General features: G+C 33.6%; 49 protein-coding genes (2 of these 49 cut by a window edge). 33 read left to right on the plus strand and 16 right to left on the minus strand.

Translation table 11 applies throughout. The annotated features are described in order from the left end of the window. The 7 genes from rplQ to JJQ60_RS16675 all read left to right on the plus strand — a co-directional run. A protein-coding gene (gene rplQ / locus JJQ60_RS16645) for a 50S ribosomal protein L17 (protein ID WP_201922907.1) crosses the window boundary here: on the plus strand, window positions 1-442 show its 3' portion. It extends 32 nt beyond the left edge of the window; 442 of the gene's 474 nt are visible here — the last part of the coding sequence; the start codon falls outside the window, past its left edge; the stop codon is at window positions 440-442. Between the two features lie 133 nt (window positions 443-575). Continuing rightward, entirely contained in the window at window positions 576-1,691 is a 1,116-nt protein-coding gene (gene carA, locus JJQ60_RS16650; protein ID WP_201922920.1) for a glutamine-hydrolyzing carbamoyl-phosphate synthase small subunit, read from the plus strand. 185 nt (window positions 1,692-1,876) lie between these two features. Then, window positions 1,877-3,166: a phosphopyruvate hydratase gene (gene eno, locus JJQ60_RS16655; RefSeq protein WP_201922923.1), complete on the plus strand. Its 1,290-nt coding sequence runs from the start codon at window positions 1,877-1,879 to the stop codon at window positions 3,164-3,166. A gap of 175 nt (window positions 3,167-3,341) precedes the next feature. Continuing rightward, window positions 3,342-4,628 (plus strand): citrate synthase, encoded by a 1,287-nt coding sequence (locus JJQ60_RS16660; RefSeq protein WP_201922934.1) that lies wholly within the window; start codon window positions 3,342-3,344, stop codon window positions 4,626-4,628. 213 nt (window positions 4,629-4,841) lie between these two features. Further along, a complete protein-coding gene (locus JJQ60_RS16665) occupies window positions 4,842-5,756 on the plus strand; it encodes a dimethylarginine dimethylaminohydrolase family protein (RefSeq protein ID WP_201922937.1) in 915 nt (304 codons plus the stop codon). A gap of 93 nt (window positions 5,757-5,849) precedes the next feature. Continuing rightward, window positions 5,850-6,776, plus strand: coding sequence for a citrulline utilization hydrolase CtlX (gene ctlX, locus JJQ60_RS16670; RefSeq protein ID WP_201922940.1), 927 nt, complete (start codon window positions 5,850-5,852; stop codon window positions 6,774-6,776). A 3-nt stretch (window positions 6,777-6,779) separates the two neighbouring features. Then, a complete protein-coding gene (locus JJQ60_RS16675) occupies window positions 6,780-7,190 on the plus strand; it encodes an RrF2 family transcriptional regulator (RefSeq protein ID WP_201922943.1) in 411 nt (136 codons plus the stop codon). 4 nt (window positions 7,191-7,194) lie between these two features. On the opposite strand, the gene JJQ60_RS16680 is transcribed toward JJQ60_RS16675, so the two are convergent. The 4 genes from JJQ60_RS16680 to JJQ60_RS16695 form a co-directional block, all read right to left on the minus strand. Further along, on the minus strand, window positions 7,195-7,818 hold the full coding sequence (locus JJQ60_RS16680; protein WP_201922945.1) for a chromophore lyase CpcT/CpeT: 624 nt from the start codon (window positions 7,816-7,818) through the stop codon (window positions 7,195-7,197). 80 nt (window positions 7,819-7,898) lie between these two features. Continuing rightward, entirely contained in the window at window positions 7,899-9,326 is a 1,428-nt protein-coding gene (locus tag JJQ60_RS16685; protein WP_201922948.1) for an SDR family oxidoreductase, read from the minus strand. A 25-nt stretch (window positions 9,327-9,351) separates the two neighbouring features. Further along, window positions 9,352-10,485 (minus strand): glycoside hydrolase family 53 protein, encoded by a 1,134-nt coding sequence (locus JJQ60_RS16690; protein ID WP_201922950.1) that lies wholly within the window; start codon window positions 10,483-10,485, stop codon window positions 9,352-9,354. Then, complete coding sequence (locus JJQ60_RS16695; protein WP_201922953.1) at window positions 10,482-10,913, minus strand: hypothetical protein; 432 nt, start codon at window positions 10,911-10,913, stop codon at window positions 10,482-10,484. Before JJQ60_RS16695 ends, JJQ60_RS16690 begins: the two co-directional genes overlap by 4 nt. 140 nt (window positions 10,914-11,053) lie before the next feature. On the opposite strand from JJQ60_RS16695, the gene argS reads away from it, so the two are divergent. Next, entirely contained in the window at window positions 11,054-12,832 is a 1,779-nt protein-coding gene (argS, locus tag JJQ60_RS16700; protein ID WP_201922956.1) for an arginine--tRNA ligase, read from the plus strand. 143 nt (window positions 12,833-12,975) lie between these two features. Then, window positions 12,976-13,443 carry a GNAT family N-acetyltransferase gene (locus tag JJQ60_RS16705; protein WP_201922958.1) on the plus strand — a complete coding sequence of 156 codons (468 nt, stop codon included), beginning with the start codon at window positions 12,976-12,978 and terminating at the stop codon, window positions 13,441-13,443. Here the strand turns inward: JJQ60_RS16705 and JJQ60_RS16710 are convergent. The 3 genes from JJQ60_RS16710 to JJQ60_RS16720 all read right to left on the minus strand — a co-directional run bounded on the left by JJQ60_RS16710 (window position 13,440) and on the right by JJQ60_RS16720 (window position 17,451). Continuing rightward, a complete protein-coding gene (locus tag JJQ60_RS16710) occupies window positions 13,440-15,956 on the minus strand; it encodes a TonB-dependent receptor plug domain-containing protein (RefSeq protein ID WP_201922961.1) in 2,517 nt (838 codons plus the stop codon). The genes JJQ60_RS16705 and JJQ60_RS16710 overlap by 4 nt on opposite strands. Beyond that, the gene (locus JJQ60_RS16715; protein WP_201922964.1) at window positions 15,953-16,864 is read right to left on the minus strand and encodes a FecR family protein; all 912 of its coding nucleotides are present in this window, start codon (window positions 16,862-16,864) and stop codon (window positions 15,953-15,955) included. Before JJQ60_RS16715 ends, JJQ60_RS16710 begins: the two co-directional genes overlap by 4 nt. A 71-nt stretch (window positions 16,865-16,935) precedes the next feature. Then, the gene (locus JJQ60_RS16720) at window positions 16,936-17,451 is read right to left on the minus strand and encodes an RNA polymerase sigma factor (protein ID WP_201922967.1); all 516 of its coding nucleotides are present in this window, start codon (window positions 17,449-17,451) and stop codon (window positions 16,936-16,938) included. Between the two features lie 107 nt (window positions 17,452-17,558). Here JJQ60_RS16720 and JJQ60_RS16725 point away from each other — a divergent pair, with 107 nt between their 5' ends. From JJQ60_RS16725 to JJQ60_RS16745, 5 genes are all read left to right on the plus strand, one after another. Further along, window positions 17,559-18,221: a hypothetical protein gene (locus tag JJQ60_RS16725; RefSeq protein WP_201922970.1), complete on the plus strand. Its 663-nt coding sequence runs from the start codon at window positions 17,559-17,561 to the stop codon at window positions 18,219-18,221. Window positions 18,222-18,386: 165 nt separating this feature from the next. After that, a complete protein-coding gene (locus tag JJQ60_RS16730) occupies window positions 18,387-19,733 on the plus strand; it encodes a fasciclin domain-containing protein (protein WP_201922974.1) in 1,347 nt (448 codons plus the stop codon). A gap of 91 nt (window positions 19,734-19,824) precedes the next feature. Then, window positions 19,825-21,615: a fasciclin domain-containing protein gene (locus JJQ60_RS16735; RefSeq protein ID WP_201922977.1), complete on the plus strand. Its 1,791-nt coding sequence runs from the start codon at window positions 19,825-19,827 to the stop codon at window positions 21,613-21,615. A 201-nt stretch (window positions 21,616-21,816) separates the two neighbouring features. Continuing rightward, complete coding sequence (ffh, locus tag JJQ60_RS16740) at window positions 21,817-23,145, plus strand: signal recognition particle protein (RefSeq protein ID WP_201922979.1); 1,329 nt, start codon at window positions 21,817-21,819, stop codon at window positions 23,143-23,145. Between the two features lie 44 nt (window positions 23,146-23,189). Continuing rightward, window positions 23,190-24,077 (plus strand): bifunctional 5,10-methylenetetrahydrofolate dehydrogenase/5,10-methenyltetrahydrofolate cyclohydrolase, encoded by an 888-nt coding sequence (locus tag JJQ60_RS16745; protein ID WP_201922982.1) that lies wholly within the window; start codon window positions 23,190-23,192, stop codon window positions 24,075-24,077. 215 nt (window positions 24,078-24,292) lie between these two features. On the opposite strand, the gene JJQ60_RS16750 is transcribed toward JJQ60_RS16745, so the two are convergent. The 3 genes from JJQ60_RS16750 to rho form a co-directional block, all read right to left on the minus strand. Further along, window positions 24,293-25,450 (minus strand): SH3 domain-containing protein, encoded by a 1,158-nt coding sequence (locus JJQ60_RS16750; protein WP_201922984.1) that lies wholly within the window; start codon window positions 25,448-25,450, stop codon window positions 24,293-24,295. A 554-nt stretch (window positions 25,451-26,004) separates the two neighbouring features. After that, window positions 26,005-26,664, minus strand: coding sequence for a peptide-methionine (S)-S-oxide reductase MsrA (gene msrA, locus JJQ60_RS16755; RefSeq protein WP_201922987.1), 660 nt, complete (start codon window positions 26,662-26,664; stop codon window positions 26,005-26,007). 160 nt (window positions 26,665-26,824) lie between these two features. Beyond that, the gene (rho, locus tag JJQ60_RS16760) at window positions 26,825-28,468 is read right to left on the minus strand and encodes a transcription termination factor Rho (RefSeq protein WP_201922989.1); all 1,644 of its coding nucleotides are present in this window, start codon (window positions 28,466-28,468) and stop codon (window positions 26,825-26,827) included. Between the two features lie 200 nt (window positions 28,469-28,668). On the opposite strand from rho, the gene JJQ60_RS16765 reads away from it, so the two are divergent. Continuing rightward, window positions 28,669-29,079, plus strand: coding sequence for a DUF4293 domain-containing protein (locus JJQ60_RS16765; RefSeq protein ID WP_201922993.1), 411 nt, complete (start codon window positions 28,669-28,671; stop codon window positions 29,077-29,079). Between the two features lie 57 nt (window positions 29,080-29,136). On the opposite strand, the gene JJQ60_RS16770 is transcribed toward JJQ60_RS16765, so the two are convergent. Further along, window positions 29,137-29,631 carry a metallophosphoesterase family protein gene (locus JJQ60_RS16770; RefSeq protein WP_201922996.1) on the minus strand — a complete coding sequence of 165 codons (495 nt, stop codon included), beginning with the start codon at window positions 29,629-29,631 and terminating at the stop codon, window positions 29,137-29,139. A 116-nt stretch (window positions 29,632-29,747) separates the two neighbouring features. Here JJQ60_RS16770 and truA point away from each other — a divergent pair, with 116 nt between their 5' ends. Then, entirely contained in the window at window positions 29,748-30,494 is a 747-nt protein-coding gene (gene truA / locus JJQ60_RS16775; RefSeq protein ID WP_201922999.1) for a tRNA pseudouridine(38-40) synthase TruA, read from the plus strand. Next, entirely contained in the window at window positions 30,495-32,261 is a 1,767-nt protein-coding gene (locus JJQ60_RS16780) for an ABC transporter ATP-binding protein (RefSeq protein ID WP_201923001.1), read from the plus strand. A gap of 5 nt (window positions 32,262-32,266) precedes the next feature. On the opposite strand, the gene cdaA is transcribed toward JJQ60_RS16780, so the two are convergent. Together cdaA and folP are read right to left on the minus strand one after the other, a co-directional pair. Further along, complete coding sequence (cdaA, locus tag JJQ60_RS16785; protein WP_201923138.1) at window positions 32,267-33,043, minus strand: diadenylate cyclase CdaA; 777 nt, start codon at window positions 33,041-33,043, stop codon at window positions 32,267-32,269. 215 nt (window positions 33,044-33,258) lie between these two features. Continuing rightward, a complete protein-coding gene (gene folP / locus JJQ60_RS16790; RefSeq protein ID WP_201923004.1) occupies window positions 33,259-34,080 on the minus strand; it encodes a dihydropteroate synthase in 822 nt (273 codons plus the stop codon). A gap of 82 nt (window positions 34,081-34,162) precedes the next feature. On the opposite strand from folP, the gene JJQ60_RS16795 reads away from it, so the two are divergent. The 7 genes from JJQ60_RS16795 (at window position 34,163) to JJQ60_RS16825 (ending at window position 41,021) form a co-directional block, all read left to right on the plus strand. Beyond that, window positions 34,163-34,708 (plus strand): DUF1599 domain-containing protein, encoded by a 546-nt coding sequence (locus tag JJQ60_RS16795; protein ID WP_201923006.1) that lies wholly within the window; start codon window positions 34,163-34,165, stop codon window positions 34,706-34,708. A gap of 88 nt (window positions 34,709-34,796) precedes the next feature. After that, window positions 34,797-36,464 carry a BT_3928 family protein gene (locus JJQ60_RS16800; protein ID WP_201923008.1) on the plus strand — a complete coding sequence of 556 codons (1,668 nt, stop codon included), beginning with the start codon at window positions 34,797-34,799 and terminating at the stop codon, window positions 36,462-36,464. Next, entirely contained in the window at window positions 36,464-37,537 is a 1,074-nt protein-coding gene (locus tag JJQ60_RS16805) for an ABC transporter permease (RefSeq protein WP_201923010.1), read from the plus strand. The genes JJQ60_RS16800 and JJQ60_RS16805 overlap by 1 nt, the downstream gene beginning before the upstream one ends. A gap of 56 nt (window positions 37,538-37,593) precedes the next feature. Beyond that, entirely contained in the window at window positions 37,594-38,346 is a 753-nt protein-coding gene (tpiA, locus tag JJQ60_RS16810; protein ID WP_201923014.1) for a triose-phosphate isomerase, read from the plus strand. 99 nt (window positions 38,347-38,445) lie between these two features. Continuing rightward, window positions 38,446-39,285, plus strand: a complete 840-nt coding sequence (gene prmA, locus JJQ60_RS16815) for a 50S ribosomal protein L11 methyltransferase (protein ID WP_201923017.1) — start codon at window positions 38,446-38,448, stop codon at window positions 39,283-39,285. A gap of 58 nt (window positions 39,286-39,343) precedes the next feature. Further along, window positions 39,344-39,619 (plus strand): ATP-dependent Clp protease adaptor ClpS, encoded by a 276-nt coding sequence (locus JJQ60_RS16820; RefSeq protein ID WP_201923020.1) that lies wholly within the window; start codon window positions 39,344-39,346, stop codon window positions 39,617-39,619. Window positions 39,620-40,157: 538 nt separating this feature from the next. Next, entirely contained in the window at window positions 40,158-41,021 is an 864-nt protein-coding gene (locus tag JJQ60_RS16825; RefSeq protein ID WP_201923023.1) for a M57 family metalloprotease, read from the plus strand. Between the two features lie 74 nt (window positions 41,022-41,095). Here JJQ60_RS16825 and JJQ60_RS16830 read toward each other — a convergent pair whose 3' ends face one another. Continuing rightward, window positions 41,096-41,446: a hypothetical protein gene (locus tag JJQ60_RS16830; RefSeq protein ID WP_201923026.1), complete on the minus strand. Its 351-nt coding sequence runs from the start codon at window positions 41,444-41,446 to the stop codon at window positions 41,096-41,098. 182 nt (window positions 41,447-41,628) lie between these two features. On the opposite strand from JJQ60_RS16830, the gene JJQ60_RS16835 reads away from it, so the two are divergent. From JJQ60_RS16835 to JJQ60_RS16850, 4 genes are read left to right on the plus strand one after another with little or no spacing between them, the layout of a single operon-like run. Beyond that, window positions 41,629-42,315 carry a TetR/AcrR family transcriptional regulator gene (locus JJQ60_RS16835; RefSeq protein ID WP_201923029.1) on the plus strand — a complete coding sequence of 229 codons (687 nt, stop codon included), beginning with the start codon at window positions 41,629-41,631 and terminating at the stop codon, window positions 42,313-42,315. Further along, window positions 42,308-43,975 carry a peptidase domain-containing ABC transporter gene (locus JJQ60_RS16840; protein WP_201923032.1) on the plus strand — a complete coding sequence of 556 codons (1,668 nt, stop codon included), beginning with the start codon at window positions 42,308-42,310 and terminating at the stop codon, window positions 43,973-43,975. Before JJQ60_RS16835 ends, JJQ60_RS16840 begins: the two co-directional genes overlap by 8 nt. Window positions 43,976-43,982: 7 nt before the next feature. Next, a complete protein-coding gene (locus JJQ60_RS16845) occupies window positions 43,983-45,335 on the plus strand; it encodes an HlyD family secretion protein (RefSeq protein ID WP_201923035.1) in 1,353 nt (450 codons plus the stop codon). Window position 45,336: 1 nt separating this feature from the next. Then, a complete protein-coding gene (locus JJQ60_RS16850; RefSeq protein ID WP_201923038.1) occupies window positions 45,337-46,740 on the plus strand; it encodes a TolC family protein in 1,404 nt (467 codons plus the stop codon). Window positions 46,741-46,880: 140 nt separating this feature from the next. On the opposite strand, the gene JJQ60_RS16855 is transcribed toward JJQ60_RS16850, so the two are convergent. Both JJQ60_RS16855 and JJQ60_RS16860 read right to left on the minus strand, forming a co-directional pair. Further along, window positions 46,881-47,741, minus strand: a complete 861-nt coding sequence (locus tag JJQ60_RS16855; RefSeq protein WP_201923041.1) for a phosphatidylserine decarboxylase — start codon at window positions 47,739-47,741, stop codon at window positions 46,881-46,883. Window positions 47,742-48,053: 312 nt separating this feature from the next. Continuing rightward, window positions 48,054-48,938: a DUF6503 family protein gene (locus tag JJQ60_RS16860; protein WP_201923043.1), complete on the minus strand. Its 885-nt coding sequence runs from the start codon at window positions 48,936-48,938 to the stop codon at window positions 48,054-48,056. Window positions 48,939-49,311: 373 nt separating this feature from the next. Here JJQ60_RS16860 and JJQ60_RS16865 point away from each other — a divergent pair, with 373 nt between their 5' ends. The 5 genes from JJQ60_RS16865 to JJQ60_RS16885 all read left to right on the plus strand — a co-directional run. Further along, window positions 49,312-52,371 (plus strand): SusC/RagA family TonB-linked outer membrane protein, encoded by a 3,060-nt coding sequence (locus JJQ60_RS16865; RefSeq protein WP_201923046.1) that lies wholly within the window; start codon window positions 49,312-49,314, stop codon window positions 52,369-52,371. A 5-nt stretch (window positions 52,372-52,376) separates the two neighbouring features. Continuing rightward, window positions 52,377-53,951 carry a RagB/SusD family nutrient uptake outer membrane protein gene (locus JJQ60_RS16870; RefSeq protein WP_201923048.1) on the plus strand — a complete coding sequence of 525 codons (1,575 nt, stop codon included), beginning with the start codon at window positions 52,377-52,379 and terminating at the stop codon, window positions 53,949-53,951. Window positions 53,952-53,969: 18 nt separating this feature from the next. Next, window positions 53,970-55,403 carry a hypothetical protein gene (locus JJQ60_RS16875; protein ID WP_201923051.1) on the plus strand — a complete coding sequence of 478 codons (1,434 nt, stop codon included), beginning with the start codon at window positions 53,970-53,972 and terminating at the stop codon, window positions 55,401-55,403. Between the two features lie 57 nt (window positions 55,404-55,460). After that, the gene (locus JJQ60_RS16880) at window positions 55,461-56,435 is read left to right on the plus strand and encodes a glycoside hydrolase family 16 protein (protein ID WP_201923054.1); all 975 of its coding nucleotides are present in this window, start codon (window positions 55,461-55,463) and stop codon (window positions 56,433-56,435) included. A gap of 235 nt (window positions 56,436-56,670) precedes the next feature. Next, window positions 56,671-57,671, plus strand: partial view of a xylulokinase gene (locus JJQ60_RS16885; protein ID WP_201923057.1) — the 5' portion only. It continues 487 nt past the right edge of the window; the window shows 1,001 of its 1,488 coding nt (coding positions 1-1,001); the start codon lies at window positions 56,671-56,673; its stop codon lies beyond the right edge, outside the window.

Here is a 57,671-nt window from a genome sequence, read left to right on the forward strand (position 1 = left end):
TAGAAAGACAGCACACCGTAAAGCAATGCTTGCGAATATGGCTTGTTCTTTAATTGAGCATAAAAGAATCAATACTACAGTAGCAAAGGCAAAAGCGCTTAAGCAATTTGTAGAACCATTAGTAACTAAGTCTAAAGAAGATACTACACACAATCGTCGTATCGTATTTAGTAAATTGCGTAACAAATATGCAGTTACAGAATTATTTAGAGAAGTTGCTACTAAGGTTGGTGATAGACCAGGAGGATATACAAGAATTATTAAACTTGGAAATCGTCTGGGAGATAACGCCGATATGGCAATGATAGAATTAGTAGATTATAACGAGCTTTATAATGCTGGTAAACCTGCTAAGAAGAAATCAACTCGAAGAGGTAGAAGTAAGAAAGCTAGTGCACCAGCGGCTCCAGCTCCAGAAACTGCTAATTCTGAAGAAGAATAGATGAAAAGTGTGAATAACACATAATATAAAAAGGATAAACGTTTGGCGTTTATCCTTTTTTTTTGAATAATTTTGAAAGGGCATTTTTCCACCTTAAACGGAAATGATAGTGTAAAATATATTTAGAAAAAAGATGAAATATCAATCTCGAAAAAAAGCGATTCTTTTATTAGCAGACGGCACAATTTTTCACGGTAAAGCCGTTGGAAAAGAAGGTAGTGCTTTTGGTGAAGTATGTTTTAATACCGGTATGACAGGGTATCAGGAAATTTTTACGGATCCTTCGTATTATGGGCAACTTATGGTGGCTACTAATGCTCATATTGGTAACTACGGTACTAATGAGGAAGAAGTAGAATCAGATTCAATTAAAATTGCTGGTTTAATTGTAAAGAATTTTAGTTACGAATATTCAAGAGTAATGGCAGATAGTTCTTTGCAAGAATTTTTAGAAAAGCATAATCTTTTGGCTATATCTGATGTAGATACTCGAGCTTTAGTGAGTTATATAAGAGATAACGGAGCTATGAATGCCGTAATATCTACAGAGGTTGATGATATAGATAAGTTGAAAAAGAGATTAGCAGAAGTGCCAGATATGAAAGGGCTTGAATTGGCTTCTAAAGTATCCACTAAAGAACCATATTTTTATGGTGACCCTAATGCTACTCATAAGATTTCGGCTTTAGATATAGGGATAAAGAAAAATATATTGCGCAATCTAGCTAGTAGAGATGCTTATATTAAAGTATTTCCTTATGATGCGACATTCGCTGAAATGAGTGAATGGGGACCAGATGGATATTTTTTATCCAATGGACCTGGAGATCCAGAACCTCTTACTCAAGCTATCGATACTGCAAAGGAAATTATTAAGAGAGATTTACCTTTATTTGGTATATGTCTTGGACATCAGGTCATAGCATTAGCTAATGGTATTAGTACCTATAAAATGCATCACGGACATAGAGGAATAAACCATCCTGTGAAAAATATGGTAAGTGGTAAAGGGGAGATTACTTCTCAAAATCATGGTTTTGCTATTAATAGAGAAGAAACAGAAAAACACGCAGATGTAGAAATCACACATGTTCATCTTAATGATCATACTGTAGCTGGGATCAAAATGAAAAATAAGAACTGCTTCTCTGTACAATATCATCCTGAAGCGAGTCCGGGACCAAATGATTCAACGTATCTGTTTGATCAATTTATCGAGAATATCAAAAACGCAAAAATTACAGCATAAAACTTTGATTCTTTGTATATAATTCTTGTTGTTTGATAACATCTTAATCTATAACGTTATAGTTAATAACTTGTAAGTAGTATTGCGGTTTTCGTAGTAAATTAAGGGATTTACAAAGGGCTTAGAATATGTTGGTTTCGTATATTGCAAAGAATTAAAATTATCCAACAAAAATTAAAATAAACATGAGTATAATTATTAATATTCACGCAAGACAGATTTTAGATTCACGTGGTAACCCAACTGTAGAAGTAGACGTGATTACTGAAAATGGAGTTTTAGGAAGAGCAGCTGTTCCTTCTGGAGCTTCTACAGGAGAGCATGAGGCGGTAGAATTGAGAGATGGAGGAAAAAGTTACATGGGTAAAGGAGTTCTTAAAGCTGTTGAAAATGTAAATTCTATAATAGCTGAAGAATTAATTGGGTATTCTGTATTCGATCAAAATTTGTTAGATAAAACCATGATCGATCTTGATGGTACACCAAATAAATCAAAATTAGGTGCAAATGCAATATTAGGTGTTTCTTTGGCCGCTGCTAAAGCTGCAGCTAATGAGCTTAATATGCCTTTGTATAGATATGTAGGAGGAGTAAGTGCTAACACACTGCCGGTTCCAATGATGAATATCATTAATGGAGGTTCTCATAGTGATGCTCCAATAGCTTTTCAAGAGTTTATGGTAATGCCAGTAAAGGCTGAGAACTTTACACAGGCTATGCAAATGGGAACTGAGATTTTTCATAACCTGAAAAAAGTATTACATGATCGTGGATTAAGTACCGCTGTAGGAGATGAGGGTGGTTTTGCGCCAACATTAGATGGTACCGAAGATGCTCTAGATTCAATTGCACTAGCAGTAGAAAAAGCTGGATATAAATTTGGAGACGAAGTGATGGTAGCTTTAGATTGTGCAGCTGCAGAGTTTTACGTAGACGGGAAATATGATTACACAAAATTTGAAGGTGATACAGGTAAAGTGCGTACAAGCGAAGAACAAGCAGATTATCTTGCAGAATTGGCTTCAAAATATCCGATCATTTCTATCGAAGATGGTATGGACGAAAATGATTGGGATGGATGGAAATATCTTACAGATAAGATTGGAGATAAAGTACAGTTAGTAGGAGATGATTTATACGTTACTAACGTGGAAAGACTATCAAGAGGAATCGAAAACGGAATAGCAAATTCTATTTTAATCAAGGTAAATCAAATAGGAACACTTACTGAAACTATTGCAGCTGTTAATATGGCTCATAATGCAGGGTATACTTCTGTAATGTCTCACCGTTCTGGAGAAACTGAAGATAATACAATTGCAGATCTTGCTGTAGCCTTAAATACAGGTCAAATCAAAACAGGATCAGCCTCTCGTAGTGATAGAATGGCAAAATACAATCAATTATTACGTATTGAAGAAGAGTTAGGTTCAGTAGCGTATTATCCAAAAGAAAAGGCTTTTAAAGTTAAGTGATAATATAATTGAATTGATAAAAAAATAGGCTATCTGATCAGATAGCCTATTTTTTTTGCGAATAATTTTGAAAATACTTTGTAAGGCTAAAAATCATGTAACGATTAATAATATATTAACACTATATTTCGTATTTTAGCGACCCTTATAACAAGCAAAATTCTAAAATAATCAAATGTCAAAAATAGCTACGTTAGAAATCGACGGTAAGAAACATGAGTTTCCAATAATTAAAGGAACAGAGAACGAATTAGGAATTGATATTAAAGCGCTTAGAGGAGCAACTGGTGGGATTACTACAATTGATCCTGGATACAAAAATACTGGAAGTTGTGAGAGTGCTATCACTTTTCTTGATGGAGAAAAAGGAATCTTAAGATATCGTGGATATTCTATCGAAGAACTAGCTGAAAAAGCAGACTTTCTTGAAGTATGTTTTTTATTAATTTTTGGAGAGTTACCAACTGAAGAACAATTATCAAAATTTGATAAAGACATCAAAGAGGAATCTCAGGTAGATGAAGATATGAAGAAAATCCTTGATGGGTTTCCAAAAAGCGCTCATCCAATGGGTGTGCTGTCTTCATTAACAAGTGCTTTAATTGCTTTTAATCCTGGATCTGTAGATGTAGATTCAGAAGAAGAAATGTATGGAGCAATTGTTAAAATTTTAGCAAAATTCCCTGTACTTGCAGCTTGGACAATGAGAAAAAGAAAGAGCCTTCCACTTGATTATGGTGATAATTCTCTGGGATATGTAGAGAATTTACATAAAATGATGTTTGCCAAACCAAACGAAACTTATGTAGCCAATAAAATAGTGAATGAAGCATTAGATAAATTATTAATTCTTCATGCAGATCATGAGCAAAATTGTTCAACATCTACAGTTAGGATAGTAGGATCTTCCCATGCAGGATTATTTGCATCCTTATCAGCAGGGATATCTGCGCTTTGGGGTCCACTTCATGGAGGTGCAAACCAAGCAGTGATAGAAATGCTTGAAGCAATAAAAGAAGATGGTGGAGATACTGCAAAATATATAGCAAAAGCAAAAGACAAGAATGATCCTTTCCGATTAATGGGGTTTGGGCATAGGGTATATAAAAATTTCGACCCAAGAGCAAAGATTATCAAAAAAGCTGCAGACGAAGTGTTAGGAGATCTTGGTATAGAAGATCCAGTTCTTGATATTGCAAAAGGATTAGCAGAAGTGGCGCTTAAGGATGAATACTTTGTGCAAAGAAAATTATATCCAAACGTAGATTTCTATTCAGGAATTATCTATAGAGCATTAGGAATCCCTACTGAAATGTTTACCGTAATGTTTGCTTTAGGTAGACTACCAGGATGGATAGCACAATGGAGAGAAATGCGTCTTCGTAAAGAACCTATAGGTAGACCTAGACAAATTTATATCGGTGAAAACCTTAGAGCTTTTAAAGAAATTTCTGAACGATAAACCGGATACTAATATAACATATAGGCGTTGAAGAAATTCAACGCTTTTTTTATTGAATTTTTAAAAAACGAATTAAGATTCATTGTTTTTTTTAATTTTTGATAATATTATAGTGACTTTTTTAAAGAAAGTTAGTGCAGTACAAGTGTCTATTTATATATTTGTGGGACTACTCAGGTTAAGAATATTAGTTACACTTAAAAACTTGATTTTTTGAACTTAAACATACAAAACGAAACCTCTAGACTTAGAGCTGTGGTATTAGGAACTGCGGTAAGCAACGGTCCTGTACCTAAACTGGAAGAAGCCTATGATCCTAAATCTATAGAGCATATAAAAGCAGGAACATATCCTAAGGAATCTGATATGGTTCTTGAAATGGAAGCAGTAGCCAAAGTTTTACATAAATATGATGTGAAAGTATATAGGCCAGAAATCATTCAGGATTATAATCAAATATTTTCAAGAGATATAGCTTTGGTGATCGAAGATAAATTTATAAAATCAAATATTCTTCCAGATCGAGAAAAAGAAATCAAAGCAATTCAACATGTAATCGATGAGATCGATCCGGATAAAGTCTATAAAGCACCATCAGAAGATATTCATTTTGAAGGAGGGGATATTATGATTCATAATGATCATATTTTTATTGGAACCTATAAAGGAGATGATTATCCTGATTGTATTGTTGCACGTACTAACATGAAAGGAGTCGCTTACATCGAATCACTTTTTCCGAATAAAACGGTAAAAGAGTTTGATCTCAACAAATCAATGAAAGATCCTAAAGATAACGCCTTGCATTTAGATTGCTGTTTTCAACCTGTGGGTACGAATAAAGCGATAATTCATAAAGAAGGATTTAGAAACCCAAGGGATTATGAATATTTAGTAGATTTTTTTGGCATGGATAATTTATTTCATATCGATAAAAATGAAATGTATCATATGAATTCTAATATCTTTTCAATTGCTGAAGATGTGGTGATTTCTGAAAAAAACTTTATACGATTAAATACCTGGCTAAGAAGCCTTAATATTACTGTTGAAGAAGTACCTTATTCAGAAATAGCAAAACAAGAAGGTTTATTGCGGTGTACCACAATGCCATTAATAAGAGATTAATTTTATATAGTAATAGTTTTATAAACTAGCAAAGATTTGTAGAACCAGTTAAAACACACTGTCTGCCTACAAAAAAAGAGTTAATATAAACAGATGAGACAAGTTACAGATACTATAGTAATGATTCGTCCTGTGAAATTTAGGATGAATGAAGAAACAGCAGTTAATAATTACTATCAAGAAGATGCAGGTATAGCAGATGCAAATACAAAAGCGCAACAAGAGTTTGATGCATTTGTGACGGAATTAAAAGACGTAGGGGTTAATGTAATTGTAATTGATGATGACCCAAAAAACGATACCCCGGATTCTATATTTCCAAATAATTGGATTTCTTTTCACGAAAATGGCGATATAGGCTTGTATCCCATGTTTGCCGTAAATCGTCGTAGGGAACGAAGACCAGAAGTTTTAAATCATATAGAGTCATCTGGTTTTGAAATTAAGAATGTTATTGACTATACCGAAGCCGAAGACGAAGAAGTGTTTTTAGAAGGTACTGGAAGTCTTGTTTTAGACCGCGTACATAGAAAAGCATATTGCGCTTTATCTCCTAGAGCAGATGAAGAGCTGTTAATTGAGTTTTGTGAAGATTTTGAATATACCCCGGTTATCTTTACCGCTTATCAAACTGTTGCAGATAAAAGATTACCGATATATCATACCAATGTTATGATGGGAGTAGGAGAAACATTTGCAGTGGTTTGCCTGGATTGTGTTGATGATAAAAAAGAACGTAAAAATTTAGTTCACCATTTGCAAAGTAGTGGTAAAGAAATTATTAAAATTACCGAAGATCAAGTAAACAGCTTTGCGGGTAATATGCTACAAGTTGCAGGTTCAGAAGATAAACGCTATCTTGTTATGTCATCGGCAGCTTTTAATAGCTTAACCAATGATCAAATAACTAAGATAGAAAAACATTGCGCTATCTTGCATAGCGATCTCAATACAATTGAAACATTAGGAGGCGGTAGTGCGAGATGTATGATGGCAGAAGTTTTTCTTCCTAAGGTATAGTATATGCTTTCAAAGAAAACAAAATATGGGATTAAGGCAATGACATATATTGCCAGAAAAAAGTGTGAGCATCCTGTGCAGATATCAGAGATCGCTCAAAGCGAAAATATTTCTCAAAAGTTTTTAGAAAGTATATTGTTAACCTTGAGAAAGAATGGTTTTTTAGGGTCAAAAAAAGGAAAAGGCGGGGGGTATTATCTTATAAAAGAACCCAAAAATATTGTTATGGCTTCAATAATTAGAGTTTTAGAGGGGCCTATAGCAATGTTGCCTTGTGTAAGTCTCAATTTTTACGAGAAATGTGATGATTGCCCTGATGAAGAACGCTGCGCTGTACATGGCTTAATGATAGAGGTAAGAGATAGCACTTTAAAAGTATTAGAAAATAAAACCTTGGCCGATTTTACGAATTAGCGCATTACTTTTTTGCTACTCTTTTATACATATAGGGACCAGTGATTTTTCCCCAAATTTGTTTTCCTTTTTTGTCATAACCTTTATTCCAGATTGATATTTTGTCACTACTAATTACAAAATTACTAGAAATATATTCAATATAGTTTATAGAGCTGGAGCAAGATTTCTTCTTTGTTTTTCCTGTATATATTGTTGATGTATTCTTTTCAAAATATACTTGACAACCTTTACGTATTTCTAAGCTATCAAGAGTTAGTTGATTGAAAAGGTGTTTGTTGTTTAATATATTTTTATAGTCCTTAGCATTCCGTATGATATAGCTTGTATTTATAAAAGTGAAAGAATCTAACCTCTCATAACTCAATATTCTCTGACTATAGATATAGTCGTTTTCTTTTGCATCCGATACTTCAGAATATATCCAGTATCCAGGTCTATCTTTCCAAATTCTTATGTTAGTTAGATTGAGATGGGCAAAACCAGAATCATTTTTGGCTTGCTCTATATTAGAAAATTCACCGACTAAAGACGATACCAGGTTATGCAATTCAAGATCCTTAACAACCTCCGAATTACAACTAATTAGAAGAGGGAATAAAAAAACAATACGTAATAATTGTTTCATTTAGCGGTTTTGTTAAAGATATGAAAAAAAGCAAAAAGAAGCAATTTATCGATAAAACTAAACGTTTTGTCCTAGTAAAATCAATTTTTCAACGCAATTTTGCGTATCATCCCTCCAAAAATAAAAAAATGGAAAGGGATCATTAAGTACCAATATGCTCTTCCCCAAATACCCTTGGGTCTAAATGTAGCTGTTTGATGTAAAACGTTTTTTTCATCGATATCAAATTCTAACCAAGCTTCACCCGGAACTTTCATTTCTGCAAAAAGTAATAATCGTTTATTGGTTTTATCAGCAACTAATACCCTCCAAAAATCCAGGGCATCTCCAGAAAAAATTTTATCAGGGTGAGTTCTTCCTCTTCTAAGACCAACTCCCCCAAAAAATTTATCTAGCTGCCCTCTTATTTTCCACATCCAATCTCCATAATACCATCCAGTTTTGCCTCCAATAGCCCAGATACGATCAATCACTTTTTCTGGGTTAGCAACTTTAATTTTTTTCTTATCTGTAAGACAACCACGTTTAGGCACAGTAATGTAGCGTTGAATGTTCTTTTCAAATCGTCCACTAATCATTGAATCTTTCCAACTTGATACAACTTGGTTTTGCTCAATCTTAATAAATGCTAATTCCAATGCTTTGGTATATGACATTGGAGAAAACCCTAATAATTCTTGTAAACGATTATCATTTGCGATCACGGGTATTGTCATACTATCAACTAAGTTTAATGCTAATTTGTATGATGTTGAAGTAACAAAATATAACCAATACGAAGATAGTTTTGGAGTCATTATAGGCACAGTAATAATATAGGTCTTGATTCCTCTAACCTTTGCGTATAATTTCAGCATTTGTTTATAGGTTAAAATATCTGGACCACTAATATCAAAAGATTCATTGTAGCATTTTTTGTTACCCAATACTCCGGTCATAAAGCTAAGAACATCTCTGATGGCTATAGGCTGGGTTTTGGTGTTTACCCATTTTGGCGTGATCATAATCGGTAATTTTTCACATAAATCACGAATAATTTCAAAAGAAGAACTCCCAGAACCAACAATGATTCCGGAGCGCAATACGGTTAGATTGTAACTGCCTTTATATAAGGTTTCTTCTACATTTTTTCTGGACCATAAATGTTTAGAAAGATTTTTTTCATTTACAATTCCGCTTAAATAAACAACTTGTTTGATATTTGTATTCTCTACATAAGCATTGAAATTCTGAGCTGATATTTCTTCTTTTTGATCAAAATCATGAGTAGAAGAGCTCATAGAGTGAATTAAGTAATACGCAAAATCAATGTTTTTTGGAAGTTTGTTTGGGTTTGGGTTTTCAAGAAAGTCAATCTCTATGATCTCAATCTCATTCCTCATTTCTAAATCAATAGAAAGCCTATTTTTATCTCGAACACAGCAAATCACTTCGTGGCCAGCTTCTAATAATAAAGGTAACAACCTCAATCCTATATATCCATTGGCTCCAGTAAGAAGAATACGCATTTTTTTAGTATAAGTTACGAAGAAATTAATTGTTTGTAAAAACTTCTATAGCTGGCAAAGCATTAAAATTAAAATCAAAAAGACATTGATTCTCCCAAGATGATCCATTGGTAGAAGTGTTTTCATTACCAGTAAAAGCAATCCAATCTGGTGCCCAATAGCAAAAGCCAATTCCATGATTATTTGGAATATTTTTAAGAACATTTACTATCCATTTTAAATATTCTTTTTGCCCATCTGGAGTAGCAGGAAATCTTGATAAAATTTGATCTTTTTGCCCTATAAAGTTGGTTTGGTTGTCATTCCAGTCAAAGGTAAATGGATATGATATCTCGGTTAACAAAATATCTTTATTATAAGTAGTGGCTAGGTCATTAATATTATTTTGAAAATCGGTTAAATCCTTACCGTGAAATTGGGGGTAATATGACAGTCCGATAATGTCATAATTACCTTTGTTTTCTTCAAATTTTTCAAAAAACAACTTTGCATCTTTAAATCCTGCTACATGAATCATAGTTTTAATAGTACTATCTACTTCTTTTATTGCTGCATATGCTTCGTTAGATAACATTACGTAAAAAGACCAATTGTCAACAAATTCATCCCATACTTTTCCGTAATTCCATAAAAAGCCAGAATTAGTTTCGTTACCTATCTGAACAAAACTAGGAGGTGTTCCTTGATTTTTTAATTCTTGGATCACTTGTTTTGTATAGTTATAAACCGCATTTTTTATTTCAGAGTTGGTCATGGTATTCCAGGACTTTGGAGGTATTTGGTTTCCAGGATCGGCCCACGTATCAGAATAATGAATGTCTAAAAGAAAATCTGCGTTTTTCGATTTGATCTTTAAGGCATATTCTTTTACTTTTTCCAAAGAGTTTATTCCATTTTCTGGAGTATGCCATAGACGTAAACGTATTAGATTTGTTCCTTTGGAAGTAACATATTCTAGTATATCAACAGGATTTCCTTCTTGATCATTATAATTTAAATTATAAGATTGCAATTCAGACTGAAATGATAAATCCATTCCGGTATAGAACGTTTTTTCTTCTATAGGATTAAGATTTATAGCCTCTTCTGGCTTAACATCATCACCAGAACATCCTATACATAGTAAAAGCCATAAAAATGAAGTAGCAGTTTTTTTCATAAATCCTGGATGTTTGTTTTTTGATGATCTGTTTTGTAGTTCAGTATTTTCTTAACGAATGCATTGATTGCTTTGTCTTTTTTGGAAACTCTAAATTTTATAAAATAATGATCTATATAGATTGAATATTCTTCAGCCTTGCCCTTGTAAAGATTTAGTTTATAATAGGGAATTACCAAAAGATACGTTTCTAGGCGTACACCAAAACCAACCAAAATTCCCTTTGGACGTAGCTCTATATTGCATGTTTTAATACTGTTGTCTAGAATTAGTAAATTGTGTATTTGTATGCTACTTCCGGTAATATGAAGTTTAGGTGATCCAATTCCGTTAAGTTTTAGTCGCTCTATTAATGAAAACGGGGGTCCAACCTTATCATTAATTTTTCGAGTTAACTCTGGGTCTTTATAGGAGTTATTAACCAGCATTCTTTTTTACTAAAGATAACGAAATCGTATTAAAACACGTAGTGAGAGACTATTATTTCTATTATCTTTGCAGCTTAATTAAGTGAAACTTATCCCGCTGCAGAGCGGGATCTTATTTTAATGATCTTTTATTTATCAATATGAGTTTACAACATACCATTTCAGAACATGTAAAAACAGCGATACAAGAATTGTATAGTGCTGATCTGGAATCTGTAGAATTACAAGCTACTCGAAAAGAATTTGAAGGGGATATTACCGTAGTGATATTTCCAATGCTTCGTATAGTTAAAGGAAATCCTGTTCAAATAGGAGAAGCAGTAGGTAAGCATCTTGTAAACAATGTAGATGAAATTAAGGGCTATAATGTTGTAAAAGGGTTTCTAAACCTTGTAATTTCAGATTCTTATTACCTTGATTTTTTTGCAAGTATAAAAGATGATGGTCGCTTTGGATATGGTACCGCTAAAGAAGGGGATAAAGCTGTAATGGTCGAATATTCATCTCCGAATACCAATAAGCCATTGCACTTAGGTCATGTTAGAAACATTCTTTTAGGATATGCTGTAGCCGAAATTATTAAGGCTAGTGGGAAAAAGGTGTATAAAACCCAAATTATAAACGATAGGGGGATACATATTTGTAAAAGTATGCTTGCCTGGCAAAAATTTGGTGAGGGAGAAACTCCAGAATCTACTGGGCTAAAAGGAGATAAACTTGTAGGTAACTACTATGTAAAGTTTGATCAGATATATAAAACTCAAATAGAAGAATTGGTAGCTCAAGGAAAAGCTAAAGAAGAAGCTAAAAAAGAAGCGCCAATCTTAATTGAAGCCCAGGAAATGCTGCGTAAATGGGAAACTGCCGATCCAGAAGTGGTTAAACTCTGGAAAATGATGAATGAATGGGTATATGAAGGATTTGATCAAACCTATAAAACTATTGGGGTAAATTTTGATAGCTATTATTATGAAAGTAATACCTATTTGTTAGGAAAAGATAACATTGAAGAAGGTCTTACAAAGGGGGTTTTCTTCAAAAAAGAAGATGGATCTGTATGGTGCGATCTAACCGATGAAGGACTTGATGAAAAATTAGTATTGCGTAGCGACGGTACGGCTGTATACATGACACAGGATATAGGTACTGCCATACAACGGGTTAAAGATAATCCTGATGTAGGTGGAATGATTTATACTGTTGGTAATGAACAAGATTATCATTTTAAAGTACTGTTTTTAATTTTAAAGAAGTTAGGATATGACTGGGCAAAGCATTTACATCACTTAAGCTATGGTATGGTAGATTTACCAAGTGGTAAAATGAAGAGTAGGGAAGGTACCGTGGTAGATGCAGATGATTTGATGGTCGAAATGACTGAAACCGCAGAAGAAGCTTCAAAAGAGTTAGGGAAATTAGAAGGATATAGCGAAGAAGAAAAACAAGAGATATACAAAACTATTGGTTTAGGGTCTTTGAAATATTATATACTTAAAGTAGATCCTAAAAAAAGAATTCTTTTTAATCCAGAAGAATCTGTTGATTTAAAAGGAAATACAGGATCATTTATTCAATATACCTATGCAAGGATACAAGCGATTCTTCGTAAAGCAGATTTTGATTATACAAAAGCATGTAATGATATAACGCTTCAGCCTAAAGAAAAAGAACTCATTAAGCAGCTTGAACTGTATCCTGAGATTATACAAAATGCAGCAGATGAGCTCAGTCCTGCAATAGTTGCGAATTATACATATGATCTGGTAAAAAGTTATAATTCCTTCTTTCAGAATGTTCCCATATTTGGGGCCGATTCTGATCAGGAAAAAAACTTTAGAGTACAACTTTCAAACTCTGTAGGAAATACAATTAAATCTGCATTTCAACTATTAGGAATAAATGTTCCTGATCGAATGTAATCAGACCTGGTTTGACCTTTTAATATGTAATTATTGTTGATTAAATATACCATATGTCTAAAATTTAGTGATTTTAGCCATAATGAGTTGAAAAAATAGAGGTTAGCTGTTGTATAAGTTGTCAGTTTTTATATTTTAGTAGTATGAAGCATCGAATAAGTAGAGCAACTGATATCGATTTACCGTTAATGCAACGTTTATTTTATCAAACGGTGACTACTTATGGTTCAATGTTATTTACAAAATCTGAGATTAAAATATATTCTCGATTGGCTACAAATAAATTGTACTGGCAAAAAAAGTTTAAAAAAGACTTTATTTATAATGCAAAGCTGAATGGAGAAATAGTAGGATCCTTTTCAATGGATACGTTTGGGAACATTGAATATGTTTTTGTACATCAGAATTATCAAGGGCATGGCATTGCAACAGACTTATATAAAACCATAGAAGAAGTAGCTAAACAAAATAATATCAATACGCTTACGACTCAGATCAATATCTTTACCAAACCTTTTTTTGAAAAAAGTGGATTTGAGATTATTAAGAATGAAGTAGAGGTTGTTGGAGGAGAAAAAATTGTAAGCTATAGTGGGGTAAAAAAAATCTAAAAGTTTATTCGGACTACGGCGTTAGGGGTAAACCCTAATCCAAATTCTTTAATTTCTTCTACATTGTTTTCAGAATTTATTTTATAGTAATCATTAACCGTATTTTTTTTACTCAATATATTCCATATTGAAATCCCTGCAAGTCCGGTGATTTTTTTTCCTAATTTGAAATTATAAGTAGCCGAAGCATCCCAACGGATATAGTCATCTAGTGTGTCACTGTTTGGATCTTGATAGTTAATGATGTTACTTTCTATTTCGTTACCGGGAATAGGTCTGGTGGTTGGCTTGCCGCTATGCCAATTTAAACCACTTGAGAGTTTAAGTTTTTCTAATGTGTATGTAACGGCTAGATTGATATTATGAGTTATGTCTATGTTATTCGGAAAATCAATCTCAAATAAATTATTAAAAGTATAATCGCTTTTACCATACGAATAGCTAAACCAAGTACTGAAGCTTTTAAACCTTTTATTGATTAAAAAATCAATTCCTTTTACGGTGTAACTTCCATGGTCTTGTGAAAATTCAAATTGATTTTGAAACCCTTGACTTTGGGTTATGATGCCATCAACATTTTTATAATACAGTTCAGAGCTAATTAACCAATTATTATGATTGTAACTTAGTCCAAGCGATATTTGCTTGCTTTTAAGAACAGGAATATTTTGCTCATTAGAAAGTACCCATTTCCGGTTTTCTACGCCTAAAAAATCATTCTGAGATTCAATAATTTGAGAAGTTACCTGGCTTTTTAACTCCCCAAGAGCTTCAATTGTAAAATGATTATAAAATCTGTGATTAAAACTTATGCGGGGTTCAAATACATAATCATTAAGCTTGTCAAAATGATTAATACGAGCGCCTAGATTAAGATGGGTGTTGTTATTCTTTGATTTATATTCAATTTCAGAAAAGATGCTATTTGTGCGAATTACTTCTTTAGTCAAATCCCTAAATGTGGGGTTGTTTACATCTCTTAGATTAGATATACCAGTCTCATTAAATTGATACCCGGTTTTAAGATTGAAATGTCTATTTAGCTTGAGCAGATTATTTACTTTAATACCGTTTTCTAATACTTCGTTTTCTTGTAATAAACGCTGATCATTTATTATATCCGAATTTATCGCTTCAAGTCCATAATTGGTACCATAAATTAACACTTCACTTTTAAAAGAATCATTCCAGTTTCTTTGGTATGAGATGCCGGCCGCGCTATTATTTTGTTTGATACTACTTTCTCTAGTGATATTGATTTGATCAATTAAGGTGTTTTCTTGGAAAATAAGATTGTTTCTTATAATTAAGGCGTTAATTTTTAATAGATCTTTTGGACTTAACTGATACAACCATCGTAAACTGGCATCATAGAAAGAAAACTCATCATCCGTATTAAAGATGTTTTCAGTTGTATTTACAACTTCAGAATCTTGAAATACTTTGTCAAAAAATTGAGAATAGGTGGGGGTTTCCACAAGTTCGCTTATAGATTTTCTTACCGATAGTTGCAATGATGATCTTTTACCTAAAGGGGTATCAATGTATGCATCAGCGCTTATCATGTTTATTCCTAAACTTGCATCTAGAGTTTGATTAATTTCATTTGTTGTGCTCATGGCTATAACACTAGATACACCATCACCATATGTAGCACTAGTACCATTTTTGATAAGCTGAACATTCTTGGTTAAATATGGATTAAATGCCGAGATTAAACCAAAAAAATGTCCAGATTGGTACATTTTGATGCCATCCCAGAGAATAAGGTTTTGATCATTGGTTCCACCTCTAACATTAATATCAGATACCGTTTCTTCTACGCTTAATATACCTGGAAGTGCTTGTATGGTTTGTAATAAATCCGGTTCGATAAGTCCGGGTAATATACCAAAATCATTGTAGTCAATAATGATCGATCCATCAGATTTTTTGTCAATTCCTTTTACCAAATAATCGTTGAGAATTACTTCGGTTAAATACTGTACTTCTGGAGTAAGGTATATTACTGTACATGGAGTCTTTAAAAGATCTTTGGCTGGAATCAATAAAGTCTTATAGCCTATGTAATTAATCTTTATGAGTGTTTTTGAGTTTTCAATAATAAGACTAAATGTTCCATTTTCATCGCTTATAGTAGAATCCGTTTTTGTTTGAATCGTTGCACTTGCCAAGATTTTATTATCAATTAGGGATTGTATAACCCCGCAGATTTTATTTTTTTTAATTTTTCGACTTAGAGCAATGTCTTTTTCATTTAAAAAAGTATACGCTAAGGGAGTATTACTCCTTAAATATTCAATTGTTTTTTTTAGATCTAATGTGTCAGAAGGATTTTGTATTTGTATTCCTTCTATGTCTTCATCTACATAAGTAAAACGACAATTAAATTTTTCTTGAACCTGATTTAGTATTGAAAAAAGTGTGGATGTATCTGTATCAGACTGTGAGTATGTCTGGTAACTGGTAAAAAAAATGACAATAAGTATAGTTGTGATTTTGGTTTTGATCACTCTTTATACAGGGTTATGTTGTTGTTATCAATCTTATATTTTAAACGCATTGGTATGGTTATAGATTGTAATGCGGTTTCAATATTTGAATGTACAAAATTACCAGTAAAAAGTTTATCTTGATCTATGTTTTTTGCAATAATTGTTACATTATATTGTCTTTCAAATTCTTTAAGGATATAAGAATAGGGTGTGCTATGAAACGAACTTAGGTTATTAATCCAATCCGGTTTTACAAGCGAAGTTGTAGTGTTTACAATGTTATTGTTTTGTACCTTAAAAACAGAACCGGCAGGTAGTTTAATTGTATTTTTGTTGTACGTAACACTTACTAATCCTTCATAACAAACGACCTCAAAATAATGCTCTCTTTGCTTTACATTAAATTCTGTGCCCAGTACACTAATAATACCGGATGAGGTATGTACGTCAAATGTTTTCCCCTTAGCAACTTTAAAATAGGCTTCTCCTTCTAACTCGATTTTCCGATTGTCCTCCCAATTTTTTTCCTTATATCGTATTGATGAAAGCGCATTAAGTTGTACTGAAGATTGATCTGGAAGTTCGATCGATGTTTTTTGCCCCGCTATAGTATTTGTAATAGTATCTGAATTATAGAATGCCATAAAATATGTCCCTATACCTAAAATAAAAATAGCGGCGATTCTGATTAAAAAATTAATAGGAAACTTTTTTGTAGTATCTATACTTCTCTGCTCTTGTGTTAAAGAAACTTTTAGGTCTTGTAAATTTTCCTCAATGTTATATTTTGGAGCTTTGAAACTCTTGGCATTCGAAGAAATCTTTTCATAAGAATCATAGGCGTCTAAATTCTTAAACGCCTTTAATTCTTCGCGGGTTAGCTGTTCATGATCTAACCACTTTGTAATGAGATCTTTCTTTTTCATAACAAGATTTCTGTATATATAACAATTATCAATTAAAAATTCCTACCCTAGTTTACATTAAGTTGCTTGTTTTATAAACCATCAATGTCTTTTCTTAGCTTTTCTAAAGCACCATATATTCTTTTTTCTACTGCTTTTCTTGAGATTCCAAGGTAGTTTGCAATTTCTTTATGTTTTTTACCCTCAACCCGATTGAGAAGAAAAGCTACTCGTTGAGCTTCAGTAAGATTAGAAAGGGCTTTTTGATATTTTAGTAGGTATTCTTTTTCTTGCAGAATAAACTCTGGATCCTCACTAGTTCTATCATTATGGTCGATTTGTTGAAATTTTAGCTTTACTTTATTGTGTTTAATCTGGTTTAAGGATAGGTTGTTTGCCACAGTAAACAAGAAGCTTTTAGCTTTCTGCAGCGAAATTTTTTTACAATTATCCCATAGTTTTATAAACGCCTCCTGTACTTTGTCTTTTGGATCAATATGTTCTCCATATTTGTAATATATGAAGTCATGCAATTCTTGCGAATGTTTCTTGAAAAGCCCTGCGAATAATTTTTCTTCACAAACATCCTTGAATAAGTCTTTAGGCATTATTAGTATTTTTGTTAAAATTAAAAAAAATAACATTGATGCGTAGGAATTTGTGGAAGTATGTTGTTATTATTTAAATTATAATGATGGAAAAAAATGTTAGGAAAATGAAGAATTGGATACTAGTTTTTTTTATTGCTATAGGCGTAATGTTCATTTCTTGTCAAGAGGAGGAAAGAGAACTTATCGACCCCAATGTTGATAATACTATCCCTAGAAACTCTCAATTAGCTAGTCTAATGAAGAGCGTAGTCACGCATGATGGTTCTTTTGACGATATTGTAGATCAAGGTCATTGTTTTAGTATCAAATTGCCGTATCGCATTTTGCTTAACGGTGAAGAAGTATTGATTAGTAGTTCTGCTGATTATCAAAGAATCTCTGTAACAGATATTGTCGAAATTCAATTTCCTGTAATTATTGTTGAATCCAATCATCATGAAAACCTAGTTGAAAATATAACAGAGCTTGAAGGTTTTATAAATAATTGTATACCTAATGATGATGATATAGAGTGTATTGATTTTGTTTATCCCATATTGCTTTCAACATTTGATAGCAATTCAAATCGATTTGAAACGATTGAGATTGGTCATGATTCTCAAATGTTCAATTTTATGTCTGGTATTAATGAAACTACTTCTATAAGTATAAATTATCCTATAAAATTAGTATTGCACAATGGTGTCGGTGTAGCGGCACAACATAATACTGAATTGTTAAACGAAATTATCGATGCAGCTTCAATATGCGATGAGAATGATGGTTAATGCTCTGAAAATAAACGTACTTTAACCGCCGATTGGCGGTTTTTTTTGTTTAACCATTGTTTGGATTTTGTTAAACAAAAAGTTAAAATAATGCTAAAGTCATTTTTGAGGGTTAGAGTTTTCTTTTATGAATTGTTTAATCATCAAACAATAAATTTAAAAACCATGAAAATTAAAAATTTCTTTAAAGTAATATTGATTACAGTATTTGTAGCCACAACGTATTCGTGTAGTGATGATGATGATACAACTTTTCCCCCAGTATCAGAGACTATAGCAGATTTTGTAGCTGCAAATCCAGATTATAGCTCACTTTTAGCAGCTTTAGAAAGAGCAGATTTAGTTACAACTCTATCCGGACAAGGAAGTTTCACTGTTTTTGCACCTGATAATGCTGCTTTTGAAGAATTCTTAAACGGAGCTGCATTAACTGATGTTCCAGTAGAAGATTTGAGAGCTGTATTATTAAATCATGTATTAGGGGCAGAAGTAACTTCGGGCCAAATTACAACGGGATATCAAACCAATTTAGCAGAGTTTAGTTCGTACATTGATAAAACCGGAGATGCTGTAACTATTAATGGAGCCTCCAGAGTAACAGTTGCTGACATAGATCGATCAAATGGAGTAATACATGCCATTGATAAGGTTATTGGGATACCAACCATGTTGGATTTTGTGACATTAGACCCAAATTTATCATCTCTAGCATCAGTAGCGTCAACAAATAGTAATGATGTAGTAGTAGCTACTTTAGGAAATGAAGAAGCTGATTTGACATTGTTAGCTCCGGATAATGCTGCATTTACTGCATTGGGTGATGTATCCGGATTATCATCAACTGAAATAGAACAAATTTTATTGAATCATGCAATTTCTGGAAGTCTTCTTTCAACCGCTTTATCAACTAGCTATGGAAGCACACTAGCTTCATATGGTATGCCTTCAAATGGAATTAATTTAAGTATTTATATTAATACTGATGATGGAGTATCTTTTAACGGGATTTCTGATGTAACTACAGCAGATATAAGAGCCGTTAATGGTGTGATCCATATTGTTGATGCTGTAATTACTTTACCAGATGTAACAACATTTGCCACTGCAGATCCAACATTTTCTACGCTGGCAACGGCATTAGGAGATGCGAGTTTGGTATTAGCATTACAAGCCGAAAATGGATCAGGAACACCAACGGCACCATTTACTATTTTTGCTCCTACTAATGCTGCATTTACTGCTTTAGGTGACTTACCTACTGGTAATGCATTAACTAATGTATTAACATATCATGTTATCGAGAACAATAATGTAAGATCTACGGGCTTAGCTGCTGTAGCTGGAGCCGTTGAAACGGTTAATGGAGCTGATGTTACAATCACCGCAGATCCAGCAACTGTAGAAGGAGGAGGAAATGAAGGTAATGCTAGTAATATTATTGTTGTTGATGTTCAGGCTTCTAATGGCGTAATTCATGCCATAGACCGTGTGCTATTACCACCAGTTTTATAAAATTTTTATAACCCACGACCGTCTTTTCACAATACAGACGGTCTGGGTTTTCTTCACAAATCTTAACATACTAACTTTAAAATTTATTACAATGAAAACACTAATCAAAAGATTAATGGTACCCGTCTTGTGCCTAATTTTAACAAACCTATTTGTAGCTTGCCAAAATGATGATGGTTTTCAACCTCAACAAGCACAGGAGTTTGTGGAGTTTGAAGAGTCTAAAATCATAAGTTTTGACGCTATCGAAGAAATGACCCAAAATATTATTGAAGGCGAACTTACTGTAGAAGAAGGTAAAGCTTCTACGACTAGTAGTAAAACATTTGGTATTAGCCGAGAAAAAAGAGTTTTTGATTTTTCGGCAGAGGTTAGTACTGGTGCTGGTGCCGGAGCTATAATAACAGGGGAGCTAAAGCTTAATTTTACATTATATCATGCTAGCTTTACTATTGTTAGAGGTAATCTTACGTTGCCAGATGGTACTAAAGCAAGAGCAAGAGGGGCTATCGTAAGCGATGGTAAAGTATATTTAATTATAAATCCACCGGGTAGAGATCTTATCTTTGGTATTGGTAGAGTAGGTGATAATGGAGATATAGAAGGTAGTTTTAGATTGTTTACATCAGGAGGAGTTGGTAGAGGAATCTGGAATGCAGTATTAACAGAGGTTACATTTCCAGACAAAACAATTGTGGAGTTAGCCGTTGAAGATGGTCGATTTACCACCTTGGTGGGAGCCTTACAAGCTACCGATCTTGTAGGCGCTTTATCTGGAGATGGACCATTTACAGTATTCGCTCCTACAGATGAAGCCTTTGCTGCTCTTGATGAAATCCCAAGTGGTGATACACTTAAAGATATTTTATTGTATCACGTAGCTAGTGGTAGATTAAATACAGCTGAACTGCTTGCACAAGAAATTGTGACTACACTGCAAGGAGAAGATGTAAAAGTTAGTCTTAATAGCGATAATGAAATTGTAATAAATGATACGGTTAAGCTACTTTCTGCAAATATTGGAGGATCAAATGGAATACTACAGGTAATTGATGCAGTTTTACTGCCGCCATCATTTCAACCTTTACCATCAATAGTAGAAATAGCAGTAAATACGCCAGATCTATCAACTCTGGTTGGTGCTCTTCAAGCAGCAGATTTGGTTGATGCGCTTAGTGGCGATGGGCCTTTTACAGTTTTCGCACCGACTAATGCAGCCTTCGATGCTTTGGACGCAATCCCAAGTGGAGATGCATTGAAAGAAGTATTGTTATATCATGTGGCTTCCGGTAAATTTACGGCAGAAGATCTTCTGGAAAAACAAACCGTTACTACATTACAAGGTGATGAAGTTACTATTCAAGCTGATGAAGAGGGTAATGTGTTTCTTAACGAGACTATAAAAGTGGCAATAGCCGATATTCCGGCTTCAAATGGTATTATACATGTTATTGAAGGAGTATTATTACCTCCTGCAGATTTACAATCCATAGTAGAGATAGCGGTAAACACTCCAGAACTATCTACTCTTGTTGGCGCATTGCAGGCAGCAGATTTGGTTGATGCACTTAGCGGCGATGGACCTTTCACAGTTTTCGCACCAACCAATGCTGCCTTCGATGCTTTGGATGCAATTCCGAGTGGAGATGCGCTAAAAGAAGTGTTATTGTATCATGTAGCATCGGGTAAGTTTAATGCCGATGATTTATTAACGAAAGAAACCGTAACTACGCTACAAGGAGAGCAAGTAACTATCGAAATGTTTGATGGAGAAGTTATTTTGAATGAGAGTATAAGAGTTGCTTTGGCAAATGTTGAAGCTTCAAATGGTATCGTACATGTTATAGAAGGTGTATTGATCCCACCATCGTTATTACATTAGTATTTTTAGAGCTAAATGTATATTTATGGCGACTATAAAGAGTGTAAATCACATCTCTTTGTAGTCGCTTTTTTCTGTCATTACTTCAAATCATACATATCTCGATTAATTCTGTAATTCCATACTTTATTTATACATCACAAATCCTTAAATTTGCACTTCTCTATCGCAAAAGATAGACTTTCAAAATAGAAGAAATATATGTTTGATAATTTAAGTGATAAGTTAGATAAGGCCTTACATGTTTTAAAAGGGCATGGTCAGATTACCGAAATAAATGTTGCCGAAACACTTAAGGAAGTACGACGAGCATTAGTTGATGCTGATGTAAATTATAAAATCGCTAAAGATTTTACGGCAAGAGTAAAAGAAAAAGCATTAGGGCAAAATGTATTAAAAAGCCTTAAGCCAGGTCAATTGATGGTGAAATTGGTTAAAGATGAGTTAACCGAGTTGATGGGTGGAGATGTAGCAGGTGTTAATTTGTCTGGAAATCCTTCGGTGATTTTAATGTCTGGTCTTCAAGGTTCTGGTAAAACTACTTTTTCAGGAAAACTTGCTAACTTTCTTAAAAATAAAAAAACAAAGAAACCATTACTCGTTGCTTGTGATGTATATAGACCTGCGGCAATTGATCAGTTGCATGTAGTTGGTGAGCAGATTAATGTAGAGGTTTTTAGTGATAGAGGAAATGAGGATCCTGTAGCTATTGCCAAAGCAGGTGTAGCCCATGCAAAAGCAAATGGATATAATGTAGTGATTATCGATACGGCTGGTCGTTTAGCAGTTGATGAAGCGATGATGACCGAAATTGCGAATATTCATAAAGCCGTTACTCCAGATGAAACCTTGTTTGTAGTAGATTCTATGACTGGGCAGGATGCTGTAAATACAGCAAAGGCATTTAACGATGTGCTTAATTTTGATGGGGTTATCCTTACAAAACTTGATGGAGATACACGAGGTGGTGCTGCGATATCAATTAAGTCTGTAGTTAATAAGCCTATTAAGTTTATCGGTACGGGTGAAAAAATGGAAGCTATTGATGTGTTCTATCCTTCTCGTATGGCCGATCGTATACTTGGGATGGGAGATGTTGTTTCTCTTGTTGAGCGTGCACAAGAACAATTTGATGAAGAAGAAGCTAGAAAACTTCAGAAAAAAATTGCTAAGAATCAGTTTGGTTTTGATGATTTCTTGAAACAAATTCAGCAGATCAAAAAGATGGGTAATATGAAAGATCTTGTCGGAATGATCCCTGGAGCAGGAAAAATGATGAAAAATATGGATATAGACGATGATGCCTTTAAACATATTGAAGCAATCATACATTCTATGACTCCTGCAGAGCGAGCAAAACCGCAAATTATCAATGCAAGTAGGAAAAAGCGTATAGGTAAAGGTTCAGGAACATCGATCCAACAAGTAAACCAACTGCTTAAACAATTTGATCAAATGAGTAAAATGATGAAGATGATGCAAGGCGGAGGCGGTAAAAGAATGATGCAGATGATGGGTAAAATGAGATAACAAACACATAAATTTTAAACTTTTATTAAGCACAATTAGGGGGAATGGAAATATTAGACGGAAAAAAAGTAAGCAACGACATTAAAGATGAAATTGCTGCCGAAGTTCTTAAAATGAAAGAACGTGGTGAGAAAGTACCACATTTAGCAGCAGTTTTAGTAGGTAATGACGGAGCTAGTTTAACGTATGTTGGTAGCAAGGTTAGAGCTTGCGAGCGCATAGGTTTTGAATCTACTTTGGTAAAAATGCCAAGTACAACTAGTGAAATAGAACTGTTAGCAAAAATCAAAGAACTTAATGAAAACGATGATATTGATGGTTTTATAGTTCAGTTGCCATTACCTCCTCAAATTGATACCCAAAAAGTATTATTAGCTGTTGATCCAGATAAAGATGTAGATGGTTTTCATCCAATGAATTTTGGTAAAATGGCATTAGATATGTCTACTTTTATCCCGGCGACTCCTTTTGGTATTTTAGAATTATTAGAACGATATAATGTAGATACTAAAGGGAAGCATACCGTAGTTATAGGTAGAAGTCATATTGTAGGGCGACCTATGAGTATATTGATGGGTAGAAAAGGATGGCCCGGTAACTCTACGGTTACATTAACCCATAGTCATACCAAAAATATTACCCAGATTATTTCTCAGGCCGACATTGTTATTTCTGCACTAGGAGTACCTAATTTCCTGAAAGCCGAAATGGTAAAAGATGATGCGGTTGTTATTGATGTTGGTATTACCAGGGTAACAGATGAGTCTAGACCCAAAGGATATAAAATTGTAGGGGATGTAGATTTTGATAATGTAAGTAAGAAAGCATCGTTTATTACACCAGTACCTGGTGGAGTGGGGCCAATGACCATAGCTATGCTGCTTAAGAATACATTATTAGCAAGAGAAAGACACCGTAGCAGTTCTAAATAAAATACAACACAACGAACAAAATAATATTCTTGAAATAAAATACCCCTAGAAATTAATTTCTAGGGGTATTTTATTAGTAGTAAAGACCTTTTAAATAAACCTATGGGTTCAAAACGGCCTTGATATACATAAACCAAAAAGGCTAGGACATCTGTCCTAGCGTTTTTGTTACATTTATATTTTGGTGATTATAAATCGTATGTATTATTTTTATTCTAGTTTTCGTTAAATGCTTTAGCAGAAATATCATCGGCACCACCAGTACTATATCCACCAGCACTTGGTTGTAGATCTAGCGTTAAGTTATACGATGGTACGTTAATTCCTTTAGAAGTTTTAACAGTATTAAAGTCTAGCACTTGAGGAGCTTTTTCATATAAGGCATTCTTAGTAAAAGTACCAAATTTCTTACCATTTTCAACAGTTTCTCTCCAGTCTTTACCGTAAGCGATCTTTAAGTAGTACTCACCTTCAGGTACGTTTCTGATAAATTGAGTAGTGCTGCTGTTGATATACGTAACACGAACTAACTCATCGTCAGATGCAGTTTTACCCATTTTGTACATTTTTACAACAACCTCAGTATTTTTACCTACTTTGATTTTTAGGTAGTTGTCTAATTTGTAATCAAACTTACCTTTAAAGTTGAAAGATTTTGGAGTAGCACCAGACTTATATGTCTTTTTCTCCCAGCTAGAATACTTATCCTCTCTAGTAACTGATATTGCAGTTGACTTAGGAGCACTTGTATTAGATGATGAACTAGAACCATAAGAAGGAGTAGTAGATTCTATAGGAGTAGAAGCATAGCTACTACCTTTAGCAGCTCTTCTGTTAGCTTCTTCTACAGCTCTTCTTGTTTCTTCAGCTTCTAGAGCAGCTCTTCTTGCGGCTGCATCTTTAGATTTTTTTGCAGCTTCAGCGTCTGCAATTGCTTTTGCAGCACTAGCTTCAGCTTCTCTTTGTAAACGCTCTGCGTCTGCAATAGCTCTTCTTGCAGCTTCTTCTGCTGCTCTTTTTGCAGCTTGTGCTTGTGCAATTGCTGCTTGTGCTGCCGCTTTAGCAGCTTCTCTTTTTGCTGCAGCTTCTTTTGCTGCTGCTTCTGCATCAGCAATTCTGCTATCTGCAGTTAATAGATTTGTAAGTACAAAACCGTTCATCTTTTTGAACTGGATTGCACTCCAATCTCCGTAACCAGAACTGATTACGTATACCTGAGTTCCTTGAGGAACTTCGGCGATTGTGTTAAAGTTTAGACCTGGACCACTTCGAACTTCTAATTTCTGTGCAGACATTAGATACTGCTCTGATTGAGCATGAGCAGTAGAGAAAGTAATCACCAAAAGCAGAATAAATGTAAAAATAGACTTCATATCTCTTGTTTTTAAGTAGATTGGGTTATAATTTAAATTCAATATTATTAATTCTTAAAGTTTTTAATTAAAATTTTTTGCAAAATTTCTAATTTACCGTCAAAAATTGCTTTTCAAAAAGGATGCCAAAAACATTTTCATGTCAATTTTATCGCTAATTCTGATTATTACTATTGTAGTAAAAAATCATAATATTTAAAAGAACAATTTAGATGTTAATGATCTGTTTTTCAGTATCTTACAAAGAGTTTTCTTTAGTAAAACTTCAATATTTTTGATTAAAATACTGAAAAGAAAACCATTAAATCAGATTCAAAAGTAGTGTTTTAATATTAAAAACACAACATGTTTTCATTTTATTTGCATAAAAATATTAATTTTTTTTCAAGATTTTGTGTTTTTCAACGATTTTTTTGTGTATTACAACCGATTTCATCCCTGTTTTCTTTACCTGTAGTCGGTTTTGCAAATTCCGGGCTTTTGTGTAGCGTATATAGTGGTCCGGTATTAAAAATGACTATTAATTTTTATGTATAAAGTAGAATGTAACTTTTTTAGTGTTTTTCTTTAATTAATTCAGGGAATTTTGATTGAAATCTCTTCAATCTTGGGATAGATACATTTCTAATGTATCCGTTATTAGGATTTCTTTTCTCATAATCTTGATGATATCCTTCTCCTTTCCAGAATTTTTGAAAAGGCATAACCTCTGCGGCGATCCTTCTGTTTGTTTTTTTACCTAGTGCAGCTTTCTTTTCTTCAATTATTTTTTTCTGTTCTTCATTTTGGTAGAAAATGATGGATCGGTATTGCGAACCATGGTCTGGTCCTTGTCCATTTATCTGTGTTGGGTTTTGAGATCCAAAATATACATCGACTAAAGTTGCAAAGGATACAATTTTTGGGTCATAATATATTTCTACAGCTTCGGCATGACCAGTTCTTCCGGTATTGCTTGCTTCATAGGTGGGGTTTTCGGTATGACCGCCAGAGTATCCTGATATCGATTCTTGTACACCTTTTACACTTTCATAGATTGCTTCTACGCACCAAAAACAACCACTTGCAAAATAAGCTCTCTCTATTCCGTCAACAGCTTCTACTTGAACAGGGTCTAAGTTTGGCTTGGTATCTTTTTTTGTTGGTTGGCTGTTGCTTTGACAACTAGTCATTAAAAATGTAATGGTCAATACTATATATGGTATTCTTTTCATGATGATATAAAATTTTGTAATTGGTCAGTTTTTTCTATTAAAACTTTCAAAAAGAATGTATTTCTACTAAAAATAAGGAAATAAATACTTTTAAAGAATGAGTAAATAAAAAAAGGCTGTCTAAATTGACAGCCTTTTTTTATTAGATTATTGATTTTGATTATCCATTCATGGAAATTAGAAATTCATCATTGTTTTTTGTTTGCTTGAAACGTTCGTTGATAAACTCCATAGCTTCTACAGGATTCATGTCGGCTAGATATTTACGCATTACCCACATTCTTTGAATTGTTGCATCATCAAGTAATAAATCATCTCGACGTGTACTTGAAGAAGTGAGATCGATAGCTGGAAAGATTCTACGGTTCGAAATTTTACGATCCAATTGTAACTCCATATTACCAGTACCTTTAAATTCTTCAAAAATTACCTCGTCCATTTTTGATCCGGTTTCAGTCAATGCGGTTGCAATTATTGTAAGTGAACCTCCATTCTCAATATTACGTGCAGCTCCAAAGAAACGTTTAGGTTTGTGCAATGCATTGGCGTCAACACCACCACTTAATATTTTACCACTTGCAGGTTGAACAGTGTTGTATGCTCTTGCTAAACGAGTGATCGAATCTAGTAATATTACTACATCATGACCGCATTCTACTAATCTCTTTGCTTTTTCAAGAACTATATTAGCAACTTTTACATGCTCGTTGGCTTCTTTATCAAAAGTAGAAGCAACAACTTCTCCTTTAACATTTCGCTGCATGTCTGTTACTTCTTCTGGTCTTTCGTCTATAAGAAGTATCATTTGGTATACTTCGGGATGATTTGCAGCAATTGCATTGGCAACATCCTTAAGTAGCATCGTTTTACCGGTTTTGGGTTGTGATACGATCATACCACGTTGTCCTTTACCAATAGGAGCAAAAAGATCCATAATTCTAGTCGAAATAGTACTTTGTCTTTCTGCAATATTGAATTTTTCTTGTGGAAATAAAGGGGTCAAGTGCTCAAACGAAACTCGATCTCTTACTACTTGTGGGTCAAGTCCATTAATCTTATTTACCTTTATAAGAGGAAAATATTTTTCACCTTCTTTTGGAGGTCGTACTTGTCCTAATACTGTGTCACCTGTTTTAAGACCGAAAAGCCTAATCTGTGATTGAGAAACGTAAATATCATCTGGTGATGAAAGGTAATTGTAATCACTAGAGCGCAAGAAACCATATCCGTCTTGCATAATATCCAGAACTCCTTCACTTTCTATGATGGCATCAAATTCAAAATCAGGTTCTTTGTAACGATTTCTGTTATCTCTGTTTCCGTTATCCCGATTTCCACCTTCTTTCTTAGGGTTTCTATTTTTGTTTTGAGATGGTTTATCACCACCTCTATTTCGGTTGTCTTTTTTATCTTCTCTTTTATCCTCTTTTGCCTGTTGTGGTTTGTTGCTTTCACCACTTCCTTTATGGCTTTTATCTTCTTGAGTAAATGAAGCTGTTTCTTTTTTGTTTTCTTTGGATGTTCTTGCTTCTTTATCTGTAGGATTTGACTCGTCTGTTTTGCGAGTTCTTGGGCGTCTTTGACGAGGATTAGCTTTAGGCTTTTCAGATTCATCCTTAGCTTTAACTGAAGAATCTTCTTTGATAGCTTCTTTTACTTTGCTGGGATTTGCGGCTTGATGGTCCAATATTTGGTATACCAAATCTAATTTCTTTAGGGTGCGAAATTTTGGTACATTCAAGGTTTTTGCAATTTCCTGTAATTCAGGAAGCTTTTTTGCTTTTAATTCAGAAATCTCTAACATTTAAATTTGTTGTATAATTTATGTTTTTGGTATAAATTTTCTAAAGAAGAATTCTAGGAAAATTTTATTTCGAAGGTAAGTAACCTTAGTTGAGAAGGTTACACGTTTTGTGCTGCAAGTATACGACTTTATTTTTGATTTTTTACACATATTTATAAAAAGAAACTCTTATTTTTGCTTTTCTGTAAGAAAAAATTGTAATGTTACAAAGAATTCAAACTTTATACCTATTATTAGCCTCAGTTGTTTCTGGAGTGTTATGCATATATTTACCATATGGAATGGATCAAAATGGGATAGAGTTGTATGCGTTAGGAGAAAATTTTCTTTTAAGTATGTTTATGGGATCTGCTGTTTTATCGTTGATCGCTATTTTTTTATTTAAAAACAGAAAGCTTCAATTTGTATTGGGGCGTATTAATATAATATTAAACTTTATTTTACTAGGAGTATTTGTTTATTGGTCACTAACGGTATCTGGAGAAACTAAAATTTCTGAGAAAGGTATTGGGATGTTGATTCCTATTATTTCTATCGTTTTATTAGTGATGGCTAACAAAGCCATTAAAAAGGATGAGAATCTCGTAAAATCTGTTGATCGATTACGATAAACCTAACATCTTAGTAGTATTAGTGCGTTAAAACCCGGAGCATGCCAACTCCGGGTTTTATTTTTTACCTAATTCTATCACTTCAAGGTTTTCAATTTTACCCTTATCTAAAGTAAACCTGAGCATGGTTCTGATTTTGTGAAAACCATGAGTGCCAGCAGCACCAGGGTTCATATGTAATAAGTCATTTTTATGATCGGGGATTACCTTTAATATATGTGAATGTCCGCAGATAAATAGCTTAGGAGGATTGGTTCTGATCTCATCACGGGTGTTTATGTTGTATTTTGGGGGATATCCTCCGATATGCGTGATCCATACCGAGACGCCTTCGCAAATAAATCGTTGGTGTAAAGGAAAAGTGGCCCTGGCTTTATCGTTATCAATATTGCCATAAACAGCTCTCAAGGGTTTTAGAGTTTCGATACTATCGGTAACTTTAAGATCTCCAATGTCTCCGGCATGCCATACTTCATCAGCCTCTTTTACATAATGTAATATTCGATCATCTATATAACTATGAGTGTCACTGAGTAGAAGAATTTTTTTCACAAAAAAAGTATAAAAATGATTTATAGGGTTATAAGAAAACAGAGTTCAAATAGTGATATATATCTATATTTTTAAAACTATATTTGCGCTCTGCTTTAATACAAAAATAGAATACTTTGAGATATTTTTTAGAACTTTCTTACAACGGGACACGATACCATGGGTGGCAGCGGCAACCTAATGCAATTTCTATCCAGGAAGTTTTAGAAGATTCTCTATCTACTGTGTTAAGAATAAAAACCGACATTGTTGGGGCTGGACGCACTGATACAGGAGTTCATGCCAGACAAATCATGGCGCATTTTGATCTAGATCGAGAAATAGAGTCGGATGTATTAAAGTATAAGCTTAATTCTATTTTACCTGCAGAGATAGCAATTAGAAAAATACATGCTGTAAAAAGTGATGCTCATGCTCGTTTTGATGCTGATAGTAGATCGTATGAGTATCATATTACTTTTGTAAAAGACCCTTTTCAAATTAATACTGCGTATTATTTGAAAAAACCATTGGATGTTGATTTGATGAATGAGGCTGCTAAATTACTGTTAAACTATACTAATTTTAAATGCTTTAGTAAGTCCAAAACCGATGTAAAAACGTATAATTGTACGATAACGAAAGCTATATGGGTTAGAGATAATGATCAATTGATCTTTAATATTTCAGCTAATCGTTTTCTAAGAAATATGGTAAGAGCTATTGTCGGAACTCTTATTGAGATTGGAGAGCATAAACTTAATAAAGAAGATTTAATACAAATTATTAAAAGCGAGGACCGCAGTCAGGCAGGATATTCGGTTCCAGCACATGGATTATATTTAACAGAGGTACATTACCCAAAAACTATATACATTTCATAGATGGCAGAAAAGAGCGGTAAAGCATTTGATTTTAAATTGTTCAGAAGGTTGATTAGACATACTAACCCCTATCGTCTGACTTTTTATTTTGTGGCGTTTTCGGCTATTCTCTTATCAGTGTTTGCTGTCTTAAGACCTTATTTATTGCAACAAGCAATTGATAGAACTATTATTCCTAAGGATAGTGAATTGCTAGTTTATTTTATTAGCATGATGCTGGGAGTTTTGTTCCTAGAAGTTATCTCACAATTTTTATTCATTTATTTCGCAAATTGGCTAGGTCAAGAGGTGATTCGTGATATCAGGGTAACTCTCTTTAAGCATATGCTTGGTTTTAAAAAACAGTATTATGATCAATCGGCGGTGGGTAGATTGGTAACAAGAGCTGTTAGTGATATTGAGACGATTGCTAGTATTTTTAGTCAGGGGTTATTTATGATTATTAGTGATCTGTTAAAAATGCTCGTGATTTTAGGATATATGCTATATCAAAGTTGGCAGCTTACATTACTGGTTTTAGCAGTACTTCCTTTAATATTATATGCTACAAGAATTTTTCAAAAGAAAATGAAAGCAGCATTTGAAGAAGTTAGAACCCAGGTTTCTAATCTAAATTCTTTTGTACAGGAGCGAATCACAGGGATGAAGATCGTTCAGTTATTTACTAGAGAAGAAACAGAATACACTAATTTTAAAGAAATTAATGAAAAGCATAAAAAGGGTTGGATTAAAACAGTTTGGTATAACTCTATATTTTTCCCAATAGCGGAAATGTCAAGCTCAATTACAATAGGACTAATAGTCTGGTTTGGGGGGCTTAGAGCTGCACAAGGCGATGTTATAACATTGGGTGTTGTAATTGCTTTTATAGAATTGTCTCAAATGCTTTTTAGACCATTACGCCAGATTGCTGATAAGTTTAATACACTACAAATGGGTATGGTAGCGGCTAATAGAGTATTTGCCATATTGGATACAGATTCTAAGATAGATAATAAAGGAAATATATCTGTAGAACATATGAATGGTAAGATTTCGTTCAATAATGTTCGGTTTAGTTATTTAGAAGGAGAAGAGGTGTTAAAGGGTGTGTCACTGGATGTTAATGTAGGAGAAACCATTGCAATTGTTGGTGCTACTGGAGCTGGAAAATCGACTATCATTAATCTATTGAGTAGGTTTTATGAGATTGACAGCGGTGTAATAACTATTGATGATACCGATATTAAAGATATAGAATTACAATCTTTGAGAAGTCATATTGCGGTAGTACTGCAGGATGTGTTTTTATTTGCAGATACCATTTTAAACAATATTACGCTTAACAATCCTGATATCTCAGAAGAACAAGTGCATCAAGCGGCCAAAGAAATTGGAATTCATGAGTTTATATTGAGTCTTCCAGAAGGATATCATTATAATGTAAAAGAAAGAGGCGTTATGTTATCCTCTGGGCAACGGCAATTGATTTCTTTTCTAAGGGCATATGTTACAAATCCAGGAATATTAGTTCTGGACGAAGCTACATCCTCTATTGATTCTCATAGTGAAGAATTAATTCAGGATGCGACAGATAAAATTACTAAAGGAAGAACTTCAATAGTAATTGCTCATCGACTAGCAACTATCAAAAATGCTGATAAAATTATTGTTATGGACCAAGGGAAAATTGTTGAGCAAGGTAATCATAATGAGCTTCTTGAGATCGCTGATGGATATTATCGAAACCTTTATGAAGTTCAGTTCGCTACGGCTGTAGAAGAGTAATGTTATTATACTAAGTCTCGTTTGATTATTTCTATTAGTTCTTCCTGAGTTTTAAATATTTTAAACTCTCCGTTTTTTACATATGAGATCTTGCCGGTTTCCTCACTCACTACCAGTGCTAAGGCGTCAGTTTTTTCGGTAATACCCACTGCTGCTCTGTGACGTAAACCAAATCGTAGTGGCATAGTATTGCTATTTGTAACAGGTAAAATAACACGAGTTGCTACAATGTGGTTGTCTTCAATTATCATGGCACCATCATGAAGTGGACTGTTTTTATAGAAAACACTTTCTAAAATAGGAGTGTTGATTAGAATGTCCATAGAATCTCCTGAGGTTTTTACAAAATCAAGAGAAGTATTTCTTTTGATAACAATCAGCGCTCCAGTATTTGTTTTTCCCATGCTATTGCAAGCTTCAACAATTGCTTTTACGTTGGTTACACTATCCTCTGGAGTATCTCTAATAAATTTTAGTTGCCGCAAGAATTTGCGTCGTCTTCCAAAATTTGTAGAGCCTATCATAAGCAAGAATTTTCTAATTTCTTGCTGAAACACTACGATAAGAGCAAACATTCCAACGCCAATAAACTCACCTAGTACACTACTTAACATTTCCATGGCAAGAAATTGAGTAAGTTTCCATACCAGGTAAATAATAACGATCCCTATAAAAATATTGATAGCTGCTGTTCCCTTAACCAACTTATAAATATAGTACAACAAAAAAGCGACTAGAACAATATCTAGTACATCAAGTATTCTAAGGTTAATTAAATCCAAAGTGTCGGGAGTTTTTGTAAAAATAGAAAAATTAGTGAAACCTTGTTTTGAAAAGCTAGAAAAGCGCATTCAAAATAATTGGTTTCACTAATCCCGCTGTAGAGCGGGATCCAATTTTTTAGAAGAATGATTTTGTTTTGAAAAGCTAGAAAAGCGCATTCAAAATAAGTGGTAACATTAATTCTGTTATCGATTAAGAGTTAATAATAGCACAATCATTTTACAGAGTCTGTTAACTTAATACATTCTATAGCTTCTTTTACATCGTGTACTCTTAGGATAGAAGATCCATTTTGTAGAGCAATTGTATTTAACACTGTCGTTCCGTTTAATGCATCTGCAGGTAAAACATCAAGGGTTTTGTAAATCATAGATTTTCTAGATACTCCAGATAATATAGGCGTATCATGCACTTGCAATAGTGCAAGATTTTTTAGAAGTTCAAAATTTTGCGAAATATTTTTTGCAAAACCAAAACCTGGATCTATAATGATGTCATTAATACCATATTTTCTTGCTTCAGCGATTTTTTCAGCAAAATAAATATTTATTTCATGAATCATATTGTTGTATTGATCTTCTGATTTCATAGTTTGGGGTGTTCCTCTCATGTGCATCATTATATATGGTACTTTCAGTTTTCCCACACATTGAATCATATTTTGATCCATATTTCCGGCAGAAATATCATTAATTATTGAAGCTCCTGCTGCAATACACTCTTTGGCAATTACACTTCTAAATGTATCGATTGATAATAAGATGTTAGGAAATGTTTGTATAAGCAGTTCAACTATAGGAAGAATTCTTTCTTGTTCTTCCTGCTCAGATATATGTTTTGCACCGGGTCTTGATGAATATGCGCCTACATCAATAAATGTTGCACCTTCATTAAGTATTTTTTCTGTCTGTGCTAAAATTTGGGATTCATTTTTGTATTTACCTCCATCATAAAATGAATCTGGAGTAAGGTTTAGAATTCCCATTACTTTTGGAGTGGATAGATCAATTAAAGAACCTTTGCAGTTGATTGTCATTAGGTAGTATTTGGTTTTTTTAGTTTTTTATTTGGTATAATTCCCATATTAAAGCGAAATTTACGCAAAATTCAATAGTTATATGCAAGATACATCCACACAATATGATGCAATAATTCATACATGTCGTGACTTATTTATAAAAAAAATGAAAGATTATGGAAGTGCATGGAGAATCCTTAGACTCCCTTCGTTGACAGATCAAATTTTTATCAAAGCACAGCGTATTCGTAGCCTGCAAGAAAATGAAGTAAGAAAAGTTGATGAAGGAGAAGCCTCAGAGTTTATAGGTATCATTAATTATAGTATCATGGCCTTGATACAAATCGAGAATGGAATTGCTGAACAACCTGATTTATCTGTTGATCAGGCAACAAAACTATATGATAGGCATGTAAAAATTACTAAAGAATTAATGATGAACAAGAATCATGATTATGGCGAAGCATGGCGTGACCTTAGAGTAAGCTCGCTTACAGATTTGATTCTTCAGAAGTTGCTTCGGGTAAAGCAAATTGAAGATAATAAAGGAAAAACTCTGGTGAGTGAGGGCATAGATGCTAATTATCAGGATATGATTAATTATGCAATATTTGCAATGATTCATTTAGAAGAATCAGATTCATAACATTTAAAATACTGTTAAACCTGGTCGAATAAGATTCGAACAGTTGTTATCTTGCTCAAAATAAATTAAAAATCATAATTATTGTAGTATGAAAATACTGGTTACTATCTCTAGAATATTTGTAGCAGCGCTCTTTTTATTTTCAGGGTTTATAAAATTAAATGACCCATTAGGGTTTTCATATAAACTTCAGGAATACTTTGGAGAAGGAGTACTTAATTTAGAGTTTTTGATTCCATTTGCTCTATTAATAGCAGTCTTTTTGGTAATTTTTGAAGTCATATTAGGGATCACATTAATATTGGGGTATTTACCTAAATTTACAGTGTGGTCATTGTTGTCAATGATTGTGTTTTTTACATTTCTTACCTTTTATTCAGCATATTTTAATAAAGTTACAGATTGTGGATGCTTTGGAGATGCTTTGCCATTGACACCCTGGGAGTCGTTTACCAAAGATGTTATCTTATTAATATTGATTTTAGTGCTGTTCTTCGGGAGAAAATATATTACACCTATCAGTCCTGTTGCTGCTCATAAATGGATAGTTTTTGGAAGTTTTACAGCGTGTTTAGGGTTTGCATATTATGTTTTAATGCACCTGCCGGTTTTTGATTTTAGAGCTTATAAAATAGGTACAAATATAGAAAAAGGAATGGCAATTCCTGAAGGAGCACCAAAAGCTGAATTTGCTTATCATTGGAAGTTTAATATAGATGGCGAAGAAAAAATAGTTACGACTAATGGTGACTACCCAAAAATTAAGGGAGACTTTATTAATGTTGAAACCGAAATCGTAAAAGAAGGATATGAACCGCCTATTCATGACTTTGCAATAACAAAAGATGATGTTGATTATACATCAGAGTTTCTGCAAAAAGAGAATCTTATACTTATTGTAGCATATAACTTATCAAAAAGTGAAGCTGAAGGATTTAATGCAGTTAAAGAAATGACAGATAGAGCTAAGTCACAAGGGTATGAGGTAATTGGGCTTACGGCATCTACGCCAAAGGATAAATCTCGAATCAAAGAACAATTTGGTCTTGGATTTGACTTTTATACTACAGATGAAACTGCACTAAAAACAATTTTGAGATCTAATCCTGGTGTGGTACGATTAGATAAAGGTACAATAGTTGAAAAGTACCATTGGAACGATGCTCATAAAGCACCTCTGGAAAAAGTGGAACAACCAGAACCTCAAATAAATGAGAGACTAAAAGCGCAATTAGATAGTGTTATGATTCTAGATCAAAATGCAAGAAATCAACGTGTACCTTTAGAAGAATTAAAAATTGTAGACAGTACTAATACCGCGTTTGTTGAAGAAGTATTTGAAAAATATGGATATCCAGGAAAATCAATGGTCGGAGAACAAACCAGTATGGTGGGTTGGTTGATTATACATCACTCTGATAAAATAGAAACATATTTACCGCTAATTAGAGAAGCTTCAGAAAAGGGAGAGCTTGATTTCAAATTCGTTGCAATGATGGAAGACAGGCATCTAATGAAACAAAATTTGGAGCAAATTTATGGAACTCAAAGTACCTATGGAGGTGATAAAGTAGGTTTTATTTGGCCTATTAAAGACCCAGAAACAGTTAATGAAAGAAGAAAAAAGGCAGGTTTCAATGAAACGGTAGAAGAGTATTGTGAACGCATTGTAGGTACACCATATAGAATATATACTCTTGCTGAAGTTGAAGCACTAAAAAAAGCAGATAAACTCAAAGAAAAATCTAATAACTAATGCTGTCGTGGTACTTCAATAAATTAGGATATGCTATCGTAACATTATTAGGTGTTGTAACTGTAATTTTTTTATTGTTTACCTTGTTACCTGGTGATCCGGCTCAAATGATGCTAGGACAAAATGAAAGTGAAGAACAATTAGAAAATGTGAGGCGAAAATATGGTTTTGATAAACCTATAACTACACAATACAGGTTTTATCTAAACGATCTTTCTCCGATTTCGTTTCATAGTCTGAATCCAAAAGATTTTTCCTATTTAGATCGAGATAAATATACAGCGATGCATTTGTTTAATATTGGTAACACGGCCACGGTGATTAAATTTCCATATTTAAGAGAGTCTTTTCAGAAAAACGGCAAAAAAGTGAGTGAAGTGATCCAAGAAACATTGCCAAATACAGCAGTACTAGCGATATCTGCAATTTGTATTGCAATTTTTTTAGGAATCTTACTTGGGATCGTAAGCGCATTGTCTAAAGATCAGTGGATAGATAAATTAATTCAATTAATTAGTACGCTAGGAATGAGCGTTCCTTCTTTTTTTAGCGCAATTATTTTTGCCTGGTTGTTTGGTTATATTTTGCATGAATATACAAATCTAAATATGACAGGTAGCTTATACGAAGTTGATGATTTTGGTGAGGGGAGTTATATACAATGGAAAAATTTATTGTTGCCAGCAATAGTCTTAGGAATTAGACCATTAGCTGTAGTCACACAGTTAATGCGTAACTCTTTACTCGAGGTATTAAGTCAGGATTATATACGTACGGCTAAAGCTAAAGGACTTTCAATGTTTCAGATTATTAGAAAACATGCACTCAAAAATGCATTAAACCCTGTTGTTACAGCAATTTCAGGGTGGTTTGCTTCTATGTTAGCAGGTGCAGTTTTTGTAGAATATATTTTTGGATGGAATGGTTTAGGAAAAGAGATCGTAGATGCATTGAACACATTAGATCTTCCTATAATTATGGGTTCTGTATTAGTTATAGCAACTATGTTTATACTAATCAATATATTTGTCGATATTATTTATGGGTGGTTAGACCCTAGAGTGAGGGTGTAATACCTAATGCATAATAAATAACCACACTTTTTAACCAAAATATAATACTTAAATTAATGAGAAAAAAGATTGTTGCAGGAAACTGGAAAATGAATAAAAACCTTTCAGAAACAGAGGTTTTACTTTCAGAATTAAAGACAAAACTAGGAGCAAGTAAAGAAGCAAATATAATAGTAGCTCCTACATTTACAAATTTGTATAAAGCGACACAAGATTTGAAAGGATCTTCTATTACTGTGGCAGCTCAAAATATGCATCAGGCAGATAATGGTGCATTTACAGGAGAGATTTCTGCAGATATGCTTAAAAATATTGGAGTCGAGACCGTAATATTAGGACATAGTGAACGAAGAGCATATTTTGGAGAGACTGATGCTTTGTTAGCAGATAAAGTTAATACGGCTTTAAAGCATGGTATGAAGGTTATCTTTTGTTTTGGAGAAGAATTACAAGATAGAAAGAGTAATAGTCATTTTTCTGTTGTAGAAAATCAATTAAAAAATGTGCTTTTTCATATTAAAGAAGAACACTGGAAAAATATAGTACTTGCATACGAACCAGTATGGGCAATCGGAACAGGAGAAACAGCTTCTCCTGATCAAGCACAAGAGATGCATGCATTTATTCGCAATACAATCGCAAATGCATTCACTCCGTCTATAGCCGATGAGGTATCTATTCTATATGGAGGAAGTGTTAAACCGAATAATGCTGAAGAGATTTTTGCTAAGCCTGATGTTGATGGAGGACTAATTGGTGGTGCGGCACTAGATGCTAGCAGTTTTGAGGCTATTGCAAACGCCATTTAATCGTTAGAATCACATAAAATATATGTTGAAAAGCATTCCAAATAGGAGTGCTTTTTTTATATGTAAAAGCCTAACTTTGTCGCACAGTAAAAAATAAATATGTCGAGCACAAAATATCTAGGGTACTATTTTAATGTTTCTCCAATTCAACCTGCTACAGAAATCTTAATTGCAGAGTTGGGAGAAGCTGGGTTTGAAAGTTTTGTTGAAACCGAAAACGGAGTCAATGCATTTATTCAAAAAGAAGATTGGCGACAAAATATTTTAGATGATATTTATGTATTAAACTCTGATGAATTTGATATTCAATTTACTTCTGAAGAAATTGAACAAGTTAATTGGAATAAAGAATGGGAAAAGAATTTTGATCCTATAATTGTAGATGATCTTTGTAGTGTTAGGGCTCCTTTTCATGATAAACCCAACACTCAATACGATATTGTAATTGAACCAAAAATGTCATTTGGTACTGGTCATCATGAAACTACACACATGATGATTCAGCATTTATTAAAAACTGATCTGACCCATAAAAAAGTATTAGATATGGGTTGTGGTACTGGTGTTTTGGCAATTTTATCCGAAATGAAAGGTGCACAACCTATAGAGGCAATTGATATAGATAATTGGTGCTATCTTAATACTATTGAAAATGTAGAACGAAACGGTTGTCATCATATATCAACATATGAAGGTGATGCTTCATTGTTATCCGGAAGAAATTACGATATTATTATAGCGAATATTAATCGTAATATCCTACTGAACGATATTAAAACATATGTAAAATGTCTAAATCCGGGAGGTAAGTTATTTCTAAGTGGATTTTATACAGAAGATTTAGATATGATATCAGAAGAATGCCTAAGTAACGGTCTATCCTTTGTTCGTAATTTTGATAGAAATAATTGGATTGCAGCGCTTTATGATTTGAAATAATCATATGTAGATCATTTTAATATTTTAAAGTTATTATATTTGTAAAAAAAATGTTCCCATGAGTACACAAGAAAAAGTTTTAGAAGAAGTACTTGAAAAAACTGCCGATCAAAGTAATAATGAAATTGTTTTATATAATGATGATGTAAATACTTTTGATCATGTGATTGAGACATTGATATATAGCTGTGAACATACGCCTTTGCAGGCAGAACAATGCGCTTTGTTAGTGCATTATAAAGGTAAATGCACTGTTAAAACGGGGACCTATAAAGAATTAGAGCCAAGGTGTTCTAAAATACTTGAAGCAGGTCTAAGTGCTGAAATTGTCTAAATATTAGATATGAAATAATAAAAAAAAGCCTTTTTAAAGGCTTTTTTTATGCCTTATTTTTACATTCACGATGAGTACTGTGAATTCAATTTTTTGTTAAATCATGGTATAAATTCTAGATTGATGTTAAATATTTAAAATTCTTCAGTATTTAATTTCTAAAAAATCTAAATTTTATAATTTGTAAGAAAAAACTTTCTTTTTCTTGTTTTCTTTGTTAATAGTTTAATCCGCATGAGATAGTAATTTTGTCAGTATTTTAGAAGTTTAGAAAAAGAATTTTCTGACAAATTGATAATGTATTTAATCGATTTTTAGTAAAATTTGAAATTAGAATTTTCTTATTTTTATTAAATTAATCTTACGGTTTTACCGTATTTACAAATAATAGTTTAAAAATTTAACGTATTTTAAAGAAAAAATATCATATCTTCAAACCGCAATTTTGAAAAAGTTCAAAGTTTTTACATAATTGTAATCTGATAGGACTTAAAAAATTCTATTAGATTTAATAACTACACAAACTCAACTTATTAAAATGAAAAAAATCAAAGTATTGGCGCTTTGCGCTATTGTGGCTGGTTTTGCCACATCTTGTCAAAAAGAAGACGTTGCTACAGAAACACAAGAAGTAGTAAAAGAAGAATTATCCAAATCACAAATTGAAGCTCTTAACAAAGCAGGAGTAAATCATGGAGGAGCTAAAATAGTTACCGCCAAAGGTATGTTGCCTGGCGATAAAGATTTTCAAGCCATAGAGGTTTCTGATTATCTTTTATCGATAGAAGCTTTAGAAAGAGGTGACTATGCTCTTAGCAGCGATGATGGTATAAACAAGCAGTATAGAACTAATAATCTGGTTACAGGATCTAATCGTAGCTTTAGAGTAGTAGGGTATACTGGTTCTTGTTGTGCACTTACTTCTAAAATGAGAACAGCATTACAATGGGCTGTTAACAATTACAACAGATTAAATACATCACTTAATTTAACACTTGTTTTCCAGAGTAATTTCAACAATAGAGATATGGTTGTATATAACAATGGCCGAGGTGGTGGAGGTGGATCTGCTGGTTTCCCATCAGGAGGTCAAGCTTTTAAGCGTGTGCAAATTAACGCTGGTACAGATTCTTTTAGTACTAATGTTGTAGAGCACGTAATGACTCACGAGATTGGACATTCTGTTGGTTTTAGACATACAGATTATGCAAGAAGAAAGTGCGATGGTTCTAACGAAGGAACAGCAGGTATAGGAGCTATATTAATCCCAGGAACTCAAAGTGGTAACCAATGGGGTGGTAGCAATATCGATTCTAACTCAATCATGATTTCTTGTTTTGATGGAAATGAAGATGGAGAATTTAGTCAAGGAGATATTACTGCTCTTAACGCTCTTTATTAAGAGATAAAATAAATTAAACTTTGAACTTTTTACTAACCATCCCGGAAATCGGGATGGTTTTTTTGTTTAGGCTATTATTTTGCCAACAGAATTTCTTTTTCTTTTAGTGCTTCTTCAAGATTTGCGTTTACAATCGTAATGCTATTAAAGAACTTACGCCCGTCATCCTTTTTAAAAGAAATCTTAGTGTATCCGTCTTTTTTATCTACTCCGGTAACAATAACACGATTACCGATCAACGCTTTATAATTTGGGATGCCCCCCTTTTTGATAATAAAGTTAGTCTTCGGAAAATAGATGTGTTTGTAATGCATCGCAGAAGGTGCACCTACGGTTAATATGTCTCCTACAACTATGTCCTTTATGTTCTCCTGACCTTGAGCGCTAAAAAATGATAATAACGTAATGAATATTAGTTTTTTCATGACTATTTTATTGTATTGTTTATATATGGTCGATAATATTATAAAATTATCAATTTTAAATGGTTTTGTAAAATCGAGATGGTTAAATAAAAGTTAATCTATTATTGTTTAATAGTAATACTTTTATTTTTGCACTATCTAATTTCATAAGGAAGCTAATGCAAGAATATAAAAATTAACAGATGAAATATTTACTTCAAAATTTAAAAGTCACTATTAATGATAAAATTTATTTAAAGGATCCAGAATCATCTTCTCTTGGTAAACGAATTATAGAGAATAGCATTCTAATGATTGATCAAATGGGATTTGAAAGTTTTACATTTAAGAAGTTAGGAGTACAAATTGGATCTAATGAGAGCTCTATTTATCGTTATTTCGAAAATAAACATAAGCTTTTACTATATCTAACATCATGGTATTGGGGATGGTTAGAATATCAGCTTGTGTTTTCAACAAACAGTATTGCTGACTCTAAGAAAAAACTGAAAATGGCTATAGAAATTATTACAAGAACTATCGAAGAAGATTCATCGTTCTCACATATTAATGAGGTGCTCCTGAGTAAAATTGTCGTTAATGAAAACTCTAAATCCTATCTTACAAAAGAAGTGGATAAAGAGAACAAAGAAGGCTATTTCTCGATATATAAAAGACTAGTAGCAAGAATCAAAGACATGATTATTGATGTTGATAAAACGTATATGTATCCATCAAGTCTTGCCAGTACGATTATTGAAGGAGCGCTACATCAACATTTTCTGAAAGATCACTTTTCTTCCTTAACAGATTGCACCATGGAAAATACCCCAACTAAATATTTTACAGAATTGGTCTTTAACTCTTTAAAAGGAAATGTAGATGGATAAAAACTTATTGACTGCTTGGCAAAGGCTAATAGGACTTTTGCAATTAGATAAGAAAGATATTCTACAAACATTTTATTATGCAATATTCGCCGGATTGGTAAATTTATCATTACCACTTGGTATACAGGCGATTATCAACCTTATTCAAGGGGCTCAAATAAGTACTTCATGGATTGTTTTAGTGGTTTTAGTAACGTTAGGTGTTGCATTTGTAGGGTTGTTACAATTAATGCAGATCAGAATTATAGAAAATGTACAGCAAAAGATATTTACAAGGGCTTCTTTTGAGTTTTCGTATCGTTTTCCAAAAATTAAAATGAGCGAATTACGGGATTATTACCCGCCTGAGTTGGCGAATCGTTTTTTTGATACGCTAACGGCTCAAAAAGGATTAGCCAAAATCCTGATAGATTTTCCGGCCGCACTAATACAAATCATTTTTGGATTAATGCTACTGTCGTTTTATCACCCTTTCTTTATTATATATGGACTGTTGTTGATAGGGTTGATCTATGTGGTATTTAAGTATACGGCTCAACGAGGTTTAGAAACTAGTTTAAAAGAATCAAAAAGTAAATATAAAGTAGCGCATTGGATTCAAGAGGTTGCTAGAACTATTGTTAGTTTTAAACTTTCCGGAAAAACGAATCATGCTTTAGACAAAAATGATGCTTTGGTAACCGAATATTTGGATGCTCGCGAAAGTCATTTTAAGATTTTGATTTTACAATTTATCCAAATGATTGGATTTAAGGTATTAGTAACTGCGGGATTATTAATTATAGGAGGAATACTAGTAATCAATCAGGAAATGAATATAGGTCAGTTTGTTGCGGCAGAGATTATTATTGTATTAGTTATTGGTTCTGTAGAGAAATTGATCGTAGGATTAGAATCCTTTTATGATGTATTAACTTCTATGGAAAAACTTGGGCAGGTTGTAGATAAAGAACTTGAACCTCAAGATGGAGAAAAGCCATTTCGCGATCAAGAAGAATATACGGTAGAATTATCGAATATCACTTATAACGCTCCAGGCAATACAAAAACAATATTAAATGATGTTTCTCTTACGATAACTCCAAGTTGTACCATATTGATTCAAGGGCCTAATGGTTCTGGTAAAACAACATTACTTCGTTTAATAGCGGGCTTAATTGAACCCACTCGTGGTAATATTTATGTTAATGATGTAGAACTAAGAGGAGTAAATCTAAACTATTACAGAGCACACTTAGGACAATCATTAACAGAAGAATCTCCTTTTGAAGGTACGTTATTAGAAAATATAACTTTTGGCGATGAAACCATATCCCATGAAGATGTGTATTGGGCGTTAGAAAAAGTTGGATTAACACAATTCGTAAAAGAACAGCCTAAAGGATTAAAAACAATATTATACCCAGAAGGAAAACAAATATCATATAGTGTATCCAAAAAAATAGTTTTAGCCAGAAGCATCGTTAGAAAACCAAACCTTTTAATTTTAAAAGATCCCCTGGATCAGTTTGATGAAAAAGAAGTAACAAGAATAATGGATTTTCTTACCGACCCATCGAGCCCCTGGGCTTTGGTTGTTGTAAGTCAAAACCAAAAATGGATCCAACGATGCGGTAGAATAATCAACATCGAGAATGGTAAAATAGTAAGCGAAAAATAGATAGGGCATGTTAAATATTTCACCTAATAAGCTAAATAAGACAATTGATCTTTCTGAGTATAGAGCAGTTCAAAAAGTCTTTCATAAAAGGCACTATAAATACTTTAATCGTTTTCTTAAAGTGTTTACTGTTCTGGCAATAATTGTGCTTTTTCTACCTTGGACCCAAAATATATCAGGTAAGGGGTTTTTAACAACTTTGAAACCCGATCAACGCCCACAAACTATACAGTCACCTATCCCGGGCAGGATAGAAAAATGGTATGTGCAAGAAGGTGATTTCGTAAAAAAAGGAGATACCATACTTTTCGTTTCCGAAGTGAAAAATGAATATTTCGACCCCAATTTAGTGGAAAGAACAGGGCAGCAGATCAAAGCTAAGTCCATGGCTGTGACCTCGTATCAGGAAAAAGTAAAAGCCCTAGAAAACCAGGCCGGAGCATTAATCAATGAGCGTGCACTTAAATTAAAACAGGCAAATAATAAGTTAATACAATCCAAACTTAAAGTACAAAGTGACAGTATTGATTTTGAAGCTGCCAAGACCAATATCAATATTGCTCAGCGTCAATATGATCGAATCGTTCAATTAGAAAAAGAAGGATTAAAAGCATTAACCGATGTTGAAGAAAAGCGTTTGAAATTGCAAGAGACACAAGCAAAAATAATCTCTCAGGAAAACAAACTTTTGGCTAGTAAGAATAATGTGATCAATGCACAAATAGAGATGAATCGTATCCAGGCCGAATATGCAGACAAAATTGCAAAGTCGCGTAGTGATAAATTTACGGCGCAATCAAATCAATTCGATTCTGAAGCACAAGTAACTAAGTTAGAGAATGAATATACCAATTATGAGATGCGCAATGATATGTATTATATCAAAGCCCCCCAAAGCGGATATATTAATAAAGCATTGTATTCAGGAGTTGGTGAAACATTTAAAGAAGGTGATAAGTTGGTCAATATTATGCCTTCAGATTATGAGCTTGCTGTAGAGACTTTTGTAAGACCTATAGATCTCCCATTAGTTCATATTGACGAAAAAGTAAGAATACAGTTTGATGGTTGGCCGGCAATCATATTTAGTGGTTGGCCTAATGTGTCTTATGGGACGTATGGAGGAAAAATTGTAGCCATAGAAACTTTTATAAGTGACAACGGAAAATATAGGGTGCTTATAGCACCTGATCCTGATGATTATGATTGGCCAAAAGATATCCGTGTAGGTTCTGGGGCAAATTCTATGGCTTTATTAGAAGATGTACCCATCTGGTTTGAGTTATGGCGAAAACTCAACGGATTTCCACCTAATTATTACCAACCCAATACAAATATTGCTAAATCTGAAAAGAAGTAAAATGAAGAAAAATCTTTGGTATGGCTTTTTGTTTTTAGCGACAGTGTTTTATGCTCAAGAGGCAGATACAACTACGCTCAATTTTAAAGAGTATTTGGGATACGTAAAAAAGTATCATCCAGTAGCAAAACAAGCACAATTAAATATAGATATTGGGCAAGCTAACTTAATGAAAGCTAGAGGTGGTTTTGATCCTAAAATGGAGGTAGATTATAATCGAAAAAAGTTTAAAGGATCCGAATATTATGATTTATTAAATGCTACATTTAAAATCCCTACCTGGTATGGAATAGAGTTTAAAGGTGGTTTTGAACAAAATGATGGGGAGTTCTTGAATCCACAAAATTTTGTACCAGAAGATGGACTTTTTAATGCGGGAATTTCAGTTTCGGTAGCTCAGGGTTTATTGATTAATAATCGTATGGCTACTTTAAGAAAGGCCAAATTTTTTAGAGAACAAACAAAAGCAGATAGAGATCTTTTAGTGAACCAAATCTTATATGATGCTTCTTTAGCGTATTTTGATTGGTTGAGGGCATATAAAGAAAAAGAAATTTATGATAACTTCTTAGATAATGCTAAAATACGATTCGAAGGAATCAAAAAGAGTGCATATGTAGGAGATAGAGCGGCTATAGATACAGTAGAAGCTAAGATCGCTTATCAGAACAGGGCTTTAAATTTAGAACAAGCGAAAGTAAAATTAATGAAATCGGCATTAGAACTTTCTAATTTTTTATGGTTAGAAGATAATGTTCCGGTAGAACTGCAGTCCAATGTGATTCCAGATATTAATGTTGAAGAAGATATCGATAATACCCTAGAGATTCAAGGAAACCCCTTGGATAGTTTTACCATCGAAAATCATCCGAAGTTAAGGTCATTAAATTATAAGATTGAAGGCTTAGAGGTAGATAGAAAACTTAAAGCAAATAAGTTGCTTCCCAAGATTGATTTGGAATACAACTTTTTGACTGAAACTCCAGATGTTGGAAACTCATTTAATACAGCAGAGTATAAAGGTGGGATTTCTTTTAGATTTCCACTTTTTCTAAGGAAAGAACGAGGGGATTTAAAATTAGCGAAATATAAGGTTCAAGATGCGCAGTTTGAACGAGAAACCACTCAATTGCAAATTAGAAATAAAGTAATGGCTATTTATGTAGAGTTGGAATCTTTTATCAATCAGAATGAACTGATATTTAATATTGTTAATGATTATAATACCTTGCTTGCAGCCGAAGAACGCAAATTTAGTTTTGGGGAGAGTTCTTTGTTTTTGATTAATTCTCGAGAAAAAAGTCTCATTGATGCAAAATTAAAAGAGATCGAAGTACAAAATAAATTCTTTACAACAAAAGCCAAACTATTTAATAGCTTGGCACTTAATCCAGTTAACCTTTAATCTGAAAAAAAGTAGTACTTAAAAATATTTTGAAATTCTTAAGAGTTCTTTTTCATTATGAGTTAAGCAAACATCTTTTCGCTTTACACCATTATTACTTATTCATTTAACCTTTAGCAATCGTTCAGGATATAAGAGAATCAATATTCTGCCCCCATATAGACTAAACTATTCTTGATATTCTGTTTAGGCATTTCTGGAGAAATCATGCAACACGTGGATCCTAGATAAAATAGAGCAATTTCATCCAGTATAGAAACCTTAGCACCTAGTATTATTTTTTTAGGTAGCTCTATGGTACCTACCGCAGGACCACCAACGATAGATAAATGCCATGTCCTGTCACGATTGTCTTTAATGTCTATATTTATGCGTTCATTCCTAAAGGCTGGAATAGAAGGATTATTTTTATAAAACCATGGGCGCAAAATAACCAGATCTCCTTTAATATATTGAACTCGAGTAATAGTACCATCAATAGGAGCATGTATTCTATGGTAATTCTTATTATGCAAAAATACATTAGTAAAAACATAATCTTTACAAATAAGCCGTTCGTCTATACCAAAGATTTGATGAACGGATCTTATATCTCCTTTGACATTGGTTTTCTGAATTTTAGACACATGATCTATGTCACATAGCACTCCTTCGCAGGGCCAGACGTGACTTGTATGTACCTTAGGAAGTTCTTTAAATTGTCTTACAAAAAAATCTTGAAAAGTATGATATTCGGTTTTACCAGATGGAGGAGTAAATTGGTCAAGATAATTAACCTCTTTGTAGTGAATTTTACAATATGGTTTAATTAAATGCTTCGAAATTCTAAGATTAAAAACCTTAGCATATATTTTTGAAATTAACCGTTGAAACTGACTTGGCAAACTACCCCAAATCTTTAACGAAAAAAACTCGTACAATGAAGCATATTTAATTTTTGGAGGATCGGAAAATTCAATTTTATAATCAAATTGAGAAGAAATTTGAATTTGTTTGGACATGATTTTTTGATTAATGAATGAAACAAATTTCAATGTATGGACTTTTCTATACTAAGTCAATAGGGTATTCCCCAAAATCTTCTTAAATAAGCTAAAATATGTTAAAATTGTATAGTTTATTGTTTGTCAGTATTTTACAGCATGTTTTTGGAAAGAAATAAGATAGAATGGATGAAAAAGATTAAGAAAAAATTAGGCAATCTTAGGCATAATTTAGTCTATTGTTTTTAAAATTTAGCATGTCGAAGCTTGGTGAGGATTCCCCAAAACTTCGATATGACTAGTATGATTTAAGTTATGTGTCGAAGCAGATTAAATTTTTAAATCATCTGGTTTAAACCCATTATTAAATTTTACATCCGTAGAAATTTCAGATAAAGAAGGTTCCTCTGCATATTCTCCTTTATTATTGGGGATATAAGCGTATCGATGTGTCGGTACTTGTATACCATCAATTTCAGTGTATTTTACCTTCATAAGTAAAACGATATCATTGATCCCCCAGGCAGGTAATGAAAAATAGAATTGATCAATTAATTTGGTTTCAGGATTTACATATAAAATGTAAGCATCGTTGGCTTCTTTCCCTGTTTTTTGTGAATCGTAAGAAACGGTAACTTTATCATACGTTTTTCCATCCACAACTTCTTGACCTAAGTATTCATAAGCAGTTCCTGGATCACCGATCTTAAAATTCATCATAAACCAATAATAATTTACTTGTCGCAAGAAATCAGCAGTTCCAATTATTTTTTCGTCTGTAATTTCTTTACCATCAATGCTTACTGAAGCTTTACCTTTTGCATAATTTTGTATGATAGGTTGATTACCTTCGGGTAGAACATTTACCTGATGGGTTGTATATTTCCCCCAGGAATATTCCCCATCAAAAATATAACGCTCTATAGATATATCTTTTTTTCCATCTGCTTGCTCATAAGCGTAAGTATATTCTACATCTTTAAGATTCCAGAGGGTATTCCAACCGCCAGAAGCTTCGGCAATTGCCTTAATTATGGTCTTAGGTATATTTGTATCATAAGTGATTTCTTTTTCTTTGGGTTTGGTTTCTTCTATAGAAGAAGTATTCTCTGTTTTAACTGTTTCTTCGGTATCATTTTCTTTTTTTTGATTACAACTTATGAATATCAGGAACATACTTATTATTGCTGTCTTAATGATTTGTGTGATTTTCATGATAATATTATTTAAGAGGTTATTATATGAAGATATACTAAAGATACTGAAAAATGTAGTAAGGAAGAGAAATGATGAATCTAATGCTTCACCCGGAATTAGCATGTTATTAACTCTCATTGTTTTATTACAACAATAATTTACTTAAACGTTTGCGAAAAAAGAAGCTTGTCTTTTTTTATTAACTATAAATAGCTGATAATAAATTAGTTAAATGTTTTGTTGTACAAAAACTCTTTTGTTTGATTACTGTTTTTTTGTTGCCTACTTCTTGCTGTTATACCCTGCTTTTTTTGAATGGAATACCATAAAATTTAATTTAGAACCATTGAAATTCGCAAAAACAATCAATTAATAATTTAAAACAGTCAGTATGAAAAATAACTTACTAAAGATTCTTTTTATTGGAATCGTTTTGATGGTAAGTAACACTTATTCACAAAGTGTTTCGGGTATAGTTACTGGAGAAGACGGAATTCCGGTTCCGGGAGTAAATGTAATTGTTAAAGGAACGACTAATGGAGCATCTACAGATTTTGATGGTAATTATACAGTCAATGATATCGTTGGAGATGCAGTTTTAGTTTTTAGTTACATAGGTTTCCAAACTCAAGAAATTCCGGTTTCCGGTCAAACAGTAATTAATGTCTCTTTACGTTCGGATGCTCAATCCCTTGGTGAGGTGGTGATTTTGGGATATGGGCAGGTTCAAAATAAGAAATCGCTAACTACGGCGATAGCGACGGTAGATCCAGATATCATAAAGCAGTTGCCAATATCTCAAGCAGAAGCGGCATTGCAAGGAACGGTGCCAGGAGTTGTAGTACAACAAAACTCAGGATCACCTGGATCACCACAAACCGTTAGAGTAAGAGGAATAGGAACACCAAATAATTCTGATCCTCTCTATATCGTAGATGGAGTTCAGGTTCCTAATCTAACATTTTTAAACCCGAATGATATCAAATCACAAACCGTGCTTAAAGATGCAGCATCCAGTGCTATTTATGGTTCTAGGGGAGGTAATGGAGTAATTTTGATAGAAACTTTAAGTGGTAAAAGAAGAAGTTTAAAACCGGAAATTTCAATTCGTGGTTACTATGGTATTCAAACTTTAGCAAACAAACCAGATTTAATGAACCGCGATGAGTATGTGCGGTATTATAACGAAGGTGTTGCCGCAGCAGGTTCAGATTTAGCAGCTGGATTTAGAGGAGCTTTTACAGATGCGGAGCGAGAAGCATTACCAGATACAGATTGGTATGATGTATTGTTTAGTGATGCACCTACTCAAGATATTTATGGTTCAATAGTGGGAGGAGGCGAAAAAGTATCTTATGCAGTCTCTGGTGGTTATTTTGGGCAAGAAGGTATTCTTGGAGGTGATAACAAAGCAGAGTTTAATAGAAGAAATATTAGAGGAGCCTTTGATGGTGATATTACAGATCGTATTAGATTTAATGTAGTAGCACAATACCAGAATCAGGAGCGCTTTAATGTATCGCAAAATAATGGTGGTGCCGGTGTTGGTTTAAGTAGTTTTATCAATGCATTACCTCCTATTTACCCTGCATTTGATGAACAAGGTAATTTCTTTAATCCAGGGTTACAAAATAGCACACCAATAGCAAATGGAGTGCCGATTAATAGTCTCGGAGCAGTACAAAATCCATTGTTTTCTCTTGCGTTATTAGACTCGCAAACCGATCAAGATATTCTTAACCTTTCTACTTCTTTGGATTGGAAGCCAGTAGATAATTTAAAATTTAAAGCAACATATGGGGTGTTTAGCGCTTCTATTTTTAACAGGTCTTTTCTGCCTTTAATAGATCAAGAAGCTCAAGAATATGATACTGCTAACAATGTATTTTATCAAGAAGTACTGAATAAAACGAGAAACCGACAATATGGAGTTACCGGAGAATATTCTTTTGCAAAGCTCGCACAAAAATATCATTATGTAAGTGTGCTCGCAGGGTATGAAGTTGTTGAAAATAGATTCGATGGTGGAGCGGTAGTACGAGATCCAGGACTTTTCCTAGTCAATGATTTTGATAGTGTTAATTTTGCATTGTCAGAAGATAATAGTGATGTCGTAATAACTCCAGGCATTTCTACAGATGTAGGATTACGATCTTTTTTCGGTAAAATAGATTATAATTATAATGAGAAATACTTGATAAGTGCGGTATTAAGAAATGACAGCTCTTCTAATTTTGGATCTAATAATCGTTCTGGTTGGTTTCCGGCTGTATCTGCCGGTTGGGTAATCTCTGAAGAGCGATTTTTGCAGGACAGCGATAACATAAATCTGTTAAAAATTAGAGGAAGTTGGGGTATTAGTGGTAATGATGGATCACCACGACCATTAGCCTATTTATCTTCGGTAAATACCCAAGTTAACTATGCAGGTCAACCTGGAATTGTATTAACAGGATTATCTAATCCGGATTTAAAATGGGAAGAAATTTCTCAGCTCAATATAGGTTTAGATATTAATGCATTTAATAATAAGCTTGGTTTTACTGCTGACTATTATATAAAAGAAACCAGTGATATCCTATTACAAGCAACAACTCCTTTAACTTCAGGATTGCAACCTTCTGTAGAAAATACCGGGGATATAGAAAATAAAGGTTTTGAATTTATAGTGTCATGGAGAGATACATATGCTAGTGGATTTTCTTGGAATATAAATGTGAACCTTGGATTTAATGAAAATGAGGTAACAAGTTTAGGAGAAACTTCATTCATTGATTCCGCTGCAATACAACCACAATTTCAAGGATTTGCCTCAAGAACTAGAGTTGGAGATCCAATAGCCAGTTTCTATGGGTTTGTTGTTGAAGGTAGAGATGCAGCGGGTAATCTAATCTTTGCAGATTTAGATAATAGTGGCAATGATAAACTAACACCAGATGCAGGTGACAGAACTATTATCGGAAATCCGAATCCTGATTTTACGTATGGTATGAATTTAGGCTTCAATTATAAAGGATTTGATTTTTCAGCATTTATGTCAGGAACGGCTGGTAATGATATTTTTGACGCTACAAATCGATACGACGCTGTAGGTTCAAATAGACCATCATCATATATCACGCAAACAGATACTCCACGAAATATTGCCGCAACTACAGGTACTAACGGAGAGCAGCTAATATCTGATTTTCATGTAAAAGACGGTTCTTTTGTAAAGCTGAAAAATGTAACTCTGGGATATACCATTCCAGATTCGGCTGCAAAGTCAATAGGAGCTGAGGCTGTGAGAGTTTATGTTTCGGGTCAGAATTTATTTATTTTAACAGAATACGATGGATTAGACCCAGAAATTGGACAAAATAATTTAGGTAGCCCATTGAATATAGGGATTGATCAAGGGTTTTTTCCGCAATCCCGTAACTTTTTACTAGGCTTTAATTTTAATTTTTAAAAACAATGAAAGTATTTAATCATATATTAAAAATAAGAACAAAACGATTTTTTCTATTGTTTTTTAGCGGGGTAGTATTAATGCCTTCTTGTTCTGATGATTTATTAGATAAAGTTCCAATTACAGAAATTGTAGCCGATACAGCATTTAATACCGAAGATGATGTTATAGCTAGTCTTACTGCTGCTTATGATGCATTGCAATGGCATAATGTTGGAGGAAACCAAACGTTTCCTTTAATGCAGCAAGGTGTAAGAGCAGATGATCTACATTCTCAATCAGCCGCATTTTGGGCAATTGGCGCTCAGTATGATCAATTTAGTACCATAACACCTACTTTAGCTTCTGTTGCTTCTGTATGGAGTAAATGGTATCAAGGGGTGGCAAGAGCTAATTTTACAATTCAATTAGCTGAAGGGTTTACTAATTTTGAAACCCCAGAATTACAAGATCAAATTATAGCCGAGGCTAAGTTTTTAAGAGGGTTTTATTATTTCGAATTAGTACGCCTTTTTGGTGGTGTTCCGCTTTTTGATACGCCAATAACTTCGGCAAATCAAGAGCAATTTAAACCCAGATCATCTCAGACTGAAGTATATGCTTTTATTGAAGCTGATTTAAAAAATGCTTCAGAAACATTACCATTAAAAGGTGGAGAAAGAATACAAGGTTCTGCTACTTCTGGAGCGGCATATGCTTTGCTTGCAAAAGTATACCTGTATCAGGAAAAATGGTCAGAAGCAGTTAATGCCGCCGAACAAGTAATTAATCAAGGAGTTTATGGATTAGAATCAAGTTTTTCAAATAACTTTATTCAAACTAATGAGTTTGGTCTAGAGTCTGTTTTTGAAATCAATTATGTGGATGGTTTATCTGCTGGTGATTTCAATGATGGATCACAATCTCAAGAAGGTTCAGGAATGTGGAAATGGAGTTTCCCTTTCTTAGAAGGATACAATTCATTTAATAATTTCATTCCAAGACAAGAATTGGTTGACTTTTTTGATGATAGCGATCAAAGAAAAGCCGCTACATTCTTATTGCCCGGACAAAGTACGAATTCTCCCGGATTAGCAGCCATAGGTTGGGACCCTGTTCCTAATGATTTTGGATATGCAATAGGAGTAAATACTGGAGCAAGAAAATATTTTTTAACTTTTGAAGAAGTACAGGATTTACTTACGGATTTTCAGTCTCCATTAAATGAAAAAGTGATTCGATATGCTGATGTATTATTAATACATGCCGAAGCATCTCTTATGGGAGGCGGAGGTAACGGATCAAACTCTTTTAATCAAGTTGTAGAAAGAGCATATGGCCCTGGTAACCCTGCTGCGCCGTCATATTCTAAACAAGGAGTTAGAGACGAAAGGAGAAGAGAATTAGCCACAGAGGGATGGAATCGTTTTACAGATCTGGTACGTTGGGAAAAAGCCGATGGAGGCGGAGTTATTCAAGATGCACTAAATGCTATTGGTAAGTCTGATTTTAGAATGCCTAGAGATTTATTGTTGCCTATTCCTCAGCAAGAAATAGACACCTATCCTGAAGGAATGCTAGAACAAAACCAGGGTTATTAATAATTTTAAGCATAGAAAATGAAAAATATAAGTAATATAAAATCATTTAGAAAAGCGGGAGTGCTTGTAATGATGTTAAGCCTTTTTGTGGTCATCTTCTCTTGTACTAAAGACACAGAATTTAATTTAGGACCTATTTTACCATCAAGTTCAGATGGGATACAAAACCTTGATGAGCAAGGAATAGATTGTGGCGGAAGTAATACACCGGCTTGTCCAAGTTGTTCTGATGGTATACAAAACCAGGACGAAGAAGGTGTAGATTGTGGAGGGCCATGTAATAATGCGTGCCCTGAAGCTACACCAAGATTCGATGCATTGATAAATGCCGGATTACCGTATTTCCATACATTCGAGTTAGAAGATTCTTCTTTGAATTTAGGGCTGCCTGCCGAGAATAGTGTGACCTTAGATTTCGGGATTGCTGATCCCGCCGGTTCTGGTGAGATAGTAGGAAGGTATAGTCGTCCCGAAGGAAATGTTGCTGACGGATTTTCAGATTTTAAATTCGAAACTTTTTCTTCTACTATAGATTTTTCATCATATAATAAATTCACTTTAGAGGTTTTCATGCCATCTAGTAATGACTATGATACTAGTTTAGTGCCTATGGTAGAGATCATATTATTAGATTCTACTAATCCGATGTTCTGGGAAACATGGACAGTTTTAAATGCTGAAGTAGATCCGGCAGATTTTGATTCATGGGTTAGGGTTGATTTTAATGGTGGAGATGCATTGGCAGCAACCACAATTTATAATACTATAGCGATTAGAATTGGAGGGTCAAATCATCAAAAATCGGCAACGTTCTATCTTAAAGATTTTCTTCCAACAACTAGTTTGGTATTACCAGGTACACCTAGAGCTGATGCTTTAGCATCTAGTGGATTACCAAGATACTTTACGTTTGAAGCTGGTGATGCCTCTTCTGGTTTAAACTTAGAACCCAGAACTACAAATGCAGATGGAAGCCCTTACAGTCAAGGAGTTAATATCGCATATGGAGTTGCAGATCCCGCAGGTACCAATGATGGAGTCGCTAGAATAATTAGACCAGAAAATGGCCCCTTTGGAGGTTTTGAGGATTTAAAGTTTCAACCCCAAGATGCGGTAATTGATTTTTCAGAATATAATAAGTTTAAAATAGATGTATTTATCCCTTCAACAAATGACTTTTCAGGATCTTTAACACCTACAGTAGAGTTGATATTACATGATGATAATCCAGAGTTTTTTAATCGCTGGACGGTGATTTCACAAACAGTAGCCAATTTAGATTTTGATAGCTGGGTTACTTTAGAGTTTGATGGCTCTAGTGCCGCAGCGGCAGGATCAGGAACATTGTTGCCAGCTAATACAACATATACAGTATTTACGTTACGTGTAGGAGGAAGTGGTCACGGAGAGTCGGGAGAATTCTTTGTTAAGGATTTTGTACCTTTTAAATAAAAAAATAATTTGAGAAGGGAGGAGAAACTCTCCTCCCTTCATACTAATGCTATAACAATGATCAAAAGAAAAACATACATATATTTTTTCATTATTTTCGGAATACTTTTGACCGTATCTTGTTCATCTAGCGATGATAGTGATTCTGGTGGGCCAGACCCAGTAGCTGCTACATGCACAGATGGAATCCAAAACGGAAATGAAACGGGTATAGACTGTGGAGGTGGGACCTGTAATAATTGTCCAAGTGGAGTTGTTATTCCAACATCAGGCTTTGATGCACCTACTTCATATGAGGGATATGGTTTAGTCTGGAGTGATGAATTCAATGATGGGAAATTATCTCTGCAAAACTGGTCTTTTAATATAGGAGATGGTTGCCCAAACCTTTGTGGATGGGGGAACGAGGAATTGCAATCCTATACAAATAGTGAAGAGAACTTGTTTTTTGAACAAGGTAATTTGATTATAGCAGCCAGAAGCGAAGGAGGATCAAACTATTCTTCGTCAAGAATCAATACAGATAATAAATTTGAGTTTCAATACGGTAGAGTAGATATAAGAGCTAGCATGCCTTCAGCAACAGGATCTTGGGTTGCGTTATGGCTGTTAAATCATAATTATACAATTACAAACCCAGCAGAATGGTGGCCAAATGGTGGCGAAATAGATATAATGGAATATCTGGGTGAAGATCCTACAGAGGTTTTCGGTACTGCACACTACGGAAGCGACTTTAATAGTAGAAGATTTAACTCTAAAGAATATCCAGCCCCGGAAGAAAATTATAACAAAATATACTATGTGTTTTCTATTGTTTGGGAAGAAAATAAAATTACTTGGCTAGTAAATGATGTAGAGTATCATTCGATTACGCCATCTCAAACCAATGGACAACCATACCCTTTTAATGATGAGTTTTATCTAATTATGAATCTTTCTGTAGGCGGTAATTTACCTATTCGCCCCATTGCGACGGATTATCCCGCTTTTTTAATAGTAGATTATATAAGGGTATACCAAAAAGTATAACAATAAACCCCATAATAATAGTTGAATTACAAGCTAGTTTTTGATAGAATTAGGAAGGGAGTTTTTTCTCTTGTTCTCTAGAAATAGCTCCTTTTCTAATCTTTCCTACAAGCTTAACTAAGAAATTGTTTTAACGAATTACGAAAACTATAAAGATAGGTTTTCGATAATTCTTTAGATAGAAGTTTTGTTTCTGAACAATAAATTCAACTTTTATCACAGCAAAAATTGCATCATGTATTATATAGGATTTGACATAGGAAGTTCTTCAATAAAGGCCGCTTTGGTTCATGCCCAAACAGGTAAATCTATTGCATCAGTAAATGAGCCTGAAGAAGAAATGGATATTATCTCTATTCATAAAGAATGGGCAGAACAAAACCCAGAATTTTGGTGGCAAAATGTCTGTAAAGCCTCTAAACGCATACTAAAAGAAAATGCAATTAGTCCAGATCAGATAAAAGGTATTGGAATTTCATATCAGATGCATGGCTTAGTATTGTTAGATGACAAAGGAGAATTGATTCGAAATTCTATTATCTGGTGTGATAGTAGAGCAGTTGAAATAGGAAATGAAGCCTTTAGACAAATAGGAGAAAATAAATGTATGAGTACATTGCTAAATTCTCCTGCTAATTTTACTGCTTCAAAACTAAAGTGGGTACGAGATAACGAACCAGAAAATTACAATAGAGTTCACAAGTTTTTGTTACCTGGAGATTACATTGCTTATAAATTTAGCGGAGTTATTAATACCACAAAATCAGGTCTTTCAGAAGGAATATTATGGGACTTTAAAAAAGATAAACCTGCAAACTGGTTATTAGAGTACTATGATATTGATACCAATCAAATACCAGAATTAGTACCTACTTTTTCTTTTCAATGCGCACTATCTGAAAAAGGAGCAAATGAAAGTGGTCTTAAAAAAGGAGTGCCAGTTTTATATAGAGCGGGAGATCAACCCAATAATGCGTTGTCACTTAATGTGTTTAATCCTGGAGAAGTTGCTGCAACGGGAGGAACATCTGGAGTTATTTATGCTGTAACTGATAGCCTTTTTGCGAAAGAAGGAGTAAAGCTAAATAACTTTGCCCACGTTAATCATACAACTAAACAACCAAGTATAGGAAAACTTTTGTGTATTAATGGAGCAGGAATTCAATATAGATGGTTAAAAAATAATCTTAACCTGGAGACTAATTCTTATCAAACTATGAATTCGCATGCTTCAAA

This window comes from Aquimarina mytili, from assembly GCF_016735115.1.
Classification (GTDB): domain Bacteria; phylum Bacteroidota; class Bacteroidia; order Flavobacteriales; family Flavobacteriaceae; genus Aquimarina; species Aquimarina mytili.

Excerpts from the sequence above, each read along its gene's own strand:
- JJQ60_RS16750 (WP_201922984.1), bottom strand. The coding sequence starts at position 25,450 with ATGAAGTCTATTTTTACATTTATTCTGCTTTTGGTGATTACTTTCTCT.
- JJQ60_RS16860 (WP_201923043.1), bottom strand. The coding sequence starts at position 48,938 with ATGAAAATCACACAAATCATTAAGACAGCAATAATAAGTATGTTCCTG.
- JJQ60_RS16795 (WP_201923006.1), top strand. The coding sequence starts at position 34,163 with ATGCAAGATACATCCACACAATATGATGCAATAATTCATACATGTCGT.
- folP (WP_201923004.1), bottom strand. The coding sequence starts at position 34,080 with ATGACAATCAACTGCAAAGGTTCTTTAATTGATCTATCCACTCCAAAA.
- JJQ60_RS16865 (WP_201923046.1), top strand. The coding sequence starts at position 49,312 with ATGAAAAATAACTTACTAAAGATTCTTTTTATTGGAATCGTTTTGATG.
- JJQ60_RS16855 (WP_201923041.1), bottom strand. The coding sequence starts at position 47,741 with ATGTCCAAACAAATTCAAATTTCTTCTCAATTTGATTATAAAATTGAA.
- JJQ60_RS16850 (WP_201923038.1), top strand. The coding sequence starts at position 45,337 with ATGAAGAAAAATCTTTGGTATGGCTTTTTGTTTTTAGCGACAGTGTTT.
- carA (WP_201922920.1), top strand. The coding sequence starts at position 576 with ATGAAATATCAATCTCGAAAAAAAGCGATTCTTTTATTAGCAGACGGC.
- JJQ60_RS16825 (WP_201923023.1), top strand. The coding sequence starts at position 40,158 with ATGAAAAAAATCAAAGTATTGGCGCTTTGCGCTATTGTGGCTGGTTTT.
- JJQ60_RS16830 (WP_201923026.1), bottom strand. The coding sequence starts at position 41,446 with ATGAAAAAACTAATATTCATTACGTTATTATCATTTTTTAGCGCTCAA.
- ctlX (WP_201922940.1), top strand. The coding sequence starts at position 5,850 with ATGAGACAAGTTACAGATACTATAGTAATGATTCGTCCTGTGAAATTT.
- JJQ60_RS16675 (WP_201922943.1), top strand. The coding sequence starts at position 6,780 with ATGCTTTCAAAGAAAACAAAATATGGGATTAAGGCAATGACATATATT.
- prmA (WP_201923017.1), top strand. The coding sequence starts at position 38,446 with ATGTCGAGCACAAAATATCTAGGGTACTATTTTAATGTTTCTCCAATT.
- ffh (WP_201922979.1), top strand. The coding sequence starts at position 21,817 with ATGTTTGATAATTTAAGTGATAAGTTAGATAAGGCCTTACATGTTTTA.
- JJQ60_RS16805 (WP_201923010.1), top strand. The coding sequence starts at position 36,464 with ATGCTGTCGTGGTACTTCAATAAATTAGGATATGCTATCGTAACATTA.
- JJQ60_RS16735 (WP_201922977.1), top strand. The coding sequence starts at position 19,825 with ATGAAAACACTAATCAAAAGATTAATGGTACCCGTCTTGTGCCTAATT.
- msrA (WP_201922987.1), bottom strand. The coding sequence starts at position 26,664 with ATGAAAAGAATACCATATATAGTATTGACCATTACATTTTTAATGACT.
- JJQ60_RS16875 (WP_201923051.1), top strand. The coding sequence starts at position 53,970 with ATGAAAAATATAAGTAATATAAAATCATTTAGAAAAGCGGGAGTGCTT.
- JJQ60_RS16690 (WP_201922950.1), bottom strand. The coding sequence starts at position 10,485 with ATGAAAAAAACTGCTACTTCATTTTTATGGCTTTTACTATGTATAGGA.
- tpiA (WP_201923014.1), top strand. The coding sequence starts at position 37,594 with ATGAGAAAAAAGATTGTTGCAGGAAACTGGAAAATGAATAAAAACCTT.
- JJQ60_RS16845 (WP_201923035.1), top strand. The coding sequence starts at position 43,983 with ATGTTAAATATTTCACCTAATAAGCTAAATAAGACAATTGATCTTTCT.
- JJQ60_RS16725 (WP_201922970.1), top strand. The coding sequence starts at position 17,559 with ATGAAGAATTGGATACTAGTTTTTTTTATTGCTATAGGCGTAATGTTC.
- JJQ60_RS16705 (WP_201922958.1), top strand. The coding sequence starts at position 12,976 with ATGAAGCATCGAATAAGTAGAGCAACTGATATCGATTTACCGTTAATG.
- JJQ60_RS16880 (WP_201923054.1), top strand. The coding sequence starts at position 55,461 with ATGATCAAAAGAAAAACATACATATATTTTTTCATTATTTTCGGAATA.
- JJQ60_RS16695 (WP_201922953.1), bottom strand. The coding sequence starts at position 10,913 with ATGCTGGTTAATAACTCCTATAAAGACCCAGAGTTAACTCGAAAAATT.
- eno (WP_201922923.1), top strand. The coding sequence starts at position 1,877 with ATGAGTATAATTATTAATATTCACGCAAGACAGATTTTAGATTCACGT.
- JJQ60_RS16680 (WP_201922945.1), bottom strand. The coding sequence starts at position 7,818 with ATGAAACAATTATTACGTATTGTTTTTTTATTCCCTCTTCTAATTAGT.
- JJQ60_RS16780 (WP_201923001.1), top strand. The coding sequence starts at position 30,495 with ATGGCAGAAAAGAGCGGTAAAGCATTTGATTTTAAATTGTTCAGAAGG.
- JJQ60_RS16800 (WP_201923008.1), top strand. The coding sequence starts at position 34,797 with ATGAAAATACTGGTTACTATCTCTAGAATATTTGTAGCAGCGCTCTTT.
- JJQ60_RS16870 (WP_201923048.1), top strand. The coding sequence starts at position 52,377 with ATGAAAGTATTTAATCATATATTAAAAATAAGAACAAAACGATTTTTT.
- rho (WP_201922989.1), bottom strand. The coding sequence starts at position 28,468 with ATGTTAGAGATTTCTGAATTAAAAGCAAAAAAGCTTCCTGAATTACAG.
- JJQ60_RS16840 (WP_201923032.1), top strand. The coding sequence starts at position 42,308 with ATGGATAAAAACTTATTGACTGCTTGGCAAAGGCTAATAGGACTTTTG.
- JJQ60_RS16745 (WP_201922982.1), top strand. The coding sequence starts at position 23,190 with ATGGAAATATTAGACGGAAAAAAAGTAAGCAACGACATTAAAGATGAA.
- JJQ60_RS16820 (WP_201923020.1), top strand. The coding sequence starts at position 39,344 with ATGAGTACACAAGAAAAAGTTTTAGAAGAAGTACTTGAAAAAACTGCC.
- JJQ60_RS16835 (WP_201923029.1), top strand. The coding sequence starts at position 41,629 with ATGAAATATTTACTTCAAAATTTAAAAGTCACTATTAATGATAAAATT.
- JJQ60_RS16765 (WP_201922993.1), top strand. The coding sequence starts at position 28,669 with ATGTTACAAAGAATTCAAACTTTATACCTATTATTAGCCTCAGTTGTT.
- JJQ60_RS16715 (WP_201922964.1), bottom strand. The coding sequence starts at position 16,864 with ATGAAAAAGAAAGATCTCATTACAAAGTGGTTAGATCATGAACAGCTA.
- JJQ60_RS16720 (WP_201922967.1), bottom strand. The coding sequence starts at position 17,451 with ATGCCTAAAGACTTATTCAAGGATGTTTGTGAAGAAAAATTATTCGCA.
- JJQ60_RS16730 (WP_201922974.1), top strand. The coding sequence starts at position 18,387 with ATGAAAATTAAAAATTTCTTTAAAGTAATATTGATTACAGTATTTGTA.
- JJQ60_RS16660 (WP_201922934.1), top strand. The coding sequence starts at position 3,342 with ATGTCAAAAATAGCTACGTTAGAAATCGACGGTAAGAAACATGAGTTT.
- argS (WP_201922956.1), top strand. The coding sequence starts at position 11,054 with ATGAGTTTACAACATACCATTTCAGAACATGTAAAAACAGCGATACAA.
- JJQ60_RS16685 (WP_201922948.1), bottom strand. The coding sequence starts at position 9,326 with ATGCGTATTCTTCTTACTGGAGCCAATGGATATATAGGATTGAGGTTG.